Genomic DNA, 55,793 nt, shown 5'->3' with positions numbered 1-55,793 from the left:
GCCTCCGCTGGGGGCGGCGTCGGCGGGGGCGGCCAGTCCGAGGACGGCGGCCGACAGGCCGGCTGCGATGGCGGTGGTGATGCTGAGCTTGGTCATTGGGCTCTTCCCTTTGGTGTCGGGTCGGAGCCGTGGAGCGGGTCGCGCGGTTTCGACTTTCTTGGTTGATCTTGTTGGATCTGATGGCTTGAACCGGCAGGTCAGGGGATTAATTCCGCTGGCAGGAATTGCACGACGGGTGGCAGAAACCCGTCGGTCAGCCCCCGAACTTGGCGGCGTTCTCGGCGACGTACTGCTGCATCGTGACCGCGGGCCGGCCCGTCACGCGCTCGACGTCGTCGGTCAGACGCTCGTACCGGTGGGCGCGGTGAAGGCGGGCCATCGTGTCGATGTGATGCGCCACGTGAGGTGGCAGACCGGCCGGCTCCAGGATCTGCTCGGCCCACTGCGTGTGGGGGATGTCCGCGCCGGCGACCGGATGACCGAGCGCGCCCGCCAGATTGCGGGCCAATCCGTCGACGTCGAGGAGTGCGGACAGGAATGTGAACAACGGGTTGTCCATGAACACGGTCGGCCTCACATGGGTGACGGGCAGCCCCGACCAGTCCATGACCTGTTCGCTCAGCCAGTGCAACCGCTGCTGGTGGGATTCGTCGCGACTGGTCAGCGACATCTGGGACACCGTCATCTGCGACATGTTCACGATGGTCTCCAGGCCGTCGTGTTCCCGGCCGACAGCGCTGACGACGGCCGCGGCCTCCAGATACGAGGCCGAGACGCCCATGTTGAAGAACACCCGGTCCACCCCGTGCATGGCGGCGACGACGTCGGTCGGTTCGGTCAGATCGCCCGCGACGACCTGAGCGCCGAGCCTGCGTAACGGGTCCGCGCGGTGATCGTCGCGGTGGACGAGGGCGCGTACCTGGGCGCCGTCCCGGACCAGAAGATCGACGACGGCGTTGCTGACACCGCCGATCGTGCCACCGGCGCCGGTGACGAGGTATCGAGTGTTCATGATCTGTTCTCCCGATCTAGGTTCCATTATCTATACTCAGCTCTGGACGATGTAACCAGTGCGTGCTACGAGTTGATTCCCGCTGGGGTCTGACCCTCAGCGCCGATGGTGGTCAGCGTTGATGACAGCCGTCGTCGACGCGAGAAAGGTAAAGCCCCATGAGCAACCTCACCACCTCCGACGGCACCGAGATCTTCTTCAAGGACTGGGGATCGGGTCAGCCGATCGTCTTCAGTCACGGCTGGCCCCTGTCCTCGGACGACTGGGACAACCAGATGTTGTTCTTCCTCCAGCACGGTTTCCGGGTGATCGCCCATGACCGGCGCGGTCACGGCCGGTCGACACAGACCCCCGATGGGCACGACCTCGATCACTACGCCGACGATCTCGCTGCGCTGACCGAGCATCTCGATCTGCGCGATGCCATCCACGTCGGGCATTCCACCGGTGGCGGCGAGGTCGTGCGCTACCTCGCCCGTCACGGTGAGGGACGGGTCGCCAAGGCGGCGCTCATCAGCGCGGTTCCGCCGTTGATGGTGCAGACCGACGCCAATCCAGAAGGCTTGCCCAAGAGCGTGTTCGACGATCTGCAGGCGCAACTGGCGGCCAACCGCTCGGAGTTCTACCGTGCGCTGCCGTCGGGGCCGTTCTACGGCTTCAACCGTCCCGGGGTGGAGCCCTCAGAGGCCATCATCGAGAACTGGTGGCGCCAGGGAATGATGGGTGACGCGTTCTCCCACTACGACGGCATCGTCGCGTTCTCGCAGACCGACTTCACCGAGGACTTGAAGAAAATCACCGTTCCCACGCTCGTGATGCACAGCGAGGACGACCAGATCGTGCCCTACGTCGCGGCGGGCCCGAAGTCCGCCGAGCTCCTGCAGAACGGAATCCTGAAGACCTACCAGGGATTCCCGCACGGGATGCCCACCACCCACGCCGACGTGATCAACGCCGACCTGTTGGCGTTCGTGCAGGGGTGACGCTGCGTCTCGAATACCGTTGTGGGGCAAGGGTGAGTATGCGTGGACCCGTTTCGGTGATGGCGATGGTGTGCTCGGAGTGTGCGGTGTTCGATCCGTCGGCCGAGCGCAGGGTCCAGCCGTCGGCGTCGATGACCAGACGATCACTGCCCCGCGCCCACCACGGTTCGAGCGCGAGGGTCATGCCCGGCCGCAGCAGCAGTCCGCGCCCGCGCCGCCCGCGGTTGCAGATGTGCGGATCCTCGTGCATGGTGCGACCCAATCCGTGGCCGCCGAATTCGGCGTTGACCCGATAGCCGGCCTCGGTCGCGACTTCGCCGATGGCGGCGGAGATGTCACCGAGTCGACCCCCGGGGACCGCCGCGGCGATACCTGCGTCGAGGGCTCGCTGCGTCGACTCGATGAGCGCTCTGTCGGCGGGGTCGGCGCTGTCACCGACGATGACCGTGACCGCGGAATCGGCCACCCAGCCGTCGATCGACACCGCGAAGTCCAAGCTCAACACGTCGCCGTCGCGCAGCATGTAGTCGCGTGGCATCCCGTGCAGCACAGCGTCGTTGACCGACAGGCAGATGACGTTGCGGAACGGGCCGCGACCGAACGACGGCGCGTAATCCCAGTAGCATGACGTGGCGCCGCGGTCGGCGACCAGCGCCCGGGCGTGGTGTTCGAGCTGCATCAGGTTCACCCCTGGCTGTGCCTCGCTCGACAGCGTCGCCAGCGTTTCCGCGACGAAGGCGCCGGTGACCGCCATCTTTTCGATCTCGTCGGCAGTCTTGAGTTCGATCATGTTCGGCCTCCGTCAGGATCGGTATTTTTATACCGTTCCTGACTGTACCAGTGCCGGTATTTGAATACCGGCTATGCTGACCGGCATGGTGCGTGTACCCCTGAGCCCCGAGCAGGTGAGAGCCGGGCAACGCCTCGGCGCGCTGATCAGGACGGCCCGAGCCGGCCGCGACCCCGAGATGATCGCGCGTCATGCCGGCATCTCGCCCGAGACCCTGCGCAAGATCGAGGTCGGACGGATGCCCAGCCCGAGCTTCGGCACGGTGATCGGACTCTGCGATGCTCTCGGCTTGCCGCTGCAGGATGCCGTCGACGCCTGGCACGGGAACGGCGAGCGACAGGTGGCCATCTAGGCCATCGTCGCCGACGAACATGGGGCACCTCCGGTCGGAGGTGCCCCTTGTCGTCTGCTCGGGTGTGTCAGCGAACCTCGACGAAGTAGATGCGGCCGGCGGGGACCAGGATGCGGTCGTCGCGCTGCAGGTCCCACTCCCACTTGTTGAACTGCTGGCCGGGGCGTACCGAGACGANTCGACGAAGTAGATGCGGCCGGCGGGGACCAGGATGCGGTCGTCGCGCTGCAGGTCCCACTCCCACTTGTTGAACTGCTGGCCGGGGCGTACCGAGACGACGCTGGCCTCGGACAGTGGGGTGCTGCTCTGGCGCTTGACGATGACGCGGTGGCCCTGGGCCTCGAGTTGGCTGATGGTCTGTTGGGCGTTGTTGCCTCCGCTGGGGGCGGCGTCGGCGGGGGCGGCCAGTCCGAGGACGGCGGCCGACAGGCCGGCTGCGATGGCGGTGGTGATGCTGAGCTTGGTCATTGGNGCCTCCGCTGGGGGCGGCGTCGGCGGGGGCGGCCAGTCCGAGGACGGCGGCCGACAGGCCGGCTGCGATGGCGGTGGTGATGCTGAGCTTGGTCATTGGTCTCTTCCCTTTGGTGTCGGGTCGGAGCCGTGGAGCGGGTCGCGCGGTTTCGACTTTCTTGGTTGATCTTGTTGGATCTGATGGCTTAAACCGGCAGGTCAGGGGATTAATTCCGCTGGCAGGAATTGCACGACGGCTGGCAGAAACCCGTCGGTGAGATCGCTCAGAGCGAGGTCGCGTCGAGGTCGACCCACCCCAGGCACGGGGCCGCGATGCTGCCCATCCACAGCCGGCCGTGGGCCTCGACGAGGCCGGTCACCATGCTGAACGCCGGGTGGGTGGTGCGAATCCCGGCGACGGCGTCGCCGGTCTCGGGGTCGAACGCGACCGCCCACACCACCGCCGCCGGTTTCGGCTGGAATCGTTTCGGCAGCCGCCACACCAGTTTCCGCAGCAGCGGCGGTCCCGCGGCGAGCCGGTCGGCAATGGGATTGGCGGGCGTGACCATGGCGCACCAGATCCGGCCGTCGGCACCGGTGGAGAGGTTGTCGGGCATCGCGGGCAGGTTCTTCGCAAGCGGTGTCACCGAACCCTCCCGCGGACCGGTCAGCCAGTACTTCGACAGCCGCCGACCCTGGGTCTCGGCGAACACCAACGCCGACCCGTCCGCGGTGGGCGTCACACCGTTGGCGAAATACAGCCCGTCGACGACGGTCGTGACCGTGCCGTCGGGATCGAGCCGGTGGAGATTGCCGCGCGGGCGGGCCTCCAGGATGGCGCCGACGTAGTCGGCCACCGTGAACGCCGTGGTGGACTCGGTGAAATACACTGCCCCGTCGGGGGTTTCGGTGACGTTGGAGCAGAACTGCAACGTCCGGCCCGCCACCGAGTCGACCAGGGTCTGCGAGCGGCCGGTCGCGGTGTCCATGGCGAGGAGCCCCCGGGGGCTGTCGCACACCAGCAGCCGGCCGTCGCGCGCGAACGTCAGCCCCAGCGGCCGGCCGCCGGTGTTGCCGATGACCTCTGGCCCGGTGCCGTCGGGGGAGAGACGCACGATGCCGCCGTCTAGCGCGCCCACCCAGAGGTACCCGTCGGAGTCGACGACGACGTCCTCGGGTTCGCCGCCGGGGACGGGGACCAGGGTGATCTCGGCGGCGGGGAAGTCGGGTAGCGCGTCGACCGGTGGGGCCTGCCACCGGACGGGGTCGACAGGTGGCTTGGGCACGTCCCCCAGTCTCGCCGGAATTGCATTCCAGCAGGCCGTTACTCGCAATTCTCCTGCCGGAATGCAATTCCGGCGGGGGGGGGGGCTACATGCGCGCGGACGCCTCGGTGAGTACTCCCCGCAGGATGTCGTAGATGGCGTCGAACTCCTTCTGCCCGCTGATCAGCGGCGGGGCCAGCTGCACGACCGGATCGCCGCGGTCGTCGGCGCGGCAGTACAGCCCGGCCTCCCACAGCGCCGGGGTGAGGAAGCCGCGCAATAGCCGCTCGGACTCGTCGTCGTCGAACGTCTCCCTGGTGGCCTTGTCCTTGACCAACTCGATGCCGTAGAAGAAGCCCTCGCCCCGGACATCGCCGACGATCGGCAGATCCGAGAGCTTCTCCAGCGTGGCCCGGAACGCCGGGGCCATGTGCTTGACGTGGTCGTTGATGCCCTCGCGCTCGAAGATGTCGAGGTTGGCCAGCGCCACGGCCGACGACACCGGGTGCCCGCCGAACGTGTAGCCGTGACCGAACACCGTCTGCCCGTCGTTGAACGGCTCGAAGAGCCGGTCGCTGGCGATCATCGCGCCGATCGGCGAGTAGCCCGACGTCAGACCCTTCGCGCAGGTGATGATGTCCGGCACGTAGTCGAAGTCGGTGCACGCGAACATCGAACCGATGCGGCCGTACGCGCAGATGACCTCGTCGGAGACCAGCAGCACGTCGTACTCGTCGCAGATCTCGCGGACCCGTTCGAAGTACCCGGGCGGCGGCGGGAAGCAGCCGCCGGCGTTCTGCACCGGTTCGAGAAAGACAGCGCACACCGTTTCCGGGCCCTCGAACTCGATGGCCTCGGCGATGCGGTCGGCGCAGTAGCGGCCGAACGCCTTGATGTCGGTGTCATACGGCGCGGGGGCGCGGTAGAAGTTGGTGTTGGGCACCCGGAAACCGCCCGGGACCAGCGGCTCGAACGGCGCCTTGAACGCCGGGATGCCGGTGATCGACAGGGCGCCCTGCGGGGTGCCGTGGTAGGCGATCGCGCGTGAGACCACCTTGTGCTTGCCGGGCTTGCCGGTGAGCTTGTAGTACTGCTTGGCCAGCTTCCACGCGCTCTCGACGGCCTCACCGCCGCCGGTGGTGAAGAACACCCGGTTCAAGTCGCCCGGCGCATAGCCGGCGAGGCGTTCGGCCAGTTCGATCGCGGTGGGCGTGGCGTAGGACCACAGCGGGAAGAACGCCAGCTTCTCGGCCTGCTTGGCGGCGGCCTCGGCGAGTTCCTTGCGCCCGTGGCCGACCTGGACGACGAACAGCCCGGAGAGGCCGTCGATGTAGCGCTTGCCCTGGTCGTCGAAGATGTGCACGCCCTCGCCGCGGGTGATGATCGGCGGGGTGATGCCCGCGCCGTGCCGGGCGAAGTGGCCCCACAGATGGCGGTTGGCCTTCGCGCCCAGCTCGCTGGTGGTTGTCTGATCCGTTTCGGAAATGATGGTCATCGCGTACCCCAATTATATTGCTGCTTAACAAGTTTCAGGTAGACAAGGGTTTCGGTGGATATCACTCCCGGCAGCGCGCGGATCTTGGTGTTGAGAAGGTCGAGCAGGTCGTCGTCGTCCTCGCAGACCACCTCGACGATGGCGTCGAACGAGCCCGCCGTGAGCACCACGTAGTCGACACATTCGATCGAGGCGAGCTTCTCGGCGATCTTGGTGGTGTCGCCGGTGCACTTGAGGCCGATCATGGCCTGGCGGGCGAAGCCCAGCTGCATCGGATCGGTGACCGCGACGATCTGCATCACCCCGGCGTCGACCATGCGCTGGACCCGCTGCCGGACGGCGGCCTCGGACAGGCCCACCGCCTTGCCGATGCCGGCATACGACCGGCGGCCGTCCTGCTGCAGCTTCTCGATGATCGCCTTGGACAGCTCGTCGAGCTGGAACGCAGCCCCTGGGCGAGACTGATTGACACGGAACGAGACGGGCCCGACGGCGTGCGGGACCCCCGGGTTAGCCATGCAGTGATTGTGCACGGAATCCGTCGCGCCAAGCAACCGTGACCATGAAATCATGCGTTTTATGCCCCTGACGGTGCCGTAATGCGTAGCTTCCGCGCCGAGGCCGCGATAGCGTTGGGTCATGACTGTGGTTTCATCCTCGGCCGTGACGACGGGCCTGGCAGGCAATTGGATCGATGGTGCGCCGGTGGTGACCGGTGGCGCGTCGCACACCGTGATCAACCCGGCAACCGGGGAGACGGTCGCCGAGATGGCGTTGGCCCAGCCCGCCGACGTCGACGCCGCGATCGCGTCGGCGCGCGCCGCGCTGCGCGACTGGTCCGGCGCCACCCCGGCCGAGCGGTCGGCGGTGCTGGCCAAGCTCGCGAAGCTGGCCGACGAGGCCGCCGACGGTCTGGTCGCCGAGGAGGTGGCCCAGACCGGCAAACCGGTGCGCCTGGCCCGGGAGTTCGACGTCCCGGGCAGCGTCGACAACATCGACTTCTTCGCCGGGGCGGCCCGCCACCTCGAGGGCAAAGCCAGCGGGGAGTACTCCGGCGATCACACGTCGTCGATCCGCCGCGAGGCCGTCGGCGTGGTCGCCACGATCACGCCGTGGAACTACCCGCTACAGATGGCGGTGTGGAAGGTGCTGCCCGCGTTGGCCGCCGGGTGCTCGGTGGTGATCAAGCCGGCCGAGATCACCCCGTTGACGACGTTGACGCTGGCCCGCCTGGCCACCGAAGCCGGGCTGCCCGACGGCGTGTTCAACGTGCTCACCGGGGCCGGCGCCGACGTCGGCACCGCGCTGGCCGGTCACGCTGATGTGGACATGGTGACGTTCACCGGGTCGACGGCCGTGGGACGTCGCGTCATGCTCGCGGCGGCGGCGCACGGGCACCGGACGCAGTTGGAGCTCGGTGGCAAGGCGCCGTTCGTGGTGTTCGACGATGCGGATCTCGATGCCGCGATCCAGGGTGCGGTGGCCGGGGCGCTGATCAACACCGGGCAGGACTGCACGGCGGCGACGCGCGCGATCGTGGCCCGGGATCTGTACGACGACTTCGTCGCCGGTGTGGGCGAGGTGTTCGCGAAGATCGTGGTGGGGGACCCAACGGATCCGGATACGGACTTGGGGCCGCTGATCACGGCGGCGCACCGGGCGAAGGTGGCCGGCATGGTGGAGCGGGCGCCGGGGGAGGGCGGGCGGATCGTCACCGGCGGGGTGGCGCCGGACGGGCCGGGGTCGTTCTATCGGCCGACGTTGATCGCCGACGTGTCCGAGTCCTCCGAGGTGTGGCGCGACGAGATCTTCGGGCCGGTGCTGACGGTGCGCGCGTTCACCGATGACGACGACGCGATCCGCCAGGCCAACGACACCGTCTACGGTCTGGCGGCGTCGGCGTGGACGCGGGATGTGTATCGCGCACAACGGGCTTCACGCGAAATCCATGCCGGGTGCGTGTGGATCAACGATCACATCCCGATCATCTCCGAGATGCCGCATGGTGGTTTCGGCGCCTCGGGCTTCGGTAAGGACATGAGCCAGTACTCGCTCGAGGAGTACCTGGCGATCAAGCACGTGATGAGCGACATCACCGGGACGGTCGACAAGGACTGGCACCGCACGGTTTTCGCCAAGCGATAGGCGCCCGCGAACGTGCATTCCTTGTCGTGAAAACCGCCTGCGAGCTACATGGAATGCACGTTCGCGGTTCGGGCCGGCCATTACGTCCGCGGGACGACGATCACCGGCACGTCGACCCCGGCCAGGATGCGCGCCGCAGTGGACCCCAGGAACAGCCGGCGCGGCGCGGCGAACCGGCTCGAGCCCACGACCAGCAGGTCGCCGTCCTCCCACCGCAGCTTCTTCAGCGCCGACTCCAGCGTCATGCCGTCGGCCACCAGTGACTCGATCTCGGGGGAATCCGGCAGCGCGCGCGCCGCGAGCACCAGGTTCTCCTCGGCGGCCGCGACCTGAAGCTGCCGGACCTCCCGGGCGCTGCCCGCTTCGGCGAGGTTCTCCGCGGACACCAGCGACAGCATGCGGATCGGCAGCCCTGCGGCACTGGCCAGCGTGATCGCGAACGGCAACGGGTTGTCGTCGCCGGGCTTGGTGGGCACGGCGGCGGTCACCGCCTCGATCGCCTCGTCGGGGTCCTCGGCGTAGCCGCGCGGCGCGAGTGCCACCGGGATCGGCGAGGAGTGCAGCAACGCCCCGGTGACCGGGCCGATGGTGTGACGGCCGAAGAATCCGTCCCGCGCACCGCCGACGACGATGAGGTCCGAGGCCTTCTGCTCGGCGAACTCGACCAGCGACTGGGCGAACGACTCCCCAACGGCCACCGTGGATTCGGCAGCCACGCCGGCGGCCGCGAGCGCGGCGACCGCCCTGGACACCCACTGCTCGCCGCGGTCGATGAGCATCTGCTGATACTCCAGGCGACCGGGATGGCCGTCGGGCAGTTCCTCGCGGACGACGAGCACGACGTCGACGTCGGCGTCGAAGGTCTTCGCGAGCGCGCTGGCCAGTGCGATCCCGTCGTCGCCGGTCGGGGTGGCTAGGTAGCCGACGGTCAAATGCATTGCGGCTCAGCCTTTCTCTAAAATATGTCCGGTACCTTGACTTCGGTGGTGGCGTTCAGCGTCTCGCCGCGGAAGAACCGCTTGGTGCCGAACGCGAAGCACGCCAGCATCAACGGCACACCGAGCACCAGCATCCCGATGCCGAGCACGAACACCCCGCCCACGGGTCCGAAAGCGGTGTAGCCGTAGTCGGGTTGGATCATGTCGGTGGCGCTCTGGACGAACGCCCACGTCATCGCCAGGGCGCCGATCAGCGGGAAGATCCCGCGGAAGAACAGGTTTCGCGTCGAGGCGAACAGCGTCCTGCGGAAGTACCACACGCAGGCATAGGCGGTGATCCCGTAGTAGAAGGCGACCGCCAGCCCCAGCGAGGCCACCGAGTCGGCCAGCGCGTTCTCCGACAGAACCGTCAGCAGCAGGTAGAACGACAACGCCGAGATCCCCATCACGATGGTGCCGAACGCGGGCGTCATGTAGCGCGGGTGCACGCTGGCGAACCGCTTCGGGATCGCCTCGTAGACGGCCATCGACAGCGTGCCGCGCGCGGTCGGCAGGATCGTGGTCTGCGTCGAGGACAGCGCCGAGACCGACACGGTGAGCAGCAGCGCCGACGCGGCGATGGCGCCCGCCACCGGTTCGCCGAGCACGGTGAGCACGTCGTCGGTGTTCATCGCGTTGTTCAGGCCGATGCCGACGTCGCCGAACCCGGCGAACGACTGGATCGCGTAGGCCACCAACACGTAAGTGCACACCAGGATCAGTGTGGTGATCACGGCGGCGATGCCCGGCGTCCTGCCAGGATCCTTGGTCTCCTCGCCGACGGCCAGGCACGCGTCCCAGCCCCAGTAGATGAAGATGCACAGGATGATCGCGGCGGCGATCGACGACGCGTCCAGCCCGCCGGGCCACAGCCACGACAGCTGCGGGGTGATGGCCTGGGCGCCGGCATTGCCCGCGAACACCCGGATGAGCGCGATGACGCTGACGGTGATCAGCACACCGAATTGGATGGTGATCAGCACGTTCTGGACCCGCTCGCTGACTACGATGCCGCGCGCCGACAGCAGCGTCATCGAGATGATGAAGAAGCACCCCAGGCCGACCTTGGCGAAGGTGTTCTCGGCCAGGTCGTCGAGGCCGAGGAAGTCGAACAGATAGATCGCGGCGATCTCGGCGACGTTGGCCAGCACGATGATCGCCGACACCGCCAGGCCCCAGCCGCCGATCCAGCCGATCCACGGTCCGAACGCCTTGGTGCCCCACGTGAACGTGGTGCCGCAGTCGGGGGTGTCCTGCGACAGCTCCTTGTAGGCGAACGCGACGAGCAGCATCGGGATGAACGCCAGCAGGAACATCGACGGCGCCTTCTCGCCGACGGCCAGCACGACGTAGCCCAGCGTGGCGGCCAGGCTGTAGGCGGGTGCGACGGCGGCCAGGCCGATGACGACGTTGCCGACCAGTCCGAGCGCCCCGGCCCGAAGGCCTTTGCCGCCGACCGCGGGGAGCGACGGTTCCTCCGTGATAGCCATGCGCGCAATATACGGTTCCGGTGGTGGCCGCGCGGGCTGTCCGCCGGAATTGCATTCCAGCAGGAAGAGTGCGAGAAAAGGCCTGCTGGAATGCAATTCCGGCGCAGTGTGTGTTGCGGGTTCTAGAATCGAGGGGTGACCGCCAGCGCGCGGGTCGACGAGTTCGAGCAGCTGCGGCCGCACCTGCTCGCCGTGGCCTACCGACTCACCGGTACGGTCGTCGACGCCGAGGACATCGTCCAGGAAGCGTGGCTGCGGTGGAATGCCCACCGCGACACGTCGATTCACGATCTGAAGGCGTGGTTGACGACGGTCGTCAGCCGTCTCGGCCTGGACCGGCTGCGGTCGGCGACGCAGCGACGGGAGACCTACGCCGGGGACTGGCTGCCCGAGCCCGTGGTGACGCCACTGGACGCGGCGGACCCGTTGGCGGCGGTGGTGGCCGGCGAGGATGCCCGGTTCGCGGCCATGGTCGTGCTGGAGCGCCTGACGCCGGACCAGCGGGTGGCGTTCGTGCTGCACGACGGCTTCGCCATCCCGTTCGACGAGGTCGCCGAGATCCTCGGATCGACGCCTGCCGCGGTGCGTCAGCTCGCGTCGCGGGCCCGCCGCGCGGTCGCCGGCGCCCCGCCACCCGCGGCCGAGCATGCCGAGGTGGTCGGAAAGTTGTTGGCGGCCATGGCATCCGGTGACCTCGCGGCCGTCGTCGCCCTGCTGCACCCGGAGGTGACGTTCACCGGTGACTCGAATCGGCGGGCACCGACTGCGCCGCGCACCATCCACGGTGCGGACAAGGTCGCCCGGTTCCTGCTGGGATTGGCGCGGCGCTACGGTCCGCGGCTGTTCGAGGCGGGCAGGCCCGGCCTGGTCAACGGCGAGCTGGGCGTCTACACGTTCGGGGCCGCCGCGGACGGACCGTGGCCCGCGCTCGCGCCGCGCATTCAGGCGCTGACGGTGCGCGACGGGCAGGTTGTGGCGGTCTACGACATCGCCAACCCCGACAAGTTCAGCGCGTCGCCCCTTCATCGCGGGCCCACGGAACCCGGCACGCATCGCCGGAGTTGAAGCCCTGCTCGGTGATCCCCAACGCCGAGTACATCCGCGCCCGCATGTTCTCCACGCCGATCTGATAGCTGAGCTCGATCACCCCGGCATCGCCGAAGCGCCCGCGAAGATCGGTGACCTGCTCGTCGGTGACCCGGTGCGGGTCGGTCGTCATCGCATCGGCGTAGGCGATGGCCGCGCGCTCGTCACCGCTGAACAGCGGAGACGTCGCGTAATCGTCGATGTGGCGCAGCCGATCGACGTCGAGGCCGTCCAGTCGCTGCAGCATCGCGCCGAAGTCGACGCACCACGAGCACCCGATCGCCCTGGCGGTCCAGAACACGGCGAGCTCGCGCACCCCGGCGGGCAGCGTCTTCGACGCGGACGCCAGCATGCCCTCGTGCACGGCGTTGGCGAGCAGCAGGCGTGGATGGTGTGCGGCGACGGTGAACGGTTCGGGCACCTCGCCGAGGCGCCTCTTGGCGTAGCGGTACATCAGCCGGGTCAGCAACGAGGTCTTGGCCGGCGGGAGCGGAGCAATTCGTGGTGTCGTCATATTCAGGAGACGAGACAGCGCGCCGAGATGTGACACCCAACCCGAGACGGGACACCCAACGGTGACGCGTCGCTGACAAATCGGTCGCGCCGCACTCCGCCCGGGTGGTGGCGTGGCAGGCTGCGGTCACCGCCCGCGGCGGGTGGTGGCCGAAACAGGCACCGGAACAGGCTCCCGAAACAGGCGAGGTCGTGCTGCTGCAGCGAATCGCGTCGATGGCCATCGCAGCCCCAGGTCGCGTCGTGGCCATTGCAGCACTGGTGCTGGTCGGCGCGGCGGTCTTCGGCGTGCCCGCCGCGGACAGCCTGTCGTCGGGCGGCTTTCAGGATCCGGCGTCGCAGTCCGCCCGCGCGACCCGCGCCATGACCGACACGTTCGGCAAGGGCGACGTCGAGTTGGTGTTCACGGTGACCGACCCGCAGAGCGCGACCAGCGCCGCCGCGAAAGCCGCGGGACTGCAGATCGTCGACCGGATCGACGACGATCCGAACGTCGTGTCCGTGGTGTCGCCGTGGACGTCGCAGCCGGCCGGTGCCGCCGCGCTGACCAGTGTCGACGGCCGGACCGGCCTGATCGTCGCCGAGCTGACCGGAGGCGAGGACGCCGGCCCGCGCAACGCCCAGGCGCTCGTCGACGACGTCGACGCGGCGGTGCTGCCGGACCACGACGCCGTGACGGTGCTGGCCGGAGGGTCGGCGATGGTGTACTCGCAGATCAACTCCCAGACTAAGCGTGACGTCGTGCTGATGGAGGCGATCGCGATCCCGCTGAGCTTCCTTGTGCTGCTGTGGGTGTTCAAAGGTCTTCTGGCCGCGGCGCTTCCGGTGGCCATCGGGGCGCTGTCGATCGTCGGCTCGATGGCGCTGCTGCGCCTGGTCGCGGTGTGGACCGACGTGTCGATCTTCGCGCTGAACCTCACCGCCGCGCTGGGCCTGGCGCTGGCCATCGACTACACGCTGTTGATCGTCAGCCGCTTCCGAGACGAGATCGCCGGGGGCGCAGCGCGGGACCGGGCGCTGATCACCACGATGGTCACCGCCGGCCGCACCGTGATGTTCTCGGCGATGACGGTGGCGCTGTCGATGGCCGCGATGCTGCTGTTCCCGATGTACTTCCTGACGTCGTTCGCCTATGCGGGCGTCGCGACGGTGGCGCTGTGCGCGACCGCGGCGATCGTGGTGACGCCCGCGGTCATCGTGCTGCTCGGGCCCCGGCTCGACGCCCTGGACGTCCGGCGGCGGCTCCGTCGCCGGGACACCGCACCCACACCGGTACGGCACAAATTCTGGTACCGGTCGACGAAGTTCGTGACCCGCAGGGCCGTGGCCGTCGCCGTGGCGGGCACCGCGGCACTGCTGGTCCTCGGGGTGCCCTTCCTCGGTGTGTCGTGGGGGTTCCCGGACGACCGGGTGCTGCCCACGTCCGCGTCGGCGCATCAGGTCGGTGACATGCTGCGCTCGCAGTTCGCCGACAACTCCGAGGCCGCGGTGACGGTCGTGGTGCCCGACGCCGCCGGCCTGGGTGCGCAGGACTTCCGCAGCTACGGGCTCGAGGCGTCCCAACTGCCCGACGTGTCGGCGGTCGGCACCCCGGCGGGCACCTTCGTCGACGGCCGCGAGGTCGGCCCGCCGACCGCCTCGGCCGTCGAGGGCGGCTCCGCTTATCTGACCGTGGGCAGCACCGCGCCGCTGTTCTCGGCGGCGTCCGGGCAGCAACTCGACCGGCTGCACCAACTCGGCGGACCGGGCGGCCGTGCGGTCGAGATGACCGGGATAGCGCAGATCAACCGCGACAGCGTGCAGGCCATCACCGCGAGGCTGCCCGCGGTTCTCGGGATCATCGCGGTGATCACGGTCGTGCTGTTGTTCCTGATGACGGGCAGCGTGGTGCTTCCGCTCAAGGCGCTGGTGCTCAACCTGTTGTCGCTGACGGCGGCGTTCGGCGCGCTGGTGTGGATCTTCCAGGACGGTCACCTCGGCGCGTTCGGGACGACACCTACCGGCACGCTGGTGGCCAACATGCCGGTGCTGCTGTTCTGCATCGCGTTCGGGCTGTCCATGGATTACGAGGTTTTCCTGATCGCCCGGATCCGCGAGTTCTGGCTGGCCGGCGGCCGCATCGACAACGACGAGAGCGTGGCGCTCGGCCTGGCCCACACCGGGCGGGTGGTGACCGCCGCCGCGCTGATCATGTCGATCTCCTTCGCCGCGCTGATCGCCGCCGAGGTGTCGTTCATGCGGATGTTCGGGCTGGGCCTGACGTTGGCGGTGCTGATCGACGCCACCCTGGTCCGGATGATGCTGCTGCCGGCCTACATGCACCTGATGGGACGGTGGAACTGGTGGGCGCCGGGTCCGCTGACGCGGCTGCACCAGCGCATCGGGCTCGGCGAGACACCGCCGGACCCGCCGCGGCGCGGGCGGCATCGCGCGGGAACGAGCCCAGGAACCGGCGGCGCACAGCAGCGCCCCGGAATTAATTGACCCGTTCGACCAATCCGACCCGCCTCCTTCTCCGAATGCCTGGGTGACCGGGTCTGTCGGTGCCCGTCGCGCGAGCAGAAGGAGTCGGGGTTGAACAACGGTGAACGCACAGGGGTGCGGGTGACGGAGCTGCTCGAGCGGCCGTCCACCCGCACGGTGTCATTCGGTGGGGGTTGGCAGGTTGATCTACGGGCCGCCGTGCGCAAGCACCTCGACGAGTTCGTGCACGGGGAGTGCGTCGAGCGGCTCGGCGCCGCCAACGTCGACTGCGCGGGCGAGCTATTGTGCAGCTTCCTCGACGGCGGCAAGTACGTGCGACCCACCTTCATGTATTTGGGGTGGCTGTGCGGCGCCGACGAGGACGAGGCGGCGCTGCGCGCGTCGGCCAGCCTGGAACTGCTGCACGCCTTCGCTCTGATCCAGGACGACGTCATGGATTCCTCGCCGCTGCGCCGGGCCCGGCCGTCGGCGCACGTCGTCTTCGGCCGCTGGCACCGCGACCGGGCACTGGCGGGATCGGCGGAACGCTTCGGGGAGTCCGCGGCGATCCTGCTCGGCGACCTGTGCCTGGTGTGGGCCGAGGTGATGCTGCGGCGCAGCGGGATCGGCGCCGACGCGCTGGCCCGCGTCTGGCCCCACTACGACGACATGCGGACCGAGCTGGCGATCGGCCAGTTCTCCGACCTGGTCAACAGCTCGCACGCCTTCCCGACGCTGGAGGAGGTGCTCGACGTGCTTCGCCGCAAATCGGGCAACTACACCGTGCGCCGGCCGTTGGAGATCGGTGCCGCGATGGCAGGCTGCGATGGCGCGGTCATCGACGCGCTGTCGGGCTACGGGGCCGCCATCGGCGAAGCGTTCCAGCTGCGCGACGACATCCTCGGTGTGCTCGGATCGCCTTCGCTGACAGGCAAATCCGCGCACACCGACATGGAGGCGGGCAAGGCCACCAGCGTCATCGTCGCTGCCTACGAACTGGCCGGTCCATCGCTGCGCCGCCAGCTCGCGGAGCTGATGACCACCCCGGACATCGACGCCTACGCCGTGGAACGCTGGCGCACCCTCATCGTCGCCAGCGGTGCGGTGCAGTGGATCGAGGAGCTCATCGCCCAGCGCCACGCCCGCGCCCTGAGCTTCCTCGACCGGGCCGCGATCCCGGATGCCCCCCGCGCCGCGCTGGCCGACATGGCCGTGGCCTGCACTCGGCGGGCGGCCTGATGCGCACCGTCACCGGTAAGACCGACCGGGTCGTCGTCGTCGGCGCGGGATTGTCCGGGCTGTCCGCGGCCATGCAGTTGGCGGGCCGCGGCCGCGCGGTCACCGTGCTCGAGCGCGGCGCGCACCCCGGCGGGCGGGTCGGTCGCGCCGACATCGCCGGCTACCGACTCGACACCGGGCCCACGGTGCTGACGATGCCCGACATCATCGACGACGCGTTCGCCGCCGTGGGCGAGTCGTTGGCCGACTGCCTGCCGCTGGACCCCGTGCACCCGGCGTATCAGGCCGAGTTCGCTGACGGCAGTGGGCTGGCCGTGCACACCGAACCCACCGCGATGGCCGCCGAGATCGAGCGGTTCGCCGGGCGGCGGGAAGCCGAGGGCTATCTGCGGCTGCGGGAGTGGCTGACCAAGCTGTACCTCACCGAGTTCGACGGGTTCATCGGCGCCAACTTCGACTCGCCGCTGTCGCTGCTCACCCCGCAGCTGGCGCGGTTGGTCGCGCTCGGCGGTTTCCGCCGCTGGGAACCGATGGTGCGCCGATTCCTGTCCGACGAACGGTTGCAGCGGGTGTTCACCTTCCAGGCGCTCTACGCCGGGGTGCCGCCGCAGAGCGCGCTGGCGGTGTACGCCGTGATCGCCTACATGGACACCGTGGCGGGGGTCTACTTCCCCCGCGGCGGCATGCGGGCGCTCCCGGACGCCATGGCCGCCGCGGCGACCCGTGCCGGTGTCGAGTTCGTGTACAACGCAACGGTTTCGGAGCTGGAGTTCAGCGGTTCGCGCGTCACCGGCGTGCGGACCGCCGGCGGTGAGCGGTTCGGCGCCGACGCCGTCGTCCTGACCACCGAGCTGCCCGACACCTACCGGTTGGTGCGCCGCACGCCGCGGCGACCGCTGGGGTTGCGCGCCGCCCCGTCGGCCGTGGTCGCCCACATCGGTTGCGCGGCAGTGGGTGAGCGTGCCGGACACCACACCATCCTGTTCGGCGAGGCGTGGAAGCAGACCTTCCGCGACATCATCGGTGACGGACGCGTGATGGGCGATCCCTCGCTGCTGGTGACCCGCCCGACCGCAGGCGACCCGTCGCTTGCGCCGGCAGGGCGCGACCTGCTCTACGTGCTGGCGCCCGCGCCCAACACCGCGGTGGGGACCGTGGATTGGGACGCCGAGCAGTCGGGCTACGTCGAGCAGATGCTCGACCGGGTCCGCGCCCGGATGCCCGGCGTCGGTGATGATGCCGAGGTGCTGCGCCTGGTGACCCCCGCCGACTGGGGCCGCCAGGGGATGGCGGCAGGCTCGCCCTTCGCGTTGGCGCACACCTTCGCCCAGACCGGCCCGTTCCGGCCTGCCAACACCGTCCGCGGCGTCGACAACGTCGTGCTGGCGGGATCGTCGACCGTCCCCGGTGTCGGAGTTCCGACCGCGATCATGTCGGGCCGGTTGGCCGCAGACCGGATCACCGGGGTCACCACTGTCCGCCCCAGCCCGGAGGTGAGCCACTCATGATCAACACCGAGCTCGACGCCGCAGGCGTGCGGGAACCCTCACTCCGGCAGGCCTATCGGCAGTGTCGCGCGGTGAACGCCCGAACCGGAAAGACGTTCTTCCTCGCCACGCGGATGCTGGCGCCCCGACAGCGGCCCGCGGTGCACGCGCTGTACGGGTTCGCCCGCCGGGCCGACGACATCCTCGACGACTTCGACAGCACCCGCAGCGTCGAGGATCGCGGACATCAGCTCCATCAGCTGTCCACCCGGCTGTTCAACAGCCTCGTCGAGAATCGGCCCTGCGACGACGATCCCGCGCTGACGGCGGTGGTGCACACGGCGCGCAAGTACCAGATCGGCTGGGATCTGTTCGACGACTTCCTGGAGTCGATGCGGATGGACCTGACGGTCACCGACTACCCGGACCGGCCTTCGCTCGAGCGCTACATGTACGGCTCGGCCGAGGTCATCGGGCTGCAACTGCTCCCCGTCCTGGGCACCGTCGGGCCACGCGAGGACGCGGCGCCGTTTGCCGCCGCGCTCGGAAAGGCGTTCCAGCTGACCAATTTCATCCGCGACGTCGACGAGGACCTTCGCCGCGGCCGCGTCTACCTGCCCGCCGACGAACTCGCCGCGCACGGTGTCGACCGCGACCTGCTCACCTGGTGTCAGGCCAAGGGGCGCACCGACGGACGGGTGCGTGCCGCGCTGGCCGAGCAGCATGCGATCACCCGCGCGGTCTACGACAAGGCCCGCCCGGGTATCGACGCGCTGGTCCCGGCGTCCCGTCCGTGCGTCGAGGCGGCGCTGACGTTGTACTCGGAGATTCTCGCGCGCGTGGAGGCACTCGATTTCGAGATCTTCGGCACCCGCGCAACGGTCGGCAAGCCCCGGCGCGTCGCGGTCGGCGTCGCGGGGATCGGCAAGGCGTGGGTCAACCGGTTGCGGTACGGGAGTGTGTGACCGCGTGGCCCGATGGCGCTGGAACCCTCACTGCCAGAAGGTGATTCGATGATCGCTGACGGAACCGACCGGCGCCGGCAGACCCTGCCCGCCGTGCCCGGACGCAGCCGGGTCGCCGCCGGCACCGCCCGGCCCCGCGTGGTCGTCGTGGGAGCGGGCATCGCCGGGCTGGCCGCCGCCGCCGGACTGGCCGAACGCGGGGTGGCCGTTGACATCCTCGAACAACGCGACTACCTCGGCGGGCGGGTCGGCGGCTGGCCCGAAACCCTGGCCGACGGTTCGCCGGCGGCGATGAACCGCGGCTTCCACGCCTTCTTCCGGCAGTACTACAACCTGCGGGCACTGTTGCGCCGCAGCGATCCGCACCTGTCGGGGCTGACCCCGGTCGAGGACTATCCGCTGATCGACGGCGCCGGGCGACGCGACACCTTCCGCGGCCTGCCCTCGTCACCGCCGCTGAACGCGTTGGCGTTCGCCTTGCGCAGTCCCACTTTCCGGCTGCGCGACCTGGTGCGGCTCGACGCCAGGGCCGCCGCGCCGTTGGTGACGGTGTCGGTGCCGCAGACCTATGAGCTGCTCGACGAATACGATGCCGCGACCTTCCTGCGCGACATCAACTTCCCCGACGCGGCACGCCACCTGGCGTTCGAGGTTTTCGCCCGCAGCTTCTTCGCCAGGCCCGAGGCCTTGTCCGCCGGTGAGCTCGTCACGATGTTCCACATCTACTTCCTCGGTTCCAGCGAGGGCCTGATCTTCGACGTCGCCAACGCCAATTTCGATGTGGCGCTGTGGAATCCGTTGCGCGCGTACCTGGAGACCCTGGGAGTGTCGTTCCACACCGGGGTGGCGGTGCAGTCGCTCGACGTGGGGGACGGCGTGGTGGTGACGACCGACACCGCCCGGGTGTTCAAGGCCGACGCGGCGGTGCTGGCCACCGACGTCGGCGGGCTGCGCCGGATCGTGGCCGCCTCACCGGGTCTGGGGGACCGGCCGTGGCGCGACCGGGTCGCGGCGATGGGAACCGCGTCGTCGTTCGTCGTGCTGCGGTTGTGGTTGGACCGGCCGGTGCGCGCCGACCGGGCGGCGTTCGTCGGCACCGGCGGCCGCGAGCCGCTCGACAACATCAGCGTGCTGGAACGTTACGAGCGCCAGGCGGCCGAATGGGCCGCCCGCACCGGCGGTTCGGTGATCGAGCTGCACGCCTACTCGGTGTCGGCCCCCGACGAGGAGGTGCGCAGCGCGTTGATCGCGCGGATGCACGCACTCTACCCGGAGACCGCCGCCGCGTCGATCGTCGACGAAAGGCTGCTGCGCCGCGACGACTGCCCCCGCTTCGCACCGGGGGATTTCGCCGACCGCCCCACCGTCGAGACCCCCGACGCGCGGGTCGTGTTGGCCGGCGACGGGATTCGCATCGATCTGCCGGTGGCGTTGATGGAACGCGCGGCGACCACCGGGTGGGCGGCGGCCAACGCACTGCTCGGCAGGTTCGGGCTGGCCGGGCACCCGCTGCACACCGTGCCCAACGAGGGTCGTTCGGCGCTGCTGCGCCGGCTGGCCGCGACGGCCGGCGGTGACGGCCGGTGAGCGCGGTGCGGGTGTGGCGCGAGAAGGTCGCCAAAGCAGTTCCCTTCCAGGTACTTCCGACCAGCCGCTGGTCGGAGCAGGTGCCGACCTATCGGGACGCGAACCCGGCGGTGATCCGCTCGGCGCTGACCCGGGCGCAGGCGCGGCCGGGCGGCAACTGGTACGTCATCGCCGCCAGTTCGGCGATCACCACCGCGGCGGTGGGCGTCACCGTGGCGGGCCAGGAACTGGTGGCCTGGCGCGACGGCGACGGCGCGCTGCTGGTCGCTCCGCGCGCGTGCCCGCACCTGGGGGCCGACCTGTCGCAGGCGCCCGTCGACTGCGGAACGCTGGTGTGCCCCTGGCACGGGCTGCGCCTGGGGCGGCGCCGCCACGGTACCTGGAAGCCCTACCCCTCCCACGACGACGGCGTGCTGTGCTGGGTGCGCCTCGACCTTCCCGGCGATCGCGTACGCACCGGCGCACCCGTCGCCATGGTGCGCCCCGGTGAGCCCGCGGTGGCGGCGGTCGCCCGGCTGGACGGTGTCTGCGAGCCCGCCGACATCGTCGCCAACCGGCTCGATCCGTGGCACGGCGCCTGGTTCCACCCCTACTCGTTCACCCGGCTGAAGGTGCTCAGCGCACCCCCCGCCGATGACGACCTGCCGGAGGAGCTGGACCGCTTCGTCGTCGACGTCACGTTCCGCATCGGCCGGCTGGGCGTGCCCGTCATCGCCGAATTCACCACCCCGGCCCCGCGCACGGTGGTGATGCGCATCGTCGAGGGCGAAGGCCAGGGCAGTGTCGTCGAGACCCACGCGACGCCGATGGGGCAGGACCGCGACGGACGCTGCCGCACCAGCGTCGTCGAGGCGGTGATCGCCCACTCCGACCGCCGACACTTCGGCGCGGGGCTGCGTGTCGCTCCGCTGATCCGACCCCTGATGCGGCGGGCGGCGACTCGGCTGTGGCGCGACGACCTGGCGTACGCCGAGCGGCTCTACGAGCTCAGGTCCTAGGCCCGCTGGTGCTGTCCGATTCCCGCCGTCTCGAGCAACGCGACCTGCTCGGCCGCCCAGGGGCTGATCGCCCAGCCGAGCCCCGCGGCGACCTTCAGCTGTTCCCAGGGCACCCAGGAGTAATCCATGACCTCGTCGGGGTCGGCCTGCACCGGGCCGACGGCCACCCCGCAGAACACCGGGCACAGCTCGTTCTCGACCACGCCGTCGCTGGCCACCGCGTAGTAGCGGAAGTCGGGCACCACACACCGCAGGTCGGCGATGTCGAGCCCGAGCTCCTGACGGACGCGGCGGCGCACCGCCTCGGCCATCGACTCGCCGGGAGCGGGATGCCCGCAGCAGGTGTTCGTCCAGATTCCGGCGAACGTGCGCTTGTGCAGCGCTCGCCGCGTCAACAGCACCTGGCCGTCGCGGTCGAACAGGTAGCAGGAGAACGCGAGGTGCAGGGGAGTGGACGCGTGATGGACCTGCGACTTGGGTGCGGAGCCGACGGCGTGCCCCTCGTCGTCGAGGAGTACCACCAGTTCCTGGGTGTCGGTGCGCTGCATGAAAGGGATTCGTCACCGCTCGGGGTGTGGATGGGTCGGCCATGGCGGTAGTGCTGGCCTACATGTCGCCCGCCCTCGGGCACCTGTTCCCGTTCTGCGGGCTGCTGGGCGAACTGGCCTCCCGCGGTCACCGGATCCAGGTGCGCACACTGCGCGCCGGCGTCGAGCTGTGCCGGCAGCAGGGGTTCGCCGCCGAGGCCGTCGACGCGCGCATCGAGGCCCTCCAGAGCGCCGACGATTCCGGCAGGGTCCTGCGCTCGGCGGGCTCCACGGTGCGCATCCTGGCGGCACGCGCCGCGCTGGAGATCGAGGACTTCGGCCGGGCGTTGGCCGACGTCGATCCCGACGTGGTCATCGTCGACGCGAACTGCTGGGGGGCGATGTCGGTGGCCGAGACGCAGTCCCGACCCTGGCTGGTGCTGTCCCCGTTCATCCCGTACCTCCGCTCGGCGGGGTCGCCGCCGTTCGGCGCCGGGGCGAGGCCGATGAGGGGTCCGATCGGCCGGATCCGGGACCTCGGCATCGACAGCGTCACCCGGATGGTCTTCGACCGGCCGTTCCGGGCGGGCATGAAGCCCGTGCGCGACGCGCTGAACCTGCCTGCGGTGCGCTCGGCCGACGAGTTGCTGCGACGCGCGCCGGTGGTCCTCGCGACCACCGGCAAGCCGTTCGAGTACACGCACACCGACTGGGGCGCCGCGGTGGAGATGATCGGCCCCGCCGAGTTCGAACCACCGCCACGTGAGCGTCCGGCCTGGCTCGACGACATCGAGCTGCCCGTGGTGCTGGTGACGACGTCGTCGGTGCCCCAGGCCGACGAGGCGTTGGTCGGTGCCGCGATCGAGGCGCTCGACGGCGAACCGGTGCACGTCGTGGCGACCTGCCCGGCCGGTGTCGACGAGTCCGTCGGGCGCCGCCCGAGGGTCACGCTCGCGCGCTTCGTCCCGCATTCGGTGGTCCTCGACCGCGCGGTGTGTGTGGTCACCCACGGCGGCATGGGCGTCACCCAGAAGGCGCTGCTGCGTGGAATACCGGTCTGCGCAGTGCCTTTCGGTCGCGACCAGTTCGAGGTGGCGCGGCGTGTGGAGGTGGCGGGCGCAGGGACCCGGCTGCCGGCCCGCCGGCTCAGCGTGCCCCGGCTGCGCGGTGCCGTGCAGGCGGCGATGGGGATGTCGGCGGCGGCGACGGCGATCGCCGACGGGTTCGCCGCGACCGGAGGGATGCGCCGCGGCGCCGACATCGTCGAAAGCCAGCTGCGCGCGTAGCCCCTTCGTCTCCCCGCCGGAATTGCATTCCAGCAGGCGAAATGCGAGAGCGGCCCTGCTGGAATGCAATTCCGGCGGGGGGTCAGTCGGCGCGGGTGCGGTGGTAGTGCCGACGCGCCTTCATCCGGTTGCCGCAGGTCGCCATCGAGCACCAGCGCGCGGTGTTGGGCTTGCTGCGGTCGATCAGGAACAAGCGGCATTCGGTGTTGGCGCACGGGCGCAGCCGGCCCGGGCTGGTGAGGCGCAGCCCGTCCCAGGCGAGCAGTGCCCTGGCGGCGCCGGCCGCCGCACCGTCGAGCTCCAGCTGCCAGTGCAGTCCGTCATCGTCGGCGGCCGGGCGGAGCCGCACCCCGTCGAGATGGGACTGCAACGCCGACGGTGACTGCTCGCCGCGGGTTATCGCCTGAAGCACCGAGCGCACCCGCACCAGAGCCGTCCACTCCGCGTCGCCCGTGGGGACGCCGTGATCACGCATCCACCGGGTGGCGCCGGCACGGTCAGCGAGCACGTCGGTCGGGGAGCCGTCGACGACGGGCGTGGTGTTGAGGAGATCCAGCAGGAACGCCTCGTCGTCGGGGGTCGTCGCGTACACGTCCATCACTAACCTCCAAAAAACTATTGACAGGTTACAGTACGCCGGGTTCAATGATGACTAACCGTAAAAACAACGTTTAGGAGTTAGTCATGACCGAAGTGCACCACCGCTATGCGACCGTGGCCGGGCGCCGCGTCTTCTACCGCGAGGCCGGCCCGGCCGATGCGCCAGCCATCGTGCTGCTGCACGGATTCCCCACCAGCTCCTTCATGTTCCGCAACCTGATCCCGCAGCTGTCGGACCGGTACCGGGTGATCGCGCCCGACTTCCTCGGCTTCGGGTACTCCGATGCGCCGTCGGCCGACGAGTTCGACTACACCTTCGACGCGCTGGCCGACGTCACCGCCGGGCTGCTGCAGCAGCTGGGCGTTTCCCGGTATGCGATCTATGTCCAGGACTACGGTGCCCCAGTGGGGTGGCGCCTCGCGTTGCGTGATCCGGCGGCCATCACCGCGATCATCACCCAGAGCGGCAACGGCTACGACGCCGGCTTCGTCGAGAGCTTCTGGACGACGGTGTGGGCCTTCCAGCGTGAGCAGACCCCGCAGACAGAGGAGGGCGTGCGCGGCGCGCTGAGCCTGGAGTCCATCCGCTGGCAGTACCTGGAAGGCGTGGCCGACGAGAGCCTGGTCAGTCCCGACACCTGGCACCACGACTTCGCGCTGATCTCGCGGCCGGGCAACGACGTGATCCAGCTCGCGCTCTTCCTCGATTACGCCACCAACTCGAAGCTCTACCCCGCCCTGCACGACTACCTGCGCACCAGTGAGGTTCCCGTGCTGGCGGTCTGGGGCGAGAACGACCCGATCTTCGGGCCCGACGGTGCGCGGGCCTTCGCCGACGACGCGGCCGGCGCGGAGATCCGCCTGCTCGACGGCGGGCACTTCCTACTGGAGACCGCGGGCGCGGAGGTGGCCCACCTCATCCGCGACTTCCTGGCCCGTCGTCTCTAGCGTCCTCGGGATTTCGGTGTCGTCAGTCAACAACAGGTTGACCGGCGACACCGAAATCGCGGGTCCGGCGAGGGTCAGCGCGCGAACATCAACGCGCGCTTGACCTCCTGGATGGCCTTGGTCACCTGGATGCCACGCGGGCAGGACTCGGTGCAGTTGAACGTGGTCCGGCAGCGCCACACGCCGTCGACGTCGTTGAGGATGTCCAGCCGCTCGGCGGCCCCCTCGTCGCGGCTGTCGAAGATGAACCGGTGGGCGTTGACGATCGCCGCGGGCCCGAAATACGAGCCTTCGCTCCAGTACACCGGGCAGCTGGTGGTGCAGCAGGCGCACAGGATGCATTTGGTGGTGTCGTCGTAGCGGGCGCGGTCGGTCTGGCTCTGGATGCGCTCGCGGGTCGGCTGGTTGCCGGACGTGATCAGGTAGGGCTTGATCGCGCGGAACGCGTCGAAGAATGGCTCCATGTCGACGACCAGGTCCTTCTCCACGGGCAGGCCGCGGATGGGCTCGATCGTGATGGTGAGCTGCTTGCCGGCCTTCTTGGGCAGCATGTCGCGCATCAGCACCTTGCAGGCCAGCCGGTTGACGCCGTTGATGCGCATCGCGTCGGATCCGCACACGCCGTGTGCGCACGACCGCCGGAACGTCAGGGTGCCGTCGAGGTACCACTTGACGTAGTGCAGCAGGTTCAGCAGCCGGTCGCTCGGCAGGCACGGAACCCGGAAGCTCTGCCAGCCTGCGGCGTCGGGGTCCTCCGGGTTGAACCGGGCGATCTTCAGCGTCACCATCACCGCGCCCTCGGGCACGGGGGGCAGGTCGGCCTTTTCCAGTGTCGGTGCGCTCATCGGTCCTCACTCTTCGCGCAAGCGCTCATCGTCAGTACTTCCGTTCCATCGGCTCGTACCGCGTCTGGACGACGGGTTTGTAGTCCAACCGAATGTCACTCAGAAGGTCCGAACCTTCCTTGTACGCCATGGTGTGGCGCATGTAGTTGGTGTCGTCGCGGTTGGGGTAGTCCTCGCGGGCGTGCCCGCCGCGGGACTCCTTGCGGTTCAACGCCCCGACGACCGTGACCTCGGCGAGCTCGAGCAGGAATCCCAGCTCGATGGCCTCGAGCAAATCGCTGTTGTAGCGCTTGCCCTTGTCCTGCACCGTGATCCGCGAGTACCGCTCCTTCAGCGCATGGATGTCGGTCAACGCCTGCTTGAGGGTCTCCTCGGTGCGGAACACCGCGGCGTTGTTGTCTATCGACTGCTGCAGCGCACCACGGATGTCGGCGACGCGCTCGTTGCCGTTGTCCGACAGGATGTCGCCGACCCAGCCGACGACCATCGACGCCGGCGCCTCGGGCAGGTCCACGAAGTCGTGTCCCAGCGCGTAATTGGCGGCGGCGATGCCGGCGCGGCGGCCGAACACGTTGATGTCGAGCAGCGAGTTGGTGCCCAGCCGGTTGGCGCCGTGCACGGACACGCACGCACACTCGCCGGCGGCGTACAGGCCGGGGATGATCGTCGTATTGTCCGACAGCACTTGACCGTTGACCGTCGTCGGGATGCCGCCCATCACGTAGTGACACGTCGGGTACACCGGGACGAGTTCCTTCACCGGATCCACACCCAGGTAGGTGCGGGCGAACTCGGTGATGTCGGGCAGCTTGGCCTCGAGGACGTCCTCGCCGAGGTGGCGCACGTCGATGTAGACGTAGTCCTTGTTCGGCCCGGCGCCGCGGCCCTCGAGCACCTCGAGCACCATCGAGCGGGCCACGATGTCGCGCGGTGCCAGGTCGACGATCGTCGGCGCGTACCGCTCCATGAACCGTTCGCCGTCGCCGTTGAGCAGTCGGCCACCCTCGCCGCGCACCGCCTCGGAGATCAGGATGCCAAGGCCCGCAAGACCTGTCGGGTGGAACTGGTGGAACTCCATGTCCTCCAAGGGAAGTCCCTTGCGGAAGATGATGCCCAGCCCGTCGCCGGTCAGGGTGTGGGCATTGGAGGTGGTCTTGTACATCCGGCCGGAACCGCCGGTGGCGAACACGATCGACTTGGCGTGGAACACGTGGATATCGCCCGTCGCGAGTTCGTAGGCGACGACGCCGGTGGCCGCCGGGCCCGACGGGGTCTCCGTCAACGTGATGTCGAGGGCGTAGAACTCGTTGAAGAACTCGACGTCGTGCTTGACGCAGTTCTGATAGAGCGTCTGCAGGATCATGTGGCCGGTGCGGTCGGCGGCATAGCACGCCCTGCGCACCGGGGCCTTGCCGTGGTCGCGGGTGTGCCCGCCGAACCGGCGCTGGTCGATGCGGCCCTCGGGGGTGCGGTTGAACGGCATCCCCATCTTCTCGAGGTCGAGCACCGCGTCGATGGCCTCCTTGGCCATGATCTCGACGGCGTCCTGGTCGGCGAGGTAGTCGCCGCCCTTGACGGTGTCGAAGGTGTGCCACTCCCAGTTGTCCTCTTCGACGTTGGCCAGCGCCGCGCACATGCCGCCCTGAGCCGCGCCGGTGTGACTACGTGTGGGGTACAGCTTGGTCAGCACCGCGGTGCGCGCTCGCGGTCCCGCTTCCACGGCCGCGCGCATGCCTGCCCCGCCCGCGCCGACGATGACGACGTCGTAGCGATGTTCCTGAATCATCGGAGCTCCCTGTAGATCACGAGATGGTCGCGTCGAAGGTCAGCAACACGTAGGTGCCCAGCACCAGCGTGAACGCCATCGACACCACCAGCAAGGTGTTGAGCCAGAACCTGGTGGAGTCCTTGCGGCTGTAGTCGGCGATGATCGTGCGCATCCCGTTGCCGCCGTGCAGTTGTGCCAGCCACAGCAGCAGCAGGTCCCAGGTCTGCCAGAACGGCGACGACCAGCGCTCGGCCACGTAGTTGAAGTCGATGCGGTACACACCGTCGTCCCACAACAACATGATGAACAGGTGCCCAAGCGCCAGAAAAATCAGGACGATGCCCGAGAACCGCATGAACAGCCAGGTGTACTTCTCGAAGTTGGGCATCCCCCCGGCGCGGCGCGGCGCACGCGGGTTGTCCAGGCCCGCGGGCCGGTCGAAGCTGCGCTGCAACACCGGGGCGGGGCCGCCGCGGTCGCCGATGTGGTCGTAGGGGTTCTCGCCCCGGCCCGGTGAATGCTCCGCCGCGCTCACAGGAACCGCTCCGCCATGTGCATGCCGATGACCCCCAGGGAACCGATGAAGACGGTGAGCCAGATGCCCGCGACGACCCACAGCATCAACTTCTGGTACTTCGGTCCGTGCTGCCAGAAGTCGATCAGGATGACGCGCACCCCGTTGAGGGCGTGGTAGAGCACCGCGGCGACCAGTCCGATCTCCATCAACCCGATGAGGGGGGTCTTGTAGGTCTCGATGATCTCGTTGTAGGCCTGCGGGCTGACCCGCACCAGCGCGGTGTCGAGCACGTGCACGAACAGGAAGAAGAAGATGGTGGCGCCGGTGATGCGGTGGAGCACCCACGACCACATGCCCGGATCGCCGCGGTAGAGGGTGCGCCTCCGCGGTTTCGCGCGCGGAGCGGGCACGTCCTCGCTCCCCGCTGTCAGACTCGGTGTCTGAGTACTCATCTGGCCTCCAACGCCATCGGTGGACGCTCGGGGCGGGGTCCCTCAGGCTCCCATCGGGCATCCCAGCGGGGGCTTCCCTGGACCGCTGCCCCAAACCTCGGGGCGACTCTAAACCCACTTCTACGCCTAATCGAACTACCGTGAAGCCGATCACGGCGCTCAGCGGGCGTAGTTAGGTTGACCTATGCGGCGGGTGTGCGCGGCGGACGGGGTTTCGGAATGCATTCAGAAGTGTGGGCGGAGGGGTGACGATGACCACGGACATTGATTGGAAAGCCTTGCGGGACAAGGCTATCGAGGTGTCGGCGGGGGCCTACGCCCCCTATTCGGGCTTCCCGGTGGGCGCCGCCGCGCTGGTGGACGATCACCGAACGGTGGTCGGCTGCAATGTGGAGAATGTCTCATATGGCCTTGGTCTCTGTGCCGAGTGTTCTGTGGTCTGCGCACTACGTTCCAGCGGCGGCGGACGCCTGGTCGCACTGTCCTGTGTGGACGGCGCGGGCAACATCTTGATGCCGTGCGGACGGTGCAGGCAGGTGCTCTACGAGCACGGCGGACCCGACATGCTCGTCGACCATCCGCACGGCCCCCGCAAGCTCGCCGAACTGCTTCCCGACGCGTTCGGGCCCGACGATCTGGCCCGGGTGCAGCGGTGACGTCCTTCGATGCGCCGCGCCCGATGTCGCATCTCGATGCTCCGCGCCCGATGTCGCATCTCGATGCTCCGTCCGTCATCCGGGTCAAACGCGACGGCGGCGTCCTGTCGAACGAGGCCATCGACTGGGTGATCGACGCCTACACCCACGACCGGGTCGCCGACGCGCAGATGTCGGCGCTGCTGATGGCGATCTTCCTGCGCGGCATGACCACCGCCGAGATCGCCCGGTGGACGGCCGCGATGATCGATTCGGGGGAGCGGCTCGACTTCACGGATCTGCGCCGCGACGGCGCGCCGCTGGCGCTGGTCGACAAGCACTCCACCGGCGGCGTCGGCGACAAGATCACGATCCCGTTGGTGCCCGTCGTGATGGCCTGCGGCGGCGCGGTGCCCCAGGCCGCCGGACGGGGCCTCGGTCACACCGGCGGCACCCTGGACAAGCTGGAGTCCATCCCCGGTTTCACCGCTGAGATCACCAAAACCCAGATCCGCCAACAACTCTGCGACATCGGGGCGGCGATCTTCGCCGCAGGGGAGCTGGCCCCCGCCGACCGCAAGATCTACGCGCTGCGGGACGTCACCGGCACCACCGAGTCGCTGCCGCTGATCGCCAGCTCGGTGATGAGCAAGAAGATCGCCGAGGGGACCCGCGCGCTCGTGTTGGACTGCAAGGTCGGTTCGGGTGCCTTCCTGGCCACCGAGGCGGAGTCGCGGGAGCTGGCGCGCACCATGGTCGATCTGGGGACCGAGCACGGGCTGCTCACCCGCGCGCTGCTCACCGATATGAGCGTGCCGCTGGGCCGGACCGTCGGCAATGCCGTGGAGGTCGTGGAGTCGCTGGAGGTTCTCGAGGGCGGCGGTCCCGAGGACGTGGTGGAGCTGACGCTGGCGTTGGCGCGCGAGATGCTCGACGCTGCGGGGATCGACGGGGTGGACCCGGCGCAGACGTTGCGTGACGGGTCGGCGATGGACCGGTTCCGCGAGCTGGTGGCCGCCCAGGGCGGGGATGTGGGGTCGCTGACGGCCGAGGCGTTACCCCTCGGTGCGCACAAGGAGACCGTGACGGCGCCCGGCGGTGGCACGATGGGTGACATCGACGCGATGGCGGTGGGGCTGGCGGTGTGGCGGCTCGGGGCTGGCCGCTCCGAACCGGGCCAGCGCGTGCAGTTCGGCGCCGGGATGCGCATCCACCGCAGGCCCGGTGAACCCGTCGCCGCCGGCGAGCCGCTGTTCACGCTCTACACCGACACCCCGGACCGGTTCGCGCCTGCGTTGGGGGAGCTCGACGGCGGGTGGAGCGTCGGTGCCGAACCGCCTACCACCCGGCCGCTCGTCATCGACCGGATCATGTGAGGAGATTCCGTGACCACACCGTTGACCCTGGAGACGATCCGGCAGGCGCCGAAGGCGCTGCTGCACGACCACCTCGACGGCGGGCTGCGGCCCGCGACGGTGCTGGAGCTGGCGGCGAAGTACGGCTACGACGACCTGCCGGCCACCGACGTGGACTCGCTCGCGACGTTCTTCCGCACCGCCGCGCACAGTGGATCGCTGGTGCGCTACCTGGAGCCGTTCGCCCACACCGTCGGCGTCATGCAGGCGCCGGAGGCGCTGCACCGGGTGGCCTACGAATGCGTCGAGGACCTCGCACGCGACAACGTCGTCTACGCCGAGATCCGGTTCGCGCCCGAGCTGCACATCGACGGCGGACTGTCGCTGGACGCGGTCGTCGACGCTGTGCTGGCGGGCTTCGCCGACGGGGAGAAGGCCGCGGCCGCCGAAGGTCACACGATCGTGGTGCGCTGCCTGGTCACCGCGATGCGCCACGCCGCGCGCTCGCGCGAGATCGCCGAGCTGGCGATCCGGTTCCGGGACAAGGGGGTTGTCGGGTTCGACATCGCCGGCGCCGAGGCCGGGTACCCGCCGAGCCGTCACCTCGACGCGTTCGAGTACATGCGAGGCAACAACGCCCGCTTCACGATTCACGCGGGCGAGGCGTTCGGGCTGCCCTCCATCCATGAGGCGATCGCGTTCTGCGGAGCCGACCGCCTCGGCCACGGGGTGCGCATCGTCGACGACATCGAGCGCGCCCCCGATGGGTCCGCGCACCTCGGACGGTTGGCGGCGCTGTTGCGGGACAAGCGGATTCCGTTCGAGATGTGCCCGAGCTCCAACGTGCAGACCGGCGCGGTGGCCAGCATCGCCGAGCATCCATTCGATCAGCTGGCCCGACTGCGCTTCCGCGTCACCGTCAACACCGACAACCGGTTGATGAGCGACACCTCGATGAGCCTGGAGATGCTGCGCCTGGTCGAGGCGTTCGGTTACGGGTGGAGCGATCTGGAGCGGTTCACGATCAACGCGATGAAGTCGGCGTTCATCGCGTTCGACGAGCGGCTTGCGGTGATCGACGACGTGATCAAACCCCGCTACGCCGTCCTCATCGGCTAGCGCCTACTCCTGACGCAGCCGCGACTCGACGAACGTCTCCAGCGACTCCCACTGGGCGACCGCCTCGGCGTACGGCGCGCTCGGGCGGCTGACGGAACCGGGTTCGAGCACCGAGGCGATCAGCCGTCCCAGCGGCGCGTCGGGGGCGAGCTTGGCGTCCACGCCGGTGTCCTCGGCGTAGTCGCCGATGTCGCGCAGCAACTCGACCGCCAGCGCGACCTGATCGCGGTCCAGGGCGTCGGGGCCTTCGGCCAGGTCGTCGACGATGTCGGTCAGCACGTAGACGTTGTCGTCGGTGACGTCGACGCGCAGCGAGCCGTCGGTGGCGGCGGTGCGGATGTCGTCGTAGGTGGCCAGGTCGGACAGGTCGTGGTCGTGTTCGTCGGCCAGGTAGCGCGCCAACGCCCGCTCGGACGGAAAGACGCTGATGCGGCCGTTTCGGCCGAGGAAGATCGGCTGGTCGTCGAGGTAGCAGCGCAGCGTGAAGAACGTGCCGCTCCGCGTCATCATCCGGACCGGGTCGATGCCCACCCGCTGCCAGAAGTCCTCGTCGCTGCCGAGCACCTTCTGCTGGGCCGCGACGGCCAGGTCGTCTGCTTCCTCTTCGGTGTCGACGATGTCGTCGATCACCACGTCGTCGTCTTCCTCGGGTTCCGGCGCCTCCGCGTCGAGCTCGGCCTGGGCCTTCGCCACCGCGGCACTGTCGACCGCGGGGGTGGTGACGATCTCGTCGATCGCGTCGATGACCTTGTCCCAACCGCGGGCGATGATCTTCTCGATCTCCGCCCAGCGCTTGCGCCCGGCACGGCCGCCGAACGCCTCCACCCCGCCGCCGACGGTCCCGAGCACCGGGTTTCCGTTGAAGAACTTGGTGACCGACGGCAACTCGCACACCGTTCCGATCGACGACACGACGGCCAGCGCGCCGTGCAGCGCGTCCACGCCCTCGGCGGTGGGCTTCTTGGCGAGCAGTTCCTCGAAGCCGGCCAGGTCGTGCGTGTTCTCCTCGGCGGGGTCCAGCCGGTGGGCGTTCGCCTCGGTCAGCTTCTCCCACGCCGGGTGGTCGGCGATGTCGTTGTCGGTGTTGGTCCGCACGAAGGCGACCAGGTCGGCGACGGATTCGAAGACGTACAGGTCCTCATCCTTGCCGAGGAAGGCCTCCCACTCGTCGCCGTCGGCGCGCCACCGCGGCGCCCACAGCGTGTACACGTCGCCCTTCGTCAGCCTCAGCCGGATCGGCACGATGTCAGCAGCCATGCGGCACAGCCTAATGGGGACCTGTCGGCGTCCCTGTCGGGGTCAGAGCCCGGCGCCGGGACAGGGAGGGCCGGAGCAAGCCGGATCAAGAATGTGAATACGCACAAATCCGATCGCCAACGTACCTAGGCTGGGTTGGTGGACAGGCTGAGTGCAGCCGAGAACGTCGCCGACCTCAGCAAGATCGACGCTCAGGCGCCGTCGGTTGCGCGGTTGTTCCTCGACCGCGTCGCCGTCACCCCGAACTCCGAGGCGTTCCGGTTCCCCGACGACGGCGGCTGGACGAGTGTCACCTGGCAGCAGGTGGGTGACCGCGTCCGTCTGATCGCCGCCGGGTTGATCGCGCTCGGCATCGCCCCTGAGGACCGTGTCGCGCTGGCCTCCTCGACGCGCTACGAGTGGGTGCTCGTCGACTTCTCGGTGCTGTGCGCCGGTGCCGCCACCACCACCCTGTATCCGACGACCAATGCCCGCGATGTCGCGTTCATCGTCGCCAACTCCGGAAGCCGCGTCGTCGTCGCCGAAGACCAGAACCAGGTCGACAAGTTGCTCGAGCACCGCGCGGAACTACCCGACGTGGAGAAGGTGGTGATCGTCGACGGGGACGGCGACGGCGACTTCGTGATCACGCTCGCCGAACTCGAGATACTCGGTGAGCAATTGCTGGCAAATTCTCCCGACGCCGTCGAGGAGCGCGTCGAGGGCATCCGTCCCGAGCACCTGGCCAGCATCATCTACACCTCCGGAACCACCGGCCGGCCCAAGGGGGTGCTGCTTCCGCACCGTGCGTGGACGTACACCGCCGCGGCCATCGACGCACTCGGCATCCTGCGCGCCGACGACCTGAACTTCCTGTGGCTGCCCCTGGCTCACGCGTTCGGCAAGGTGATGCTCGCGCTGCCGTTGATCATCGGCTTTCCGACAGCGATCGACGGCCGGGTCGACAAGATCGTCGACAATCTCGCGGTCCTGCGTCCGACGTTCATGGCCGCCGCCCCGAGGATCTTCGAGAAGGCGCACGCCCGCATCCAGGGCATGATCGCCGACGAAGGCGGGATCAAGAAGCGCATCTTCGACTGGGCCCTCGGCGTGGGGGTCAAGGCTTCTCAGGCCAGGGAGGCCGGCAGGAAACCGTCGCCGCTGCTGTCGATGCAGCGGGCGGTCGCCGACAGGCTGGTGTTCTCGACGATCCGGGAACGCTTCGGCGGCCGGCTGCGGTTCTTCGTCTCCGCCGCCGCCCCGCTGAACCACGACCTCGCGCAGTGGTTCGACGCCGTCGGCATCATCGTGCTCGAAGGCTACGGCCTCACCGAGACGGCGGCGGCGTCATTCATCAACCGCCCCAACGCATACCGGTTCGGGACCGTCGGGCTGCCCTTCCCCGGCAGCGAGGTCAAGATCGCCGCCGACGGTGAGGTCCTGCTGCGCAGCCCCAGCGTGATGACCGGCTATCACGACCTGCCGGAGGCCAGTGCCGAAGCGCTGGATCCGGACGGCTGGTTGCACACCGGGGACATCGGCACCATCGACGACGACGGATTCCTGCGCATCACCGACCGCAAGAAGGATCTCTTCAAGACCTCGCAGGGCAAGTACGTGGCCCCGTCGGCGACGGCCGCGGCGTTCAAGGCCATCTGCCCGTACGTCAGCGAGATGATCGTGTACGGCGAGGAACGGCCCTACTGCGTGGCGCTGGTGAGTCTGGACAGCGAGGCGATCAGCGACTGGGCCGCCAAGAACGGCATGGAGAACCTGTCGTTCGCCGAGATTGCCCGGCACGACTCGACCCGGGAGTTGATCGGCGGTTACATCGACACGCTCAACGAGCAACTCAACCGCTGGGAGCAGATCAAGAGGTTCGCGCTGCTCGACCGCGAGTTATCGGTCGCCGCAGGCGATCTCACTCCCAGCCTGAAGGCGAAGCGCAACGTCATCGTGAAGAACTTCGCCGACGCCATCACGGACCTCTACGCGTGAGCTGATCAGTCCGACGAGATCGGCGGCTGCGGCGGCTTGCCGGGCTCAGCGGAGACGACCAGCGCATACGCCTGTGCCAGGTGAAGCACCCCGTCCGTCGACCCGCTCTTCGGCGCGGCGCTCGCTATCGCCTTCAGCAGCGCCTCGGCAGCCTGATCGGCCAACTCGGCCAGCTCGTTTCGATCAACCATGTCGGTGTCCTTCCTTTCGTTTCTTGAGGGGAACGCTGAGGTGCGGCCCGCTATCCGGACAGAGTGAATTTGCCGGACGAGCCGTATACGGCAAGAGAGATGAGCAACGTGATCAAGACGACGACCACCAGCGATGTGCGGACGGCATCGCCGGTCGCGACTCCCACGCCGACCGGGCCGCCCTTGGCGTTGTAGCCGTAGTAGGTGTGCACCAGCATCACCGCGATCGACATGACGATGGCCTGCAGGAACGACCACAGCAGGTCCGTCGGTATCAGGAACGTGTTGAAGTAGTGGTCGTAGAGGCCGCTGGACTGCCCGCTGAGGTACACCGTGGTGAACCGCGCGGCGAAGAACGACGCCAGGGTGGCCAGCGAATAGAGCGGGACGATGACGACAGCGCCGGCGATCATCCTGGTGCCCACCAGAAACGACATCGACCGCACCGCCATCACCTCGAGTGCGTCGATCTCCTCGGCGATGCGCATCGCACCGAGTTGCGCCGTGGTGCCCGCGCCGATGGTGGCCGCCAGGGCGATACCGGCGATGACCGGGGCCACGATGCGGACGTTGAGGAACGCCGAGAGGAACCCGGTCAACGCCTCGATGCCGATATCGCCGAGAGACGAGTAGCCCTGCACGGCGAGAATCCCGCCGGAGGCCAGGGTCAGCAGCGCCGTCACCCCGAGCGTTCCACCGATGACCAGCAGTCCGCCGGCCCCGAAGGCCATCTCGGCGATCAGCCGCGCCGTTTCCCGGCGATAGAGCCTGACCGCGAGCGGGATTGCCATCAACGACTGGCCGTAGAACAACGCCTGCTCGCCGAAGGCGTCGACCAGTTTGGGCGCCCACCTGAACGCCCGCCGCATCCGCAGCGCGGCGGGCGGCGTCATCGGGCCCGCACCCGCCCGCTACTTCGGGGAGTCGTCGGGTTTGCGCAGTGTCCGGTCAGCGCTCTGGACCACGCTGCGCAGGAACTCGTACTGCGTGGTGACGAGTCGGTCGGCCATGTCCAGCGCCGCGTCGATCACCGTCTCACGACGCGACGGGTGATCCTCCTTGGCGGGAAGCGCCTCGTCGACGGTGTCGACGAACTTGCGCACCGCCTCGATCGCGGCCCGCTGTCCGGCTTCGACCGACTTGAGCACGTCGTCGGACAACCCGGCCGCGCGCTCCACCACCGATTGGACGGCGCTCGCGGTGGTGTCGGGCTCCTTGGCGGCTGAGCTCTTTCCGGTGGTCTTCGTCATGACGCGCTCCTGTTTGTCGTGTTTAGCGAACCATTCGACAATCCGCCTGTCGGGTGGGGCCCGGCAAGGGTCTTAAGGCTCCTACGGTCTGTGGGTCGCAGCGGTCGCCGAGACCTTGCCATTGGCCGGTGTGGAGGAGCGCAGCCCACCATGATCCCGGCTCACGGTGGGCACCGGGTCGAAGGCGGCGGGATCCTCCATGTACTCCCGGAAGACACGCGCCATGGTCGCCGCCTGGTAGCCGTCGACGAACCGGTGGTCGAGCGTCATCGTCAGCGGCAGTATCTGACGGACGACGGGTTGACCGTCGCGGGCCACGACCTTGTCGGTCACCGCACCCACCACGATCACGAAGGGCACGTGGCAGAACGTCGGCACCGGGGCGGCGGCCGTTTCCAGGCCGTAGGTGCCGACATTGCTGACCAGGATGGAGCCATACGGGCGCGCCTCGAGCCCGAAAAGGGGGAGGGGCAATTGGAGCGTCTCGGTGACGAAGCCGATGCCGTCCATCACCTGACGGAGCACCAGCGGCGGCAGTACCTGCGCGATCGTCTTGGCCCGCTTGAACTGTGGGTCGTCGTCGTGGCGGATGCGCGCGGCGCGGTCGGCCAGTTCCCGGGCGACGGCCCAGGGTGGTTTCTCGTCGATCCGCCGCACGACGGCGCCCGACAGGTCGGTTGCGGATGCCTCGGCTCCCGCGACCGGATCGGCACGCAGTGACACGACGAAGAAGCAGTCGATGGTCGGTGACGGCAGGAAGCTGCCGAATGCCACTCGGCCGTTGAGTCCTGGCAGCGCCTCGAAGACCTTGGCGGCGGCCCTTCCGACGACGTGCATGGGGGTGATGTGCTCGCCGGTGGCGGCGCGGACCTGGGCGATGTACTCCTCCAGCCGGGTCGCTTCGACGTCCATCGTGGCGGAGATGATCGGGTCCGTCCTGGGCCGCCACGTCGCCATGGCGATCTTGCGCCACACGGAGAACGGGACGGACGACGACGCCCCAAGTAAGGCTCCGATCATCGGAATCCCCTTCCATCGAAGGTATCTCGCGTCTGACTGACTTCGGCCCGACTCACCGTCAATTGTGAGATCGCAGCCCCCACCACGGCCAGAGCACAAGGTCACTTCGGGCGCCGCCGAGGGGCCACGGTCCGGGCGGCGCCGTCGCACGCAACGGTAGGCATGAAACGCTCCTGGGGAGGTACCCGCCGCCGACGTTCCTCCGACATGATCGGCAGACCCCGCGCCTCGGGTAGCTGACGAACGACGAGGATCATGCTCCGAACTTGAGCACCAACCTTTCCAGCACCCGCTGCCACTTCAGGCTCTGGATCGGTTGGACTGGGACTGGGATGTCATTGGATGGGCGGTCGTATCCGGCTTCGACCTTTGCCCGGACGACGCTTTCGAAGTCGGAAGGCGCGAACCAGTAGCGGGTCAGCATCGGCAGATTGTTCTCGTGGGTCAGCACAAAGGTGGTGTTGCCTTCCTGCCATACGGTGTTCTGCGGGTCGTAGAGGTCAACCTGGCTGTAAAACATGTGCGAGGTGTTCTGGCCTGCCATGGCGTTGGCGACGGCCCATTCACTGGTGGTGTCGGTGGGCCAGTCCGCCCAACCGTCCCACCGGCGGGCGACGTCGATGATCGGCCAGGGAGTGGTTGTCGGTGTCGGCTGGCCGATCACACCGTCACTTTCGCGCAGGCCGATGGCTTTGCCGCTGCCCGAGCGTAGGGGATTGCCGGTCAGTACGAAGGTGAGTCGGGTGGCCAGGTCTGCCCTGACCGGGTCAGAGGCGTACTGGCGGATCCAGCGGGAGGCGACTTGGGCACCCTCCGAGTGGCCCGCGACGATGATGTCGCCGGACGTGGACATCAGCGCGGCGTCGAGGATTTTGACGCCTTCTTTGATCGAGTTCAGACCCCACGTCGGGTAGTCGAGCTTCACGATCGAGTAGGGATCCTGGGCGAAGATGCCGCTGAGTCCTTTACTCATCCTGTCGGGGGTCAGCCGTCCGTAACTCCGGCCACGCAGCGTGAAGACCGTGGCCGCTGCGGGCAGGTTGATGCCCGTGGAGCTGGGCACCACGGCAGCGGTGCCGACGGGCACGAAGATATTCGCCGGACTGATTGTGACAGTGGCGGTTTCGGTATCGGTGCCATGGTGGAGGTCTGAAGCGGTGACGGTGACGGTCTCGGTCTCGACGCCGGGCGAGACGGCTGCGGCGTTGGGGTTGTAGTCGTAACCGTCGGGAGTCGGGGTCAGGGTGCCGTAGGCCGGGTCGTGGACGACGAGGTACGTGGTCGGGTCGTTGTCGGGATCGGTGACGGTGACGATCACGTGGACCGTGCCGGCACCGTCGGGGTCCGAGACGACCATGGTCATGGTCGGTGAGCTGTTGGATGGGTCGATTGCCACAGAGACCGGCACCCTGATCACCCCACCTTGGCCGTCGTCGACGGTGATGGTGAAGGTGTCGGTGAGTTCGTCGGCGGTGGCGTTCTCAGCCGACGCTTCGTGGCGCGCGACGGATGTCGGGGTGTAGACGAAGGCGCCGGTGACGGTGTCGAGTGTGAGGTGCCCCTTGGTCGGGCCGCCCGTCAGGGCGTAGGTCGAGGAGTTGGAGGCCGTGACGTGGAGTGTGCCCGGCACTGCGCCGGTGCCGTGTCGGACGGCGCCCAAAGCGTAGGCGGAGGCCGTCACAGGGGCGATATCCAAGGTGACGGTGGTGGTGGCAGTGTGGCCGCGGTTGCCGATGAGTCCGAAGCTGGCGCGGCTGAGCAGCGCTGCGAGGGCGGGGCTGCGGGCGTCGGTGGCAGTAGTGGTGAATGTGTCGGTGCCACCGGCGGCGTACCTGGTGACCGGCACGGTGTAGGAGAACGTGCCGTCGGGGTGCATGGCAACGGTGCCACCGTTGACAGGAGCTGACGCCGTGAGGGTCAGGGTGTCCGAGTCGAATTGGTTGGCCATGAGGTGGCCGGTGATGATGTTGCCGTGCTGCAAGGTTGTGGTGGGGTCGTAGCTCAAGACCGGCGTGGAATTGGCGAAAGGGTGCCGCACCCATTCGAAAGCGCCCCAGAGCAAAGGGGTTTGGACGGTTTGGGTGGGCGGGCTCTCCGTCGCAGCCAGAGGCGCCAGCACGGTGTTGAGTACCCGCTTGACGACGCCGACAGGGGCGGGTGGCTCTGTCTCTGGAGAGATCGGGGGCGCCGGTTCGGCGGCGGTGGTGGCGGACTGATCTTCCGGCATCACGGGGATCAGCGGCACCGTCTCAGTAAAGGAGTCAGCCGTGGGTCCGGCGGGACTCTCCGCCGCTGTCGATGGCGCGGTGGTCTGTCGCGGTGCGGGGCTGGGTTGCTCCACGGTCTCGCTGGTCGTGTCATCCAGCGGGGTGGGGGCGTCCAGTACCTCGGCGTCCGCAGTCGTGTCCTCGGCGTCGGCCTCGTCCTCGGCGTCCTCGGCGTCGGCGTCCTCGGCGTCTGCGGAGGTCGTACCGGTCGACGGCTCGCTTGTGGAGGTCCGACCGGGGCCGGCCTCGTCGCTGCTGACGTCAGCCGATTCCGCGGTCGAGGATGACGAGGTGGTGGAGTCCGCCTCGGCGGGCGTCGCCGACGCGACACCTGGTGTGCCGGCTATTGCTGCCCCCACGCCGAGTGCCGCCGCCAACACCCCGACCCGGCCGATGTACTCGGCGCGATGCAGGGGGGAGTGCTTCGCCGGGTGATCCCGTGCGGTTGGCGTCCCCGAGGGCACCCAGCGTCGGTCTGCGCGGTCGACCGTGCGGCGCACGAGCGGGTGCGTCGGCGGGTTGGCGCCCGGTACGGAGTACACCAGCACTCCGGGCTCGGCGTGCTCTAGTTGCCAGTTCAATTTCGTCGGAGACGCGTCAGCCGTTGGTCCGGTATCAGTGATCATCGAGCCCCCCTGGGCCGCGCAAACCAGGTGTCCACCGACACCTCGCTGCAAGCACGCCGACCCCCGTCACGGCAATAGTGATTTTAGTCACTTCTGGGGGCGATGGGTAGTGACGATCGAACTCACCGCGATCGAGGGGCCCTACCTGCGCCCCGTCGCCGGAACCTGCAACACCACTGGTTCGGCTTCGGCACAATCCGGCTATGACGAATGGCCGGGGCAGGGCGGTGGCGGGCATCATCGGCGCGGCGGTGCTGGCCGCGTGTCTGCTCGTTCCTGCGATGCGGGCGGGTGTTGAACGGCCCTGGCTCGCCGCGACGATCATGATCGTGCCGGTCACGGCGCTTCTGACCGTCACCGGTTTCCGCCACTACGGGCTTGGGCGTGCGCTCGCGGTCGCGCTCGTGGTGGCGTTGGCGGCCGGTGGCGTCAGCTGGCTCGTCGCGGTCTTCACGTTGGTGAAGGCCTTGAGCGGCGTCGGTGTCGGACTTGTGTGGGCGATTCTTCTCTTCGCCACGCCGATCTTCTCCGTGCTGGCCTTGGGTGCGCTGGCGTTGCGTATCCTGCCGCCGCGGTCCTCGCCCGGCTGAGCCATCGTCGGGTCTCGGGGATCCACACTGTGCGTGAACGGGCCAGCCTGGCACCGCCCGCGGCGTAGCATCAGCCCGTCGAGTGGATTCGCGTAACCCGCAGATTGTGACTTTGCACGGGTCCGCCGAAGCCAAGGGCGGGAACATGACATCGACACGTACCGGCACCGAATCGGTTAGCCATCATCCGATGACCGACCCGAGTCCACCCGATGAGCAGCGGAGCGCTGAAGTCGACGCCATCGTCGAGGCGGCGGCCGACGCAGCCCGGGAGTTCCGCAAGCTCAGCCAGGAGCAGGTCGACAGGATCGTCGAGGCGATGGTGCGCGCCGGACTGCGCGCCGCGGCCGACCTGGCCGCGGTGGCGATCGAGGAAACCGGGTTCGGCGTCTTCGAGGACAAGGTCGTCAAGAACTACGTGGCGACCGAGTTCCTGCACGACTACCTGCGCGGCAAGAAGTCGGTCGGCGTCATCGACGAGGATGTGGAGAACAACATCAGCTATGTCGCCGAGCCGATCGGCGTGGTGCTGGCGATCACCCCGGTGACCAACCCGACGTCGACGGTGCTGTTCAAGGCGATCGTCGCGGCGAAGACCCGCAACGCGGTGCTCTTCCGTCCGTCGCCGTACGCCGTGCGCTGCTGCGAACGCAGCGTCGAGATACTGCGCGAGGCCGCCGAAGCCGCCGGTATGCCGCGCGGGGCGCTGCAGGTCATCCCGGATGCCGCGCACGAGGTCACCCACCACCTGTTCAAGCATCCGAAGGTGGACTTCGTCTGGGTCACCGGCGGCCCGAAGATCGTCGCGCTGGCCAACGCGTCCGGCAAGCCCGGCGTGAGCGTCGGACCCGGAAACGCCCCGATCTACATCCACGAGACCGCGGACGTCAAGGGCGCCGTCGTCGACATTCTGATCTCGAAAACCTTTGACTCCTCGGTGATCTGCCCTGCCGAGCAGACGTGCATCATCGACGACGCGATCTACGACGAGATGGTCGCCGAGTTCGAGCGGATGGGCGCCCGCCTGCTGACCGACGACGAGGCCGCCAAGATCGCCGACTTCGCGTTCGGCTGCGGCGACAAGATCTCGCTGGAGGCCGTGGGGCAGAAGGCATCGGAGTTGGCGGCCCGCGCGGGCTTCACCGTGTCACCGACGGTCAAGATTCTGCTGGCGCCGCTGCCCTCCGACCTCGACGAGTTGGCCGCGCATCCGCTGGTGGCCGAGAAGTTGATGCCGGTGTTGGGTGTGGTGCGGGCGCACAGCGTGCAGCACGGCATCGACGCCGCCGTCCTGGTCACCGAGCACGGCGGGCTGGGGCACACGTCGGCGATCTACGCCGACGACGACGATGTCATCGAGAGGTACGGCCTGGCCGTGCGCACGGGACGCATCCTCGTCAACGCGCCCACCGCGGTCGGCGCCCTCGGCGGCATCTACAACAACCTGACGCCGACGTTCTCGCTGGGCTGCGGAACCTGGGGCGGGTCGAGCACCACCGAGAACGTCAACTACCGCCAACTGCTCAACATCAAGACGGTGGCGCACCGGCGAACCCCGCCGCAGTGGTTCCGGGTTCCGTCGAACACGTACTTCAACGAGGGTGCGCTGGACAACCTGCGCGACCTCGACTGCGAGACGGTCGTGGTGGTCACCGACGCGCTGAGCGAGGAGCGCGGCGTGGTGGACCAGGTGCGCGGCAAGTTGCGTACTCACCACGTGCAGGTGTTCAGCGAGGTCACCCCGGAGCCGGACGAGGCGTTGATCCGCCGCGGCGTTGCGCTGCTGCAGCGCGCCGAGCCCGATGTCGTGATCGCCGTGGGCGGCGGGTCGGTGTTGGACGCCGCCAAGGCGATGCGGTTGTTCTACGAGCATCCCGAGATGAACCTGGACGAGTTGACGATGCCGTTCCTCGATCCCCGCAAGCGGGTGGCCGAGTTCCCGACGGATCGGCACCGAATCCAATTGGTGGCCATCCCAACGACTTCCGGCACCGGCTCGGAGGTATCGCCTGCGGCGGTGCTCACCGTGGGCGGCCGGAAGGAGACGCTGGTCGACTACAGCCTGGTGCCGGACCTCGCGATAGTCGATCCCGTCCTGACGTCGTCGATGCCGCCGACGTTGACCGCAGACACCGGCATCGACGCGTTGACCCACGCGCTGGAGGCGGTGATCTCGATCTTCGCGTCGTCGTACACCGACGCGTTGTGCGCCCAGGCGGTACGACTCATATTCGACGCGCTGCCGCGGGCCTACGAAGATCCCGGCGACCTGTCTGCTCGTACCGACATGTCGAACGCCGCGACGCTGGCGGGGCTGGCGTTCTCGAACGCGTTCGTCGGCACCAACCATGCGCTGGCCCATGCCGTCGGGGCGAGGTTCGGCATCGCGCACGGTCGGGCCAACGGGATCTTCCTGCCCCATGTGATGCGGTACAACTCGAGCCTGCCCAGCAAGTTCATGCCGGCGCCGGGATATTCGGCGTACGTGGTTCCCGAGAAGTACGCGCAATTGGGACAATTGGTCTTCGGTGGGCATGAACCCGAGGACAGCCGGGAGCGGTTGTTCCGTGCGGTCGAGGAGCTCCTCGACCGGCTCGACATGCCGCGCTCGCTCAAGGAGTACGGCGTGCCAGAGGACGAGTTCCTCGCCGCGCTACCCGAACTCGCGATGACCGCGTTCGAGGACCTCAGCAACCGCACCAACCCCCGCATGCCGCTGGTGGACGAGATCGCGGCCCTGCTGCGGGTGGGCTACTACGGCGCTTGACGTGGCCGTCGAGGAGCATTCGGTGACCGCGAAGTGGGACCCGTGTCTCACCCGGCGCGTGGTGGACCTGAGCCGCCTGGTCGTGAAGACCTATTTCCGCTCTCAGGTAACGGGTTTGGAGAACATCCCGTCCGGCCCGTCGCTGGTGGTGTCGAACCATTCCGGTGGATTGGTCACCTTCGATCTCTCGGTGATCGCGGTCGACTACTACAAAACGTTCGGATACGGCCGGCCGCTCTACGTGCTCGCGCACGACAACTTCTTCCGCGGGCCGGTGGCCGACTTCTTCGAGCACACCGGCGTCATCCGCGCGACCCCTGAGCATGCTGCGGAGGCGCTCGCGACCGGAAGCCCGGTGTTGGTCTTTCCCGGCGGCGACTACGACGTCTACCGGCCGACCCGGCAGGAGAACGTCATCGACTTCGGCGGACGTACCGGCTACGTGACTACCGCGATCGAGGCCGGTGTACCCATCGTTCCCGCGGTCTCGATCGGCGGTCAGGAGAACCAGTTCTACCTCACCAGGGGCACGTGGCTGGCGCGTGCGCTGCGGTTGACGGCGTTGGAGCGCAAGCTCTTTCGGACGAACATCTTGCCGGTGACGATCGGCTTCCCGTTCGGCCTCAGCGTGGTGTTGCCGGTCAACATGCCGCTTCCGACGAAGATCGTCACGCGGGTGTTGCCGCCGATCGACATCGTTGCCGAGTTCGGTGACGAGCCGGACGTGAGCAGAGTCGATGCGCATGTGCGCGCGGTGATGCAGCACGGCCTGGCCGAACTGGCGCGTAAGCGGCGGCTGCCTGTCATTGGGTGACGGCGCTCGGTTGTTGACCGCACAACCGTCGCACGGCGGCCCAACCGGCTGCTCGGCAGTCCGGACCGGTTCGGGCAACGGCCCGCCGAGCTGGAGCAGAGCATCAACTTCGTCGGCTGTCACGATGGCTTCACCCTCAACGACCTCGTCAGCTACGAACGAAAGCGCAATGAGGAAAGCATCACTCAGGCATCCGACGTTTCGTCGAGACGCTGATCGACGTGCGGCTGGAATTGGACCTGACACAGGTGATGCACGGGGCTGCCGCTCCGGGGGTTCCTGACCCGATCGTTGGTGAAGTTCCAGGGTCATCGGCTGCATCAGCCCGACTGGTCGGAAAGCTCGCACATGCTCGCGCTGACGGTGCGCAGCGTGATCGGCACGCGGATGGTGCATGCGATGCTCGACAGCTCTGAGGAGTCCGTTGATTTCGAGCTACCCGCGGTCGCCGCGCCAGAGCAGCCGTGGCGCCGGTTGCCGACAACCGCGCTCGATCCGCGCGGCGATGTCGCGGATCTGGCTGGAGCACACCCGATCTCAGACTCGACGTGTCCGGTCGGCGCACAGTCCGTCGTGTTGTTGTGCGCGGACTTAATCGGCTATTTGTCGATGGTTTGCTGAGTTGACGCCGATGCCCCAGGGGGTAATAGGGTCATACGTCCCACAGCAGTGTGCCTTTTGTAGGTCGAGATCACAGTTGATTCGGGTGGCCGCATGTGAGCACCTTCGGGAGATTGGCCGTGACGAGGGCAACGCGTCGTATTGTCAAGCGGCTCAGACGGATTGACGATCACCTCGACAGCCCGGCCGACGGTTTGGAGAGGCTAACCGATGCCGAGCTTCGGGCCGCAGCCGACAAGCTGAAAGATGTGTCGGTTCCCGGTGGCGACGTGGCGTCACGCTATGCGTCCACCGTGGCGATATTGGCTTGAGCGGCCTCCCACGCGGGGCTGAATATGCCATCAGGGCGGCGGTAGCCCGCCTCGATCAGCGGGCGGTACTTGGCGTCCAACTCGGCCATCTTCTCGTCGCTGACCCAGGGGTCGAGCCACTCGAGCATCGGCAGCACCTCGGAGCGGAAATACAGCACTGTCGCCCCGGTGACCGGGTCGACGTGAACCGCGTCGGGAGCGGTGAGATCCAGGCCGTTGTACCCATAGGTGTGGGTGGCCATCCGGGCGTTCCTGCGGGTCCAGTAGTTGGGGCTCACCGCCGCGTCGGCCACCGGGTCGTACTGGACCACGACCATGGTCACGTTGGACAGATCGCCGGTCGTCGGCAGGCCCTCGGTGTTCTGATAGCCGTTGCCGTCATTGGGGTTACCCGGGGTCTCCGGCGCGCCCAGCATGATGATGCGGATTCCGCGCAGGCTCTCGGGATCGGTGCGCAGACGGCCCACGACCGCGTGCGTCGACAGCGAGTAGGTCACCAGGACGGGCGTCTCGCCCGGACCGAGCGAGACACCCTTGACGCTCTCCAGCCACTCCCCTTGGGCACGGTAGGCGCTGTTGATGCCCGACTGCGAGGGGAAGGTGTTGAATCCCAGCTCCCGTCCAGCCAACGTGCCGCCCCAGGGGGCGGTGATTGTCTCGTACTTGGGATGAGCCCCGAAGGTGCCCGCCATGGTGACAGTGACAGCACCGGTCGGCGCGGCCGTCGCGGTTAGTCCGGCAGTGCTGTCGGCGATGGTGCGGGTGACTTCGCCGTTGGCGGGACTGATTGTGACGGTGGCGGTTTCGGTGTCGGTGCCGTGGTGGGCGTCGCTGGCTTGGAGCTGGAAGGTTTCGGTGACGATGCCAGGAGTGGCTGCTGCGGCCAGGCGGGCTTCGGCGGTCGGGGTGTAGTCGTAGCCGCCGGGAGTCGGGGTCAGGGTTCCGTAGGCCGGGTCGTGGATGACGAGGTAGGTGACCGGATCGGTGTCGGGGTCGGTCACAGTGATGGTGATGTGGACGGTGCCCAGGCTGTCGGGGTCGGAGGCGACCAGGGTCATGCTCGGTGGGGTGTTGAGCGGGTCGATGGTCACGGTGACCGGCACGGTGAGCACGCCGCCGCGGCTGTCGTCGACGGTGACGGCGAAGGTGTCGGCGAGTTGGTCGGGGGTGGCGCTCTCGGCGGAGGCTTCGTGGCGGGCGGTGGGTGTGGGGGTGTAGGTGAACGCTCCGGTGACGGCGTCGAGGGTCACGTTGCCGTCGACGGGCCCGCCGGTGACGGTGTAGGTCAGGGAGTCGAGGTCGAGATCGGGGTCGGTGACGTGGACTTCGCCGGGCACGGCACCGGTGCTCGGTTGGGTGGTGCCCAGTGTGTAGGCGGGGGTGGCCGGGATGGGAGCAGTCGCCGCAGCGATATCAAGGGTGAGCGTGGTGGCGGCGGTGTGCCCGGGGCTTCCGACGAGTCCGAAGGTGATGTTGTTGAGCAGGCCTCGCAGGCCGTGGATATGGCCGCTGCTGTTGAGGTCGGTGGCGGTGATCGTGAAGGTGTCGGTGCCGCCGGTGGTGTACAGGGTAGTGGGCACGGTGTAGGTGAAGGTGCCGTCGGGGTTGACGACGACGGTGCCGCCGTTGATGGGGGTCGAGGCGCTCAGGGTGACGGTGTCGCCGTCACGGTCGATGACGGTGACCTTGCCGGTGATGGTGTTGTCCACCTGCGAGGTGGTGGTGGGGTCGTAACTCAGTTTGGGGGTGGAGTTGAAGAAGGCGCGGCGCACCCACGCGAAAACGCCCCACTGCAAGGGAGTTTGGGCGGCCTGGGCGGCGGGACTGGCCGGCGCGGTCAACGGCGCCAGCACGGTGTCGAGTACCCGGTTCACGGTGCTCACCGAGGCGGGTGTTTCCGGCTCTGCGGCGGTTGGGGCAACCTCTGAGACGGCTGCGGTGGTGGCGGCATCCGCCGCCTCCGGCAGTGAGGCGGTCGTGGTGTCGGCGCCGGAGGTGCTGAAATGCTCCTCCAGCGGCGCAGGAACCTCCATCACCGGCGTGGAGGAGATGGACGCTGTCGATTCGGCGGATTCGCCCGTCGCTGTCGACGGCGGGCTGTCGTGTCGCGGCTCGGTGCTGGGCGGTGTCACGGTCTGGCCGGGTGCCTCAACGGCGGGGGCCGCGGTCGGCTCACCGTTACCGGTAGGGGTTGTCGGTGAGGGGGCCGCGTCTGCCGGGGCGTCCGGTGTCACGGCGGGGTCGGTCGTGGACTCAACCCCGGGGGCGGTCTCCCCGGTCGACGTCTCCGTGCCGGAGCCGGCAGATTCCGTCGTCTCTGCCACCGACGGGGAGGTGGTCTCAGCTTCCGAGGTGGTCTCCGGGGTCTCGGCGTCGTCCGAGCTGCACTCGGACGCCGTCTCGGAGGCGTCCTCGGCTGACTCCGTCGAGGATGTCGAGGTCGTGGTGTCCGGTTCGGTGGGCTCGGCCCACGCGATGCCCGGTGTGCCGGCCACCGCGGCCCCCACACCCAGCGCCGCGGCCAACACCCCGACCCGGCCGATGTACTCGGCGTAATGCAGGGCCGAGTGCTTCACGAGCTCATCGTGTTCGGCCGGGGTGCCCTCCGGCACCCAACCCCTGCCGGCGCCGCGCACCAGCGGAGCCGGGTTGACCCCCGGTACCGAATACACCCACGCACCGGGCTCGGCGTGCACCAATTGCCAGGTCAGTTTCTGCGACGGGGTTACAGTTGACGGCTTGGCAACGGTGGCCACTATTCTTCCCCTAGTTATGCAGATCGGCTATCAATCGATGATTTGCTGAGTCAACCCGGACCTACCGCTTGCCGGTAGGGACCTAGGTCCCTGCAACGCGTGCCTTTGGTGGTCGCGATGAACCCCCCAATGCCATTCGGCAGGGCCTCCACCCCTGGCACAGTGGTGGAGTGAGCACGCGGGCCGACGGCAGGTGCGGTGGCCGCGTGCCGTCGCGCCGGGACCTTGTCCGGACTGAGGACATCCCTAGTGCTGGCTGATGTTCTCCGACTCGGAGAAGGCCGGACTGTCAAACAGCTCAGCGGGATTGCCGACTACATCGACGGTCTGTCGGACGGAATCGAGAAGCTGACCGATGCCGAACTGCGGGCCACAACCGACGAGTTCAAGAAGCGGATCGCCGACGGGGCACATCTCGACGACCTGCTGCCCGAGGGTTTCGCGGTGGCGCGTGAAGCCGCCTGGCGGGTGCTCGGCTTGCGCCCGTACCCCGTGCAGGTGATGGGCGGTGCCGCTCTGCACCTCGGCAACATCGCCGAGATGATGACCGGTGAAGGGAAAACGCTGGCATCAGTGATGCCGGCCTACCTCAACGCGCTCGGCGGCAAAGGCATACACATCGTCACCGTCAACGACTATCTGGCTAAGCGTGACGCGGAACAGATGGGGCGGGTGCACCGCTCCCTGGGCTTGGACGTCGGAGTGGTCCTGTCAGACATGAAGCCCGACGAGAGGCGCGCCGCCTACGCCGCAGACATCACCTACGGCACCAACACCGAGTTCGGGTTCGATTACCTGCGCGACAACATGGCCCACCGGCGGGACGATCGCGTCCAGCGGGGACACCACTACGCCATCGTCGACGAGGTCGACTCCATCCTCATCGACGAGGCGCGCACGCCGCTGATCATCTCCGGCCCCGCCGACGACGCGTCGCAGTGGTACGGCGAGTTCGCGCGCCTTACCGCGCTCATGACGAAGGACACGCACTACGAGGTCGACATTCGCAAGCACACCATCGGTGTCCGCGAGGAAGGTGTCGCCCTGGTCGAGGATCAACTCGGCATCGACAATCTGTACGAGGTCGCGCACGCATGGCTGGTCGGTCACCTGAATAACGCGGTGCGCGCCAAGGAACTGTTCCACTGCGACAAGGACTACATCGTCACCGACGACGAAGAGGTGCTGATCGTCGACGAGTTCACCGGCCGCGTGCTGATGGGCCGCCGCTACAACGAGGGCCTGCACCAGGCCATCGAGGCGAAAGAGGGCGTCGAGATCAAGCCGGAGAATCAGACATTGGCCACGATCACGTTGCAGAACTACTTCCGGATCTACGACAAGCTCGCCGGCATGACCGGTACCGCGCAGACCGAGGCATCGGAGTTTCGCGACATCTATCGGCTGGGCGTCATCACCATCCCCCCGAACGCGCCCATGGTGCGTCGCGACAAGGCGGATGTGGTGTACAAGACTGAACTGGCCAAGTTCAACGCGGTGGTCGACGACGTCGTCGGCAGGTACGCGACGGGGCAGCCGGTGCTGATCGGCACCACCAGCGTGGACAAGTCCGAATACCTGTCATGCCAACTCACCGAACGGCGAATCCCGCACACCGTGCTCAACGCCAAGCACCTCGAGCAGGAGGCGGCCATCGTCGCCGAGGGGGGTCGGCGCGGCGCGGTCACCGTCGCCACCGACATGGCCGGCCGCGGAACCGACATCATGCTCGGCGGCAACGTCGACTTCCTCACCGACAAGCGGCTTCGGGCCGGGGGCCTGGACCCGGTACAGACACCCGATGAGTACGAGACCGCCTGGCGCGCGGAACGTCCCAAGGTCAAGGCCGAATCTGCCGCGGAGGCAAAGGAAGTCACGGCACTGGGCGGACTCTACGTACTGGGTACCGAGCGACACGAGTCCCGCCGCATCGACAACCAATTGCGTGGCCGGTCGGGCCGGCAGGGCGACCCGGGGGAGACGAGGTTCTACCTCTCGCTGGGTGACGAGTTGATGCGACGGTTCAGCACCGTGAATCTCGAAAAGCTGATGACGCGGTTGAAGATGCCCGACGACGAGCCGATCAAGGCGAACGTCGTCACTCGAGCGATCATGAGCGCCCAGACGCAGGTCGAGCAGCAGAACTTCGAAACACGCAAGAACGTCGTCAAATACGACGAGGTGATGGATCAGCAGCGCAAGGTTGTCTACGCGGCACGCTCACGCATTCTCGAGGGCGAGAATCTGCAGCGCCAGGTTCGCGACATGCTGCTCGAAGTCGTCACCGCCTACGTCCGGGAGGCCACGGCCGAGCGCCGTGCCGTCCATTGGGATCTCGATGCACTGTGGGCAGCTCTGAGGGCGTTGTATCCGATTGCGCTGGAACGTCATTCGCCGGCTCCCGGCGGCCGGTGGACCCGGAAGTCTTTGCTCCACGCGGTGATCGAGGATTCTCAGCGTGCGCTGGCTCGACGCGAAGCCGAGATCGAGGAGCGGGTCGGCGCGGGGGCGATGCGTCGGCTCGAGCGCGACATTCTGCTCGACTCCATCGACGGCAAGTGGCGCGAGCACCTCTACGAGATGGACTACCTCAAAGAGGGCATCGGGCTGCGTGCGATGGCTCAACGCGACCCCGTCGTCGAATACCACAGCGAGGGCTACGACATGTTTGTGCGCATGCTCGAGGCGGTGAAGGAACACTGCATCCGGTCGCTGTTCCACGCCACCATCACAGACGCTCCGCCGCAGAGCACACCGGCGACGGCGCCTGTGCGCGTGGCCGAGTTCGCCGCGGTTCACGGTGCGGACGGTGCGGGACGCCATGAGCGGGTAGGGACCTGATTGCCACGCCGTGGGTATAGAGAACACCATGAGGCGTCTTTTCCGGTCGTGGTTGCCGTGGCAAACCAGCCCGCCTGCACGACCACCTAGGGCAGGCTGAAGTGATGACGGAAGCCACCGACCTCGTCGATGCGGTGGCAGCTCTGAGCGACGTGCTGGCGCGGACGGCCTTTCCGCTGCCTGCTTCGTCGGCGTGGTCGGCCGAGCGTGATCGCCGGGAGTTGACCGGACAGCTGGCCGACTACCTGATCCCCCGGTTGCGCAGTATCGACGCGCCGCTGCTGGCGGTGGTCGGCGGGTCGACGGGCGCGGGGAAGTCGACGCTGATCAACTCGCTGGTCGGCGCCGATGTCAGCCCGGCCGGTGTCCTGCGGCCGACCACCCGGGGCCCGGTGATCGTGTGTCATCCGTCGGACGTGCCCTGGTTCGTCGATGACCGGATCCTGCCGCAGTTGCCGCGATCGTCCGGGCCCGACGGCCTGCGCATCGCGCCGAATCCGGGGATGGAGCCGGGTCTCGCGCTGCTCGACGCGCCGGACATCGACAGTGTGGTGAGCACCAACCGGGAGCTCGCGGCCACGCTGCTGGCCGCCGCCGACCTGTGGATCTTCCTGACGACCGCGGCCCGGTACGCCGACGCGGTGCCGTGGCAGCTGCTGCACACCGCGCGGGACCGCGGCACGGCGATCGCCATCGTGCTCGACCGCTGCCCGCCCGAGGCGGTCAAGGAGGTCGGTGCGCACCTGTCGGGCATGCTCGCGGCGAACGGGCTGGGCGGTGCGCCGCTGTTCGTCGTGGTCGAGCAGTCGCTGCGCAGCGGACGGTTGCGGGAGAAGGCCGTCGCGCCCATCCGCTCGTGGCTGGCGGGCCTGACCGCCGACGCGGAGCAGCGGGCGGCGGTGGTGCGCTACACGTTGGACGGAGCGCTGCGCAGCCTGCCGCCTCGGACGTACGCGCTGGCAGACGCGGCTGACGAGCAGTCCGCGGTGCGTGCACAGCTGGAATCCTGTGTGTCCTCGGCTTACGGCGACGCGCTGGATCGGGTCGATGAGGCGATCCGCGACGGCGCGTTGTTGCGCGGCGAGGTGCTGGCCCGCTGGCAGGACGTGGTCGGGACGGGGGAGTTCCTGCGCAGGATGGAGTCGCGGGTCGGCCGGATCCGCGACCGCGTGGTGGCCGCGGTGAGCGGACGGCCCACCCCGGTGGAGGAGCTCGGGTCGGCATTGGAGACCGGCATCGCGACGGTCGTGCAGGCCGCGGTGGAGGAGGCCGCGGAGACGGCGTACGGCTGCTGGGCGCGGCACCAGGCCGGCGCACCCCTGTTGCGCGACGAGCTGGCCCGTCCCGCCGCCGGTCTGACCGAGACCGTCGAGCGGCTGGTCCGCGACTGGCAGGAGTTCGTGCTCGAGTTGGTCCGCACCGAGGGCGCCTCGAAGCGGTCGGGGGCGCGGCTGGCGTCCTACGGCGTCAACGGCGCCGGGCTGGTGGTGATGCTGGCGGTGTTCAGCCAGACGGCCGGCCTGACCGGGGCCGAGATCGCGGTGGCGGGAGGCACGTCGGTGGCAAGCCAGAAGGTGCTCGAGGCGATCTTCGGCGAGCAGGCGGTCCGCGGTCTGGCCCGGCAGGCGCGCGAGGATCTGCTGTCCCGGGTGGGCGCGTTACTGTCCCAGGACGGTGACCGGTACCGCGACGTGCTCGGCTCGGCGTCGTCGATGGTGTCCGGTGACGAGTTGCGGGCGGTCGCCAATCACGTTGCGGCGGTGCTGCGGTGACGCTCGCGGCACGGCTGGAGGCATTGTCGTCGGTGGCCGAGCTCGGGGCCGGCAGGCTGCCCGACGAGGTGCTCGCCGACCTGCGCGCGCTCGACGAGCGGGCCGGCACTCGGCTGCGGCTTTCCGGGGAGTACACCGTGGTGGCGCTGGCCGGCGCGACCGGCAGCGGAAAGTCCTCATTGTTCAACGCCGTGGTCGGGGCGCCGCTCGCCACGGTCGGCATCCGGCGGCCGACGACGTCGGCGACCCAGGCCGTGGTGTTCGGGCCCTCCGGCGCGTCCGAGCTGCTGGACTGGTTGCAGATCGGGGCCCGGCAGTACCGGGAGGCGTCGGACGCCCCCGAACTGTCCGGGCTGGTCCTGCTCGACCTGCCCGACCACGACTCCACCGAGCTGTCCCATCGGGCCGAGGTGGATCGGCTGGTCCGTCTCGTCGACGCCTTCGTCTGGGTGCTCGACCCGCAGAAGTACGCGGACGCGGTGCTGCACGACGCGTATCTGCGGCCGCTGGCCGCGCACCGCGAGGTGATGGTGGTGACCCTCAACCAGTCGGACCGGCTGTTCGCTGACGACCTGGATTCCTGCCTGCGGGACCTGCAGCGACTGTTGGCCGAGGACGGCCTGGCCGGCGTGCCGGTGCTGGCCACCTCGGCGGTGACGCCGGACGGGGCTGCGCCACTGCATGCGTTCCTGGCCTCGACGGTGGCCGACCACCGGGCGCGCACGGCGCGGGTCAGCGCGGACCTGGACTCGGTGGCCGCGCGGCTGACGCCGCTGGTCCCGCAGCGACGGTCCGAACCTGCGCTGCGGGACGCCGAGCGACGGCTGCAGAGCGCCATCGCCGGGGCCGCAGGTGTCCCGGCGGTGGTAACCGCCGTGGGCCGGGCCTACGAGCGGCGGGGACTGGCAGCCGTCGGCTGGCCGCCGCTGCGGTGGATTCCCAAGCTCCGGCAGGATTCGTTGCGGCGCTTGGGGTTGGGTCAGTCCGACGCGCAGGATGTCGTGCTGCGCCGGACCTCGTTGCCGTCCGCCTCGGCGGCGTCGCGCGCGGGGGTGGACAGCGCGGTCCGGTCGCTCGCCGACACCGCGTCGAGCGGGCTGCCCGCACCGTGGCCCCGAATGCTGTTGGAGGCGGCGAAATCACGGGCCCCGGCGGTGCCCGATGCCCTGGACCGCGCCGTCGGTGGGGCACACCTCGGGATGGACCGGTCACCGCGGTGGTGGCGCGCGGTCGAGGCGGTCCAGTGGCTGCTGCTGGCCACCGCCGTCGTGGGCGGGGTGTGGCTGGCGGTCCTTGCGGTGCTCGCATACCTGCAGATCGATCTCGATGCGCCGTCGCTCGGCCCGTTCGCCTTGCCGACCGTGCTGCTCGTCGGGGGACTCGTCCTCGGTCTGCTGCTGCGGGTGGTTATCAGGCCTTTCGTGGCGCTGGGCGCTGCCCGGCGGCGACGGCGGGCGGCGGCCGAACTGCGACAGCGGGTCGACGCGGTGGGGGAGGAATTCGTCCTGACGCCGCTGCGGGCGGAGCTGGCCGTGTACGGGCAGCTGTCCGCGGCTGTCCACGCGCTCGGGCGCTGATGGGGTTGTTTGCGCCGCGGCCGCACCGTCAACGCACGACCCATCGCGACGTTCAACCGTCAACTGAAGGAGACATGATGAAGGCATTGGTCTACCACGGACCCGGGCAGCGGGCGTGGACCGACGTGCCCGACGTGGCAATAGCGTCGCCCACCGATGCAATCGTGCGGGTGGACACCGTGACGATCTGCGGAACGGATCTGCACATCCTCAAGGGTGACGTGCCCGAGGTGACGCCGGGACGCATCCTGGGTCACGAGGCCGTCGGCACGGTGGTCGAGGTGGGCGAAGCGGTGCAGCGGGTCGCCGTCGGCGACCGGGTGCTGGTGTCGTGCGTCACTGCGTGCGGTAGCTGCCGATACTGCCGCGACGCCAGCTACGGGCAGTGCCTCAACGGCGGCGGATGGATTCTGGGCCACCTGATCGACGGGACGCAGGCCGAATTCGTGCGGGTGCCCTACGCCGACAACTCGACCCACAAGGTCCCCGACGGTGTCAGCGACGAGCAGATGATCGTGCTGGCCGACATCCTGCCGACCTCTTACGAGGTGGGTGTGCTCAATGGGCAGGTGCGTCCGGGCGACGTGGTGGCGATCGTCGGAGCCGGCCCGATCGGGCTGGCCGCGATCCTGACCGCGAAGTTGTACAGCCCCAGCCACATCGTGGCGATCGACATGGCCGACTCCCGACTGGAGGCCGCCCGCAAATTCGGCGCCGACGTTGTGGTCAACAACGGCCGCGACGATCCGCAGGCCGTGATCGCCGAGCTCACCGGCGGCCTGGGAGCTGACGTGACGATGGAGGCCGTCGGCGTGCCGGACACCTTCGAGTTGGCCGTGCGCCTGGTGCGCGCCGGCGGCCATGTCGCCAACATCGGCGTCCACGGGGCGCCGGCGACGTTGCATCTGGAGGACATCTGGATCAAGAACCTGACCATCACCACCGGGCTGGTCGACACCTACTCGACACCCACTTTGATCGGGCTGGTCGCCAGCCACCGCCTCGACACCTCGCCGATGGTCACCCACCGGTTCCGGCTCGACGAGTTCGAAACCGCCTACGACGTGTTCGCCAACGCTGCCGAAACGGGTGCGCTGAAAGTGCTGCTCACCGCGTCCTGACTTCAGGCGAGCGCGGGCTCGCGCCGTCGGCGGATCAACAGCACCGCGGCCGCGGCGACGAAGACCACCAGGCAAGCGATCACCGTCTGACTTACGCCGGAATTGCATTCCAGCAGGCCCGTTCTCGCACTTTCGCTGCTGGAATGCAATTCCGGCGCAAGATCGTCACGCGGTCGGTCTCCAGAACCCCTGGAAGCCCTGATCCAGGTTCGACGTGCGGATCGGGGACAACTTCACGGGGTCGCCCGCCTCGATCATCGTGCCGTTGCCCACGATCATCGCCACGTGACCGTCCCACACCGCGAGGTCGCCGGGCCGCAACGCGCCCTGCTCGATGGCTCCTCCGATGTCCTGCTCCTGAGCCAGCCGCGGAATGTTCAGTCCCGCTTCGCGATACGCCCACTGCGTCAGGCCGCTGCAGTCCAGTCCGACACCCGGGGTGGTGCCACCCCACTGGTAGGGCACACCGAGCTGGGTGAGCGCATGCCGCACCGCACTGGCGGCCACCGCGTTGGGCGCCATCACCACGCTGCCGTCGGGCAGCCGCACCGCCACGCCGTCGCCGAACGTCCCCGCGTCCACCGACTCAGTCCCGTCCGGGCGGGTAAAGGCGGCCATGTCCGCCAAGCCCCCGCCGGACCCGCCGCCGGTGCCGCCCAAGCCCGCGGGCGCCGCGCCGCCGAACC

The 55,793-nt window shown here is 68.5% G+C and carries 45 protein-coding genes and 2 pseudogenes; 24 read left to right on the top strand and 23 right to left on the bottom strand.

Going from position 1 to position 55,793, the window contains the following annotated elements; genetic code table 11:
• Positions 1 to 253 precede the first annotated feature (253 nt).
• Positions 254 to 1,012, bottom strand: a complete 759-nt coding sequence (locus H7I57_RS10340) for an NAD(P)H-binding protein (protein WP_264023382.1) — start codon at positions 1,010 to 1,012, stop codon at positions 254 to 256.
• Between the two features lie 158 nt (positions 1,013 to 1,170).
• Between H7I57_RS10340 and H7I57_RS10335 the strand changes: the two genes are divergently transcribed.
• Positions 1,171 to 1,995 (top strand): alpha/beta fold hydrolase, encoded by an 825-nt coding sequence (locus tag H7I57_RS10335; RefSeq protein ID WP_264023381.1) that lies wholly within the window; start codon positions 1,171 to 1,173, stop codon positions 1,993 to 1,995.
• Here the strand turns inward: H7I57_RS10335 and map are convergent.
• Complete coding sequence (gene map / locus H7I57_RS10330; RefSeq protein WP_264023379.1) at positions 1,961 to 2,785, bottom strand: type I methionyl aminopeptidase; 825 nt, start codon at positions 2,783 to 2,785, stop codon at positions 1,961 to 1,963. The two genes, H7I57_RS10335 and map, sit on opposite strands and share 35 nt — an antisense overlap.
• A gap of 85 nt (positions 2,786 to 2,870) precedes the next feature.
• Between map and H7I57_RS10325 the strand changes: the two genes are divergently transcribed.
• Positions 2,871 to 3,137: a helix-turn-helix domain-containing protein gene (locus tag H7I57_RS10325; protein ID WP_264023378.1), complete on the top strand. Its 267-nt coding sequence runs from the start codon at positions 2,871 to 2,873 to the stop codon at positions 3,135 to 3,137.
• 258 nt (positions 3,138 to 3,395) lie between these two features.
• Here H7I57_RS10325 and H7I57_RS10320 read toward each other — a convergent pair.
• The 4 genes and pseudogenes from H7I57_RS10320 to H7I57_RS10305 form a co-directional block, all read right to left on the bottom strand.
• Positions 3,396 to 3,605: pseudogene (locus H7I57_RS10320) on the bottom strand (hypothetical protein); the annotation flags it as partial.
• 266 nt (positions 3,606 to 3,871) lie between these two features.
• The gene (locus tag H7I57_RS10315; RefSeq protein ID WP_275081127.1) at positions 3,872 to 4,882 is read right to left on the bottom strand and encodes an SMP-30/gluconolactonase/LRE family protein; all 1,011 of its coding nucleotides are present in this window, start codon (positions 4,880 to 4,882) and stop codon (positions 3,872 to 3,874) included.
• A gap of 76 nt (positions 4,883 to 4,958) precedes the next feature.
• On the bottom strand, positions 4,959 to 6,347 hold the full coding sequence (locus tag H7I57_RS10310; protein ID WP_264023375.1) for an aspartate aminotransferase family protein: 1,389 nt from the start codon (positions 6,345 to 6,347) through the stop codon (positions 4,959 to 4,961).
• The gene (locus tag H7I57_RS10305; RefSeq protein WP_264023373.1) at positions 6,344 to 6,865 is read right to left on the bottom strand and encodes an Lrp/AsnC family transcriptional regulator; all 522 of its coding nucleotides are present in this window, start codon (positions 6,863 to 6,865) and stop codon (positions 6,344 to 6,346) included. The genes H7I57_RS10310 and H7I57_RS10305 overlap by 4 nt, the downstream gene beginning before the upstream one ends.
• A 121-nt stretch (positions 6,866 to 6,986) precedes the next feature.
• Here H7I57_RS10305 and H7I57_RS10300 point away from each other — a divergent pair, with 121 nt between their 5' ends.
• Entirely contained in the window at positions 6,987 to 8,492 is a 1,506-nt protein-coding gene (locus H7I57_RS10300) for a gamma-aminobutyraldehyde dehydrogenase (RefSeq protein WP_264023371.1), read from the top strand.
• Positions 8,493 to 8,572: 80 nt separating this feature from the next.
• On the opposite strand, the gene H7I57_RS10295 is transcribed toward H7I57_RS10300, so the two are convergent.
• Together H7I57_RS10295 and H7I57_RS10290 are read right to left on the bottom strand one after the other, a co-directional pair.
• Positions 8,573 to 9,430 (bottom strand): universal stress protein, encoded by an 858-nt coding sequence (locus H7I57_RS10295; protein WP_264023369.1) that lies wholly within the window; start codon positions 9,428 to 9,430, stop codon positions 8,573 to 8,575.
• 17 nt (positions 9,431 to 9,447) lie between these two features.
• On the bottom strand, positions 9,448 to 10,959 hold the full coding sequence (locus H7I57_RS10290) for an APC family permease (protein ID WP_264023367.1): 1,512 nt from the start codon (positions 10,957 to 10,959) through the stop codon (positions 9,448 to 9,450).
• A 135-nt stretch (positions 10,960 to 11,094) separates the two neighbouring features.
• Between H7I57_RS10290 and H7I57_RS10285 the strand changes: the two genes are divergently transcribed.
• A complete protein-coding gene (locus H7I57_RS10285) occupies positions 11,095 to 12,024 on the top strand; it encodes a sigma-70 family RNA polymerase sigma factor (protein WP_264023366.1) in 930 nt (309 codons plus the stop codon).
• Here H7I57_RS10285 and H7I57_RS10280 read toward each other — a convergent pair.
• Positions 11,966 to 12,613: pseudogene (locus H7I57_RS10280) on the bottom strand (carboxymuconolactone decarboxylase family protein); the annotation flags it as partial. The gene H7I57_RS10285 and the pseudogene H7I57_RS10280 overlap by 59 nt on opposite strands.
• Positions 12,614 to 12,753: 140 nt before the next feature.
• On the opposite strand from H7I57_RS10280, the gene H7I57_RS10275 reads away from it, so the two are divergent.
• From H7I57_RS10275 to H7I57_RS10250, 6 genes are all read left to right on the top strand, one after another.
• The gene (locus tag H7I57_RS10275; protein WP_264023388.1) at positions 12,754 to 15,042 is read left to right on the top strand and encodes an MMPL family transporter; all 2,289 of its coding nucleotides are present in this window, start codon (positions 12,754 to 12,756) and stop codon (positions 15,040 to 15,042) included.
• Positions 15,043 to 15,132: 90 nt separating this feature from the next.
• On the top strand, positions 15,133 to 16,260 hold the full coding sequence (locus tag H7I57_RS10270) for a polyprenyl synthetase family protein (RefSeq protein WP_443678330.1): 1,128 nt from the start codon (positions 15,133 to 15,135) through the stop codon (positions 16,258 to 16,260).
• Positions 16,239 to 17,768: a phytoene desaturase family protein gene (gene crtI / locus H7I57_RS10265; protein WP_372510176.1), complete on the top strand. Its 1,530-nt coding sequence runs from the start codon at positions 16,239 to 16,241 to the stop codon at positions 17,766 to 17,768. Before H7I57_RS10270 ends, crtI begins: the two co-directional genes overlap by 22 nt.
• Entirely contained in the window at positions 17,765 to 18,712 is a 948-nt protein-coding gene (locus H7I57_RS10260; protein WP_264023364.1) for a phytoene/squalene synthase family protein, read from the top strand. The genes crtI and H7I57_RS10260 overlap by 4 nt, the downstream gene beginning before the upstream one ends.
• Before the next feature lie 48 nt (positions 18,713 to 18,760).
• A complete protein-coding gene (locus H7I57_RS10255; protein ID WP_264023362.1) occupies positions 18,761 to 20,299 on the top strand; it encodes an FAD-dependent oxidoreductase in 1,539 nt (512 codons plus the stop codon).
• A complete protein-coding gene (locus tag H7I57_RS10250; protein ID WP_264023358.1) occupies positions 20,296 to 21,297 on the top strand; it encodes a DUF5914 domain-containing protein in 1,002 nt (333 codons plus the stop codon). The genes H7I57_RS10255 and H7I57_RS10250 overlap by 4 nt, the downstream gene beginning before the upstream one ends.
• On the opposite strand, the gene idi is transcribed toward H7I57_RS10250, so the two are convergent.
• Entirely contained in the window at positions 21,294 to 21,845 is a 552-nt protein-coding gene (gene idi / locus H7I57_RS10245) for an isopentenyl-diphosphate Delta-isomerase (protein WP_264023357.1), read from the bottom strand. The two genes, H7I57_RS10250 and idi, sit on opposite strands and share 4 nt — an antisense overlap.
• 41 nt (positions 21,846 to 21,886) lie before the next feature.
• On the opposite strand from idi, the gene H7I57_RS10240 reads away from it, so the two are divergent.
• Positions 21,887 to 23,110: a glycosyltransferase gene (locus H7I57_RS10240; protein WP_264023356.1), complete on the top strand. Its 1,224-nt coding sequence runs from the start codon at positions 21,887 to 21,889 to the stop codon at positions 23,108 to 23,110.
• Positions 23,111 to 23,192: 82 nt separating this feature from the next.
• Here H7I57_RS10240 and H7I57_RS10235 read toward each other — a convergent pair whose 3' ends face one another.
• Positions 23,193 to 23,708 (bottom strand): CGNR zinc finger domain-containing protein, encoded by a 516-nt coding sequence (locus H7I57_RS10235; protein ID WP_264023355.1) that lies wholly within the window; start codon positions 23,706 to 23,708, stop codon positions 23,193 to 23,195.
• Positions 23,709 to 23,794: 86 nt separating this feature from the next.
• Between H7I57_RS10235 and H7I57_RS10230 the strand changes: the two genes are divergently transcribed.
• Positions 23,795 to 24,658, top strand: coding sequence for an alpha/beta fold hydrolase (locus H7I57_RS10230; protein ID WP_264023354.1), 864 nt, complete (start codon positions 23,795 to 23,797; stop codon positions 24,656 to 24,658).
• Positions 24,659 to 24,732: 74 nt separating this feature from the next.
• Here H7I57_RS10230 and H7I57_RS10225 read toward each other — a convergent pair whose 3' ends face one another.
• From H7I57_RS10225 to sdhC, 4 genes are read right to left on the bottom strand one after another with little or no spacing between them, the layout of a single operon-like run.
• The gene (locus H7I57_RS10225) at positions 24,733 to 25,503 is read right to left on the bottom strand and encodes a succinate dehydrogenase iron-sulfur subunit (protein WP_264023352.1); all 771 of its coding nucleotides are present in this window, start codon (positions 25,501 to 25,503) and stop codon (positions 24,733 to 24,735) included.
• Between the two features lie 31 nt (positions 25,504 to 25,534).
• The gene (sdhA, locus tag H7I57_RS10220; protein ID WP_264023350.1) at positions 25,535 to 27,289 is read right to left on the bottom strand and encodes a succinate dehydrogenase flavoprotein subunit; all 1,755 of its coding nucleotides are present in this window, start codon (positions 27,287 to 27,289) and stop codon (positions 25,535 to 25,537) included.
• A gap of 16 nt (positions 27,290 to 27,305) precedes the next feature.
• Positions 27,306 to 27,755: a succinate dehydrogenase hydrophobic membrane anchor subunit gene (locus tag H7I57_RS10215; RefSeq protein ID WP_264023385.1), complete on the bottom strand. Its 450-nt coding sequence runs from the start codon at positions 27,753 to 27,755 to the stop codon at positions 27,306 to 27,308.
• A 47-nt stretch (positions 27,756 to 27,802) separates the two neighbouring features.
• Positions 27,803 to 28,240: a succinate dehydrogenase, cytochrome b556 subunit gene (sdhC, locus tag H7I57_RS10210; protein WP_264023347.1), complete on the bottom strand. Its 438-nt coding sequence runs from the start codon at positions 28,238 to 28,240 to the stop codon at positions 27,803 to 27,805.
• A gap of 251 nt (positions 28,241 to 28,491) precedes the next feature.
• Between sdhC and H7I57_RS10205 the strand changes: the two genes are divergently transcribed.
• From H7I57_RS10205 to H7I57_RS10195, 3 genes are read left to right on the top strand one after another with little or no spacing between them, the layout of a single operon-like run.
• On the top strand, positions 28,492 to 28,896 hold the full coding sequence (locus tag H7I57_RS10205) for a cytidine deaminase (RefSeq protein WP_264023346.1): 405 nt from the start codon (positions 28,492 to 28,494) through the stop codon (positions 28,894 to 28,896).
• A 50-nt stretch (positions 28,897 to 28,946) separates the two neighbouring features.
• Positions 28,947 to 30,251 (top strand): thymidine phosphorylase, encoded by a 1,305-nt coding sequence (locus H7I57_RS10200; protein ID WP_372510175.1) that lies wholly within the window; start codon positions 28,947 to 28,949, stop codon positions 30,249 to 30,251.
• A 9-nt stretch (positions 30,252 to 30,260) separates the two neighbouring features.
• Complete coding sequence (locus H7I57_RS10195) at positions 30,261 to 31,349, top strand: adenosine deaminase (protein ID WP_264023345.1); 1,089 nt, start codon at positions 30,261 to 30,263, stop codon at positions 31,347 to 31,349.
• 3 nt (positions 31,350 to 31,352) lie between these two features.
• Here H7I57_RS10195 and satS read toward each other — a convergent pair whose 3' ends face one another.
• Positions 31,353 to 32,606, bottom strand: coding sequence for a protein export chaperone SatS (gene satS, locus H7I57_RS10190; protein ID WP_264023344.1), 1,254 nt, complete (start codon positions 32,604 to 32,606; stop codon positions 31,353 to 31,355).
• Between the two features lie 138 nt (positions 32,607 to 32,744).
• Between satS and H7I57_RS10185 the strand changes: the two genes are divergently transcribed.
• Entirely contained in the window at positions 32,745 to 34,583 is a 1,839-nt protein-coding gene (locus H7I57_RS10185) for an AMP-dependent synthetase/ligase (RefSeq protein WP_264023343.1), read from the top strand.
• A 5-nt stretch (positions 34,584 to 34,588) separates the two neighbouring features.
• Here the strand turns inward: H7I57_RS10185 and H7I57_RS10180 are convergent, their stop codons facing one another.
• The 5 genes from H7I57_RS10180 to H7I57_RS10160 form a co-directional block, all read right to left on the bottom strand.
• Positions 34,589 to 34,774, bottom strand: a complete 186-nt coding sequence (locus H7I57_RS10180) for a hypothetical protein (RefSeq protein ID WP_264023342.1) — start codon at positions 34,772 to 34,774, stop codon at positions 34,589 to 34,591.
• A 50-nt stretch (positions 34,775 to 34,824) separates the two neighbouring features.
• Complete coding sequence (locus tag H7I57_RS10175) at positions 34,825 to 35,667, bottom strand: MlaE family ABC transporter permease (protein ID WP_264023340.1); 843 nt, start codon at positions 35,665 to 35,667, stop codon at positions 34,825 to 34,827.
• A gap of 18 nt (positions 35,668 to 35,685) precedes the next feature.
• A complete protein-coding gene (locus tag H7I57_RS10170) occupies positions 35,686 to 36,024 on the bottom strand; it encodes a hypothetical protein (RefSeq protein WP_264023339.1) in 339 nt (112 codons plus the stop codon).
• 81 nt (positions 36,025 to 36,105) lie between these two features.
• A complete protein-coding gene (locus H7I57_RS10165; RefSeq protein WP_264023338.1) occupies positions 36,106 to 37,044 on the bottom strand; it encodes a 2-oxo acid dehydrogenase subunit E2 in 939 nt (312 codons plus the stop codon).
• Positions 37,045 to 37,297: 253 nt separating this feature from the next.
• On the bottom strand, positions 37,298 to 39,853 hold the full coding sequence (locus H7I57_RS10160) for a PE-PPE domain-containing protein (protein ID WP_264023336.1): 2,556 nt from the start codon (positions 39,851 to 39,853) through the stop codon (positions 37,298 to 37,300).
• Between the two features lie 287 nt (positions 39,854 to 40,140).
• Here H7I57_RS10160 and H7I57_RS10155 point away from each other — a divergent pair, with 287 nt between their 5' ends.
• The 4 genes from H7I57_RS10155 to H7I57_RS10140 all read left to right on the top strand — a co-directional run bounded on the left by H7I57_RS10155 (position 40,141) and on the right by H7I57_RS10140 (position 44,729).
• A complete protein-coding gene (locus H7I57_RS10155) occupies positions 40,141 to 40,527 on the top strand; it encodes a hypothetical protein (protein WP_264023334.1) in 387 nt (128 codons plus the stop codon).
• 190 nt (positions 40,528 to 40,717) lie between these two features.
• Positions 40,718 to 43,294: a bifunctional acetaldehyde-CoA/alcohol dehydrogenase gene (gene adhE, locus H7I57_RS10150; RefSeq protein ID WP_264023332.1), complete on the top strand. Its 2,577-nt coding sequence runs from the start codon at positions 40,718 to 40,720 to the stop codon at positions 43,292 to 43,294.
• 22 nt (positions 43,295 to 43,316) lie between these two features.
• The gene (locus H7I57_RS10145) at positions 43,317 to 44,108 is read left to right on the top strand and encodes a lysophospholipid acyltransferase family protein (protein ID WP_264023330.1); all 792 of its coding nucleotides are present in this window, start codon (positions 43,317 to 43,319) and stop codon (positions 44,106 to 44,108) included.
• Positions 44,109 to 44,399: 291 nt separating this feature from the next.
• Entirely contained in the window at positions 44,400 to 44,729 is a 330-nt protein-coding gene (locus tag H7I57_RS10140; protein ID WP_264023329.1) for a hypothetical protein, read from the top strand.
• Positions 44,730 to 45,009: 280 nt separating this feature from the next.
• On the opposite strand, the gene H7I57_RS10135 is transcribed toward H7I57_RS10140, so the two are convergent.
• Complete coding sequence (locus tag H7I57_RS10135) at positions 45,010 to 47,796, bottom strand: Ig-like domain-containing protein (RefSeq protein ID WP_264023328.1); 2,787 nt, start codon at positions 47,794 to 47,796, stop codon at positions 45,010 to 45,012.
• A gap of 249 nt (positions 47,797 to 48,045) precedes the next feature.
• Here H7I57_RS10135 and secA point away from each other — a divergent pair, with 249 nt between their 5' ends.
• From secA to H7I57_RS10115, 4 genes are all read left to right on the top strand, one after another.
• A complete protein-coding gene (gene secA / locus H7I57_RS10130) occupies positions 48,046 to 50,637 on the top strand; it encodes a preprotein translocase subunit SecA (RefSeq protein WP_264023326.1) in 2,592 nt (863 codons plus the stop codon).
• 104 nt (positions 50,638 to 50,741) lie between these two features.
• The gene (locus tag H7I57_RS10125) at positions 50,742 to 52,409 is read left to right on the top strand and encodes a dynamin family protein (protein ID WP_264023325.1); all 1,668 of its coding nucleotides are present in this window, start codon (positions 50,742 to 50,744) and stop codon (positions 52,407 to 52,409) included.
• A complete protein-coding gene (locus H7I57_RS10120; RefSeq protein WP_264023323.1) occupies positions 52,406 to 53,986 on the top strand; it encodes a GTPase in 1,581 nt (526 codons plus the stop codon). Before H7I57_RS10125 ends, H7I57_RS10120 begins: the two co-directional genes overlap by 4 nt.
• A 77-nt stretch (positions 53,987 to 54,063) precedes the next feature.
• A complete protein-coding gene (locus H7I57_RS10115) occupies positions 54,064 to 55,107 on the top strand; it encodes a zinc-dependent alcohol dehydrogenase family protein (protein ID WP_264023322.1) in 1,044 nt (347 codons plus the stop codon).
• Positions 55,108 to 55,272: 165 nt separating this feature from the next.
• Here H7I57_RS10115 and H7I57_RS10110 read toward each other — a convergent pair.
• On the bottom strand, positions 55,273 to 55,793 hold a 521-nt coding region (locus tag H7I57_RS10110; RefSeq protein ID WP_264023321.1), incomplete at its 5' end, for a C40 family peptidase.

The organism is Mycolicibacterium pyrenivorans, assembly GCF_025821625.1.
GTDB classification, from domain to species: domain Bacteria; phylum Actinomycetota; class Actinomycetes; order Mycobacteriales; family Mycobacteriaceae; genus Mycobacterium; species Mycobacterium pyrenivorans.
The sequence above is the reverse complement of the archived record's forward strand: the minus strand, read 5'-3'. Positions and strand labels throughout refer to the sequence as shown.

What these genes read in the sequence shown, in the direction of transcription:
- map (WP_264023379.1), bottom strand. Translation starts at nt 2,785, where the DNA reads ATGATCGAACTCAAGACTGCCGACGAGATCGAAAAGATGGCGGTCACC.
- H7I57_RS10225 (WP_264023352.1), bottom strand. Translation starts at nt 25,503, where the DNA reads ATGAGCGCACCGACACTGGAAAAGGCCGACCTGCCCCCCGTGCCCGAG.
- H7I57_RS10165 (WP_264023338.1), bottom strand. Translation starts at nt 37,044, where the DNA reads ATGATCGGAGCCTTACTTGGGGCGTCGTCGTCCGTCCCGTTCTCCGTG.
- adhE (WP_264023332.1), top strand. Translation starts at nt 40,718, where the DNA reads ATGACCGACCCGAGTCCACCCGATGAGCAGCGGAGCGCTGAAGTCGAC.
- H7I57_RS10180 (WP_264023342.1), bottom strand. Translation starts at nt 34,774, where the DNA reads ATGGTTGATCGAAACGAGCTGGCCGAGTTGGCCGATCAGGCTGCCGAG.
- H7I57_RS10255 (WP_264023362.1), top strand. Translation starts at nt 18,761, where the DNA reads ATGATCGCTGACGGAACCGACCGGCGCCGGCAGACCCTGCCCGCCGTG.
- H7I57_RS10335 (WP_264023381.1), top strand. Translation starts at nt 1,171, where the DNA reads ATGAGCAACCTCACCACCTCCGACGGCACCGAGATCTTCTTCAAGGAC.
- H7I57_RS10115 (WP_264023322.1), top strand. Translation starts at nt 54,064, where the DNA reads ATGAAGGCATTGGTCTACCACGGACCCGGGCAGCGGGCGTGGACCGAC.
- sdhA (WP_264023350.1), bottom strand. Translation starts at nt 27,289, where the DNA reads ATGATTCAGGAACATCGCTACGACGTCGTCATCGTCGGCGCGGGCGGG.
- H7I57_RS10305 (WP_264023373.1), bottom strand. Translation starts at nt 6,865, where the DNA reads ATGGCTAACCCGGGGGTCCCGCACGCCGTCGGGCCCGTCTCGTTCCGT.
- H7I57_RS10340 (WP_264023382.1), bottom strand. Translation starts at nt 1,012, where the DNA reads ATGAACACTCGATACCTCGTCACCGGCGCCGGTGGCACGATCGGCGGT.
- H7I57_RS10125 (WP_264023325.1), top strand. Translation starts at nt 50,742, where the DNA reads ATGACGGAAGCCACCGACCTCGTCGATGCGGTGGCAGCTCTGAGCGAC.
- H7I57_RS10155 (WP_264023334.1), top strand. Translation starts at nt 40,141, where the DNA reads ATGACGAATGGCCGGGGCAGGGCGGTGGCGGGCATCATCGGCGCGGCG.
- H7I57_RS10230 (WP_264023354.1), top strand. Translation starts at nt 23,795, where the DNA reads ATGACCGAAGTGCACCACCGCTATGCGACCGTGGCCGGGCGCCGCGTC.
- H7I57_RS10175 (WP_264023340.1), bottom strand. Translation starts at nt 35,667, where the DNA reads ATGACGCCGCCCGCCGCGCTGCGGATGCGGCGGGCGTTCAGGTGGGCG.
- H7I57_RS10295 (WP_264023369.1), bottom strand. Translation starts at nt 9,430, where the DNA reads ATGCATTTGACCGTCGGCTACCTAGCCACCCCGACCGGCGACGACGGG.
- H7I57_RS10240 (WP_264023356.1), top strand. Translation starts at nt 21,887, where the DNA reads ATGGCGGTAGTGCTGGCCTACATGTCGCCCGCCCTCGGGCACCTGTTC.
- H7I57_RS10260 (WP_264023364.1), top strand. Translation starts at nt 17,765, where the DNA reads ATGATCAACACCGAGCTCGACGCCGCAGGCGTGCGGGAACCCTCACTC.
- H7I57_RS10290 (WP_264023367.1), bottom strand. Translation starts at nt 10,959, where the DNA reads ATGGCTATCACGGAGGAACCGTCGCTCCCCGCGGTCGGCGGCAAAGGC.
- sdhC (WP_264023347.1), bottom strand. Translation starts at nt 28,240, where the DNA reads ATGAGTACTCAGACACCGAGTCTGACAGCGGGGAGCGAGGACGTGCCC.
- H7I57_RS10205 (WP_264023346.1), top strand. Translation starts at nt 28,492, where the DNA reads ATGACCACGGACATTGATTGGAAAGCCTTGCGGGACAAGGCTATCGAG.
- H7I57_RS10300 (WP_264023371.1), top strand. Translation starts at nt 6,987, where the DNA reads ATGACTGTGGTTTCATCCTCGGCCGTGACGACGGGCCTGGCAGGCAAT.
- H7I57_RS10310 (WP_264023375.1), bottom strand. Translation starts at nt 6,347, where the DNA reads ATGACCATCATTTCCGAAACGGATCAGACAACCACCAGCGAGCTGGGC.
- satS (WP_264023344.1), bottom strand. Translation starts at nt 32,606, where the DNA reads ATGGCTGCTGACATCGTGCCGATCCGGCTGAGGCTGACGAAGGGCGAC.
- idi (WP_264023357.1), bottom strand. Translation starts at nt 21,845, where the DNA reads ATGCAGCGCACCGACACCCAGGAACTGGTGGTACTCCTCGACGACGAG.
- H7I57_RS10325 (WP_264023378.1), top strand. Translation starts at nt 2,871, where the DNA reads ATGGTGCGTGTACCCCTGAGCCCCGAGCAGGTGAGAGCCGGGCAACGC.
- H7I57_RS10235 (WP_264023355.1), bottom strand. Translation starts at nt 23,708, where the DNA reads ATGGACGTGTACGCGACGACCCCCGACGACGAGGCGTTCCTGCTGGAT.
- H7I57_RS10200 (WP_372510175.1), top strand. Translation starts at nt 28,947, where the DNA reads ATGTCGCATCTCGATGCTCCGTCCGTCATCCGGGTCAAACGCGACGGC.
- H7I57_RS10170 (WP_264023339.1), bottom strand. Translation starts at nt 36,024, where the DNA reads ATGACGAAGACCACCGGAAAGAGCTCAGCCGCCAAGGAGCCCGACACC.